This window comes from Amycolatopsis viridis (genome assembly GCF_011758765.1).
Lineage (GTDB): Bacteria > Actinomycetota > Actinomycetes > Mycobacteriales > Pseudonocardiaceae > Amycolatopsis_E > Amycolatopsis_E viridis.
On record NZ_JAANOU010000001.1, the window covers coordinates 3,982,207 to 4,039,877 of the forward strand.

32 protein-coding genes (2 of these 32 only partly in view) are annotated in these 57,671 nt (G+C 71.7%); 10 read left to right on the forward strand and 22 right to left on the reverse strand.

From position 1 onward, the window contains the following. The 7 genes from FHX46_RS19765 to FHX46_RS19795 form a co-directional block, all read right to left on the reverse strand. Positions 1 to 1,833, reverse strand: the 5' portion of a protein-coding gene (locus tag FHX46_RS19765; protein ID WP_167117175.1) for a bifunctional aldolase/short-chain dehydrogenase. Its footprint begins 204 nt before the window's first position; 1,833 of the gene's 2,037 nt are visible here — the first part of the coding sequence; it begins with the start codon at positions 1,831 to 1,833; its stop codon lies beyond the left edge, outside the window. A gap of 6 nt (positions 1,834 to 1,839) precedes the next feature. Beyond that, positions 1,840 to 3,015, reverse strand: a complete 1,176-nt coding sequence (gene rhaI, locus FHX46_RS19770) for an L-rhamnose isomerase (protein ID WP_167117178.1) — start codon at positions 3,013 to 3,015, stop codon at positions 1,840 to 1,842. Next, positions 3,012 to 3,338: an L-rhamnose mutarotase gene (locus FHX46_RS19775; RefSeq protein WP_167117181.1), complete on the reverse strand. Its 327-nt coding sequence runs from the start codon at positions 3,336 to 3,338 to the stop codon at positions 3,012 to 3,014. The genes rhaI and FHX46_RS19775 overlap by 4 nt, the downstream gene beginning before the upstream one ends. Positions 3,339 to 3,396: 58 nt before the next feature. Then, positions 3,397 to 4,461: a rhamnose ABC transporter substrate-binding protein gene (rhaS, locus tag FHX46_RS19780; protein WP_167117184.1), complete on the reverse strand. Its 1,065-nt coding sequence runs from the start codon at positions 4,459 to 4,461 to the stop codon at positions 3,397 to 3,399. Positions 4,462 to 4,476: 15 nt separating this feature from the next. Next, complete coding sequence (locus tag FHX46_RS19785; RefSeq protein WP_167117187.1) at positions 4,477 to 5,469, reverse strand: ABC transporter permease; 993 nt, start codon at positions 5,467 to 5,469, stop codon at positions 4,477 to 4,479. Next, positions 5,462 to 6,508 (reverse strand): ABC transporter permease, encoded by a 1,047-nt coding sequence (locus FHX46_RS19790; RefSeq protein WP_390622633.1) that lies wholly within the window; start codon positions 6,506 to 6,508, stop codon positions 5,462 to 5,464. The genes FHX46_RS19785 and FHX46_RS19790 overlap by 8 nt, the downstream gene beginning before the upstream one ends. 88 nt (positions 6,509 to 6,596) lie before the next feature. Continuing rightward, a complete protein-coding gene (locus tag FHX46_RS19795; RefSeq protein ID WP_167117190.1) occupies positions 6,597 to 8,114 on the reverse strand; it encodes a sugar ABC transporter ATP-binding protein in 1,518 nt (505 codons plus the stop codon). A gap of 215 nt (positions 8,115 to 8,329) precedes the next feature. On the opposite strand from FHX46_RS19795, the gene FHX46_RS19800 reads away from it, so the two are divergent. Continuing rightward, positions 8,330 to 9,331: a LacI family DNA-binding transcriptional regulator gene (locus FHX46_RS19800; protein WP_167121575.1), complete on the forward strand. Its 1,002-nt coding sequence runs from the start codon at positions 8,330 to 8,332 to the stop codon at positions 9,329 to 9,331. Between the two features lie 240 nt (positions 9,332 to 9,571). Here FHX46_RS19800 and FHX46_RS19805 read toward each other — a convergent pair whose 3' ends face one another. The 4 genes from FHX46_RS19805 to FHX46_RS19820 all read right to left on the reverse strand — a co-directional run bounded on the left by FHX46_RS19805 (position 9,572) and on the right by FHX46_RS19820 (position 15,328). Then, entirely contained in the window at positions 9,572 to 13,690 is a 4,119-nt protein-coding gene (locus tag FHX46_RS19805) for a cation-translocating P-type ATPase (protein ID WP_167117193.1), read from the reverse strand. Positions 13,691 to 13,693: 3 nt separating this feature from the next. Beyond that, the gene (locus FHX46_RS28285) at positions 13,694 to 14,149 is read right to left on the reverse strand and encodes a hypothetical protein (protein WP_208400212.1); all 456 of its coding nucleotides are present in this window, start codon (positions 14,147 to 14,149) and stop codon (positions 13,694 to 13,696) included. Between the two features lie 94 nt (positions 14,150 to 14,243). Then, entirely contained in the window at positions 14,244 to 15,110 is an 867-nt protein-coding gene (locus FHX46_RS19815; protein WP_313886287.1) for an endonuclease/exonuclease/phosphatase family protein, read from the reverse strand. A 56-nt stretch (positions 15,111 to 15,166) separates the two neighbouring features. Beyond that, complete coding sequence (locus tag FHX46_RS19820) at positions 15,167 to 15,328, reverse strand: hypothetical protein (RefSeq protein ID WP_167097680.1); 162 nt, start codon at positions 15,326 to 15,328, stop codon at positions 15,167 to 15,169. A 237-nt stretch (positions 15,329 to 15,565) separates the two neighbouring features. On the opposite strand from FHX46_RS19820, the gene FHX46_RS19825 reads away from it, so the two are divergent. From FHX46_RS19825 to FHX46_RS19840, 4 genes are read left to right on the forward strand one after another with little or no spacing between them, the layout of a single operon-like run. Continuing rightward, a complete protein-coding gene (locus FHX46_RS19825) occupies positions 15,566 to 16,513 on the forward strand; it encodes a MetQ/NlpA family ABC transporter substrate-binding protein (RefSeq protein ID WP_167117199.1) in 948 nt (315 codons plus the stop codon). Then, entirely contained in the window at positions 16,510 to 17,523 is a 1,014-nt protein-coding gene (locus FHX46_RS19830) for a methionine ABC transporter ATP-binding protein (protein WP_167117202.1), read from the forward strand. The genes FHX46_RS19825 and FHX46_RS19830 overlap by 4 nt, the downstream gene beginning before the upstream one ends. After that, a complete protein-coding gene (locus FHX46_RS19835; protein WP_167097686.1) occupies positions 17,520 to 18,182 on the forward strand; it encodes a methionine ABC transporter permease in 663 nt (220 codons plus the stop codon). Before FHX46_RS19830 ends, FHX46_RS19835 begins: the two co-directional genes overlap by 4 nt. A 46-nt stretch (positions 18,183 to 18,228) precedes the next feature. Continuing rightward, a complete protein-coding gene (locus FHX46_RS19840) occupies positions 18,229 to 19,056 on the forward strand; it encodes a DUF427 domain-containing protein (protein ID WP_167117205.1) in 828 nt (275 codons plus the stop codon). A 3-nt stretch (positions 19,057 to 19,059) separates the two neighbouring features. Here FHX46_RS19840 and FHX46_RS19845 read toward each other — a convergent pair whose 3' ends face one another. From FHX46_RS19845 to FHX46_RS19855, 3 genes are read right to left on the reverse strand one after another with little or no spacing between them, the layout of a single operon-like run. After that, positions 19,060 to 19,911 (reverse strand): alpha/beta fold hydrolase, encoded by an 852-nt coding sequence (locus tag FHX46_RS19845; RefSeq protein WP_167117208.1) that lies wholly within the window; start codon positions 19,909 to 19,911, stop codon positions 19,060 to 19,062. Position 19,912: 1 nt separating this feature from the next. After that, the gene (locus tag FHX46_RS19850; RefSeq protein WP_167117211.1) at positions 19,913 to 20,710 is read right to left on the reverse strand and encodes an SDR family NAD(P)-dependent oxidoreductase; all 798 of its coding nucleotides are present in this window, start codon (positions 20,708 to 20,710) and stop codon (positions 19,913 to 19,915) included. Beyond that, complete coding sequence (locus FHX46_RS19855; protein ID WP_167117213.1) at positions 20,710 to 22,194, reverse strand: flavin-containing monooxygenase; 1,485 nt, start codon at positions 22,192 to 22,194, stop codon at positions 20,710 to 20,712. Before FHX46_RS19855 ends, FHX46_RS19850 begins: the two co-directional genes overlap by 1 nt. A 113-nt stretch (positions 22,195 to 22,307) precedes the next feature. Here FHX46_RS19855 and FHX46_RS19860 point away from each other — a divergent pair, with 113 nt between their 5' ends. The 3 genes from FHX46_RS19860 to sigJ are packed head-to-tail and all read left to right on the forward strand — an operon-like array spanning position 22,308 to position 24,031. Next, on the forward strand, positions 22,308 to 22,964 hold the full coding sequence (locus FHX46_RS19860; protein ID WP_167117216.1) for a TetR/AcrR family transcriptional regulator: 657 nt from the start codon (positions 22,308 to 22,310) through the stop codon (positions 22,962 to 22,964). Positions 22,965 to 23,001: 37 nt separating this feature from the next. Next, a complete protein-coding gene (locus FHX46_RS19865) occupies positions 23,002 to 23,154 on the forward strand; it encodes a hypothetical protein (RefSeq protein WP_167117219.1) in 153 nt (50 codons plus the stop codon). A 16-nt stretch (positions 23,155 to 23,170) separates the two neighbouring features. Continuing rightward, positions 23,171 to 24,031, forward strand: a complete 861-nt coding sequence (sigJ, locus tag FHX46_RS19870) for an RNA polymerase sigma factor SigJ (protein WP_167117222.1) — start codon at positions 23,171 to 23,173, stop codon at positions 24,029 to 24,031. 186 nt (positions 24,032 to 24,217) lie between these two features. Here the strand turns inward: sigJ and FHX46_RS19875 are convergent, their stop codons facing one another. The 3 genes from FHX46_RS19875 to FHX46_RS19885 all read right to left on the reverse strand — a co-directional run bounded on the left by FHX46_RS19875 (position 24,218) and on the right by FHX46_RS19885 (position 25,746). Then, positions 24,218 to 24,514: a hypothetical protein gene (locus FHX46_RS19875; protein WP_313886198.1), complete on the reverse strand. Its 297-nt coding sequence runs from the start codon at positions 24,512 to 24,514 to the stop codon at positions 24,218 to 24,220. A gap of 174 nt (positions 24,515 to 24,688) precedes the next feature. Continuing rightward, the gene (locus tag FHX46_RS19880) at positions 24,689 to 25,261 is read right to left on the reverse strand and encodes a TetR/AcrR family transcriptional regulator (protein WP_167117225.1); all 573 of its coding nucleotides are present in this window, start codon (positions 25,259 to 25,261) and stop codon (positions 24,689 to 24,691) included. After that, entirely contained in the window at positions 25,258 to 25,746 is a 489-nt protein-coding gene (locus FHX46_RS19885; protein WP_208400213.1) for a GNAT family N-acetyltransferase, read from the reverse strand. Before FHX46_RS19885 ends, FHX46_RS19880 begins: the two co-directional genes overlap by 4 nt. Before the next feature lie 110 nt (positions 25,747 to 25,856). Here FHX46_RS19885 and FHX46_RS19890 point away from each other — a divergent pair, with 110 nt between their 5' ends. Beyond that, positions 25,857 to 27,284, forward strand: coding sequence for a bifunctional phosphatase PAP2/diacylglycerol kinase family protein (locus tag FHX46_RS19890; RefSeq protein ID WP_167117228.1), 1,428 nt, complete (start codon positions 25,857 to 25,859; stop codon positions 27,282 to 27,284). Positions 27,285 to 27,355: 71 nt separating this feature from the next. Here the strand turns inward: FHX46_RS19890 and FHX46_RS19895 are convergent, their stop codons facing one another. The 3 genes from FHX46_RS19895 to FHX46_RS19905 form a co-directional block, all read right to left on the reverse strand. Further along, entirely contained in the window at positions 27,356 to 30,616 is a 3,261-nt protein-coding gene (locus tag FHX46_RS19895; protein WP_167117231.1) for a BTAD domain-containing putative transcriptional regulator, read from the reverse strand. 657 nt (positions 30,617 to 31,273) lie between these two features. Then, on the reverse strand, positions 31,274 to 34,060 hold the full coding sequence (locus FHX46_RS19900; RefSeq protein ID WP_167117233.1) for an AfsR/SARP family transcriptional regulator: 2,787 nt from the start codon (positions 34,058 to 34,060) through the stop codon (positions 31,274 to 31,276). A 69-nt stretch (positions 34,061 to 34,129) separates the two neighbouring features. Then, entirely contained in the window at positions 34,130 to 34,987 is an 858-nt protein-coding gene (locus tag FHX46_RS19905) for an SseB family protein (protein ID WP_167117236.1), read from the reverse strand. A 94-nt stretch (positions 34,988 to 35,081) separates the two neighbouring features. Between FHX46_RS19905 and FHX46_RS19910 the strand changes: the two genes are divergently transcribed. Next, positions 35,082 to 36,764 (forward strand): right-handed parallel beta-helix repeat-containing protein, encoded by a 1,683-nt coding sequence (locus FHX46_RS19910; RefSeq protein ID WP_167117239.1) that lies wholly within the window; start codon positions 35,082 to 35,084, stop codon positions 36,762 to 36,764. Between the two features lie 161 nt (positions 36,765 to 36,925). Here FHX46_RS19910 and FHX46_RS19915 read toward each other — a convergent pair whose 3' ends face one another. After that, positions 36,926 to 37,861 (reverse strand): SseB family protein, encoded by a 936-nt coding sequence (locus tag FHX46_RS19915; RefSeq protein WP_313886199.1) that lies wholly within the window; start codon positions 37,859 to 37,861, stop codon positions 36,926 to 36,928. Positions 37,862 to 37,987: 126 nt separating this feature from the next. Further along, positions 37,988 to 57,671 carry the 3' portion of a hypothetical protein gene (locus tag FHX46_RS19920; RefSeq protein WP_167117242.1) on the reverse strand. It continues 9,821 nt past the right edge of the window, so only the last 19,684 of its 29,505 coding nucleotides appear in the window; the start codon falls outside the window, past its right edge — the gene reads right to left on this strand; the stop codon is at positions 37,988 to 37,990.

Genomic DNA, 57,671 nt, shown 5'->3' on the forward strand with positions numbered 1-57,671 from the left:
GCCCCCGGCGAAGATCCCGGAGCCGCGCACCACCCCGTCGGGGTTGACGCCGTTGACGCGGATGCCGTGCTCGCCCAGCTCGGCCGCCAGCAGCCGCACCTGGTGCGCCTGGTCGGCCTTGGCCGCGCCGTAGGCGACGTTGTTCGGGCCGGCGAACACCGAGTTCTTCGACGAGATGTAGACGATGTCGCCGCCGAGACCCTGCGCGATCATCGCCTTCGCCGCGGCCCGCGACACCAGGAACGAGCCCTTGGCCATCACGTCGTGCTGGAAGTCCCAGTCCTTCTCGGTGGTCTCCAGCAGCGGCTTCGAAATGGACAGACCGGCGTTGTTGACCACCAGGTCGATACCGCCGAACGCGAGCACGGTCGCGTCGACCGCGGCGGACACCGCGTCGGCGTCGGTCACGTTCGCAACCACGGAGACCGCCCGGTCGGTGCCGCCGATGCTCCGCGCGACCTCCTCGGCCGCGTCGCCGTTGAGGTCGGCGATCGCGACGCACGCGCCCTCGGCGGCGAGCCGTTCGGCGATGGCGCGGCCGATGCCCGAGCCCGCGCCGGTGACCAGCGCGACCCGGCCCGCGAGCGGCTTCGGCTTGGGCATCCGCTGGAGCTTGGCCTCCTCCAGCGCCCAGTACTCGATGCGGAACTTCTCGCTCTCCGGGATCGGCGCGTAGCGGGACACCGCCTCGGCGCCGCGCATCACGTTGATCGCGTTGACGTAGAACTCGCCCGCGACGCGCGCGGTCTGCTTGTCCTTGCCGAAGGAGAACATGCCCACGCCGGGCACGAGCACGATCGCCGGGTCGGCACCGCGCATCGCGGGACTGTCCGGCGTGGCGTGCCGCTCGTAGTAGGCGCGGTAGTCGGCGCGGTAGGCGGCGTGCAGCTCGGTCAGCCGTGCGACGACGTCCGCCAGCGGCGCGGTGCCCGGCAGGTCGACCACCAGCGGGCGGACCTTGGTGCGCAGGAAGTGGTCCGGGCACGAGGTGCCCAGCGCGGCGAGCGGTTGCAGCTTCTCCCGGGACAGGAAGTCCAGCACCACGTCGCTGTCGGTGTAGTGCCCGACCTGGCGCTGGTCGGTCGAGGCGAGGCCGCGGATCACCGGCGCGAGCGCGGCGGCCCGCGCACGGCGCTCCTCCGCCGGCAACGGCTCGAAGCCCGGCACCACCGGGCCGAACGGCTCGGCCCTGCCCCGCTCGGCGAGGAACTCCTCGGCGGTGCGGATGATCTCCAGGGAATTCTGCCGGCACTCTTCCGAGGTGGAGCCCCACGCGGTGATGCCGTGGCCACCGAGGATCACGCCGATCGCCTGCGGGTTGGCCTTCTTGACGGCCGCGATGTCCAGGCCGAGCTGGAACCCGGGGCGGCGCCAGTCGACCCACACCACGCGGTCGCCGAAGCACTCCTTGGTCAGCGCCGGACCGTCGGCGGCGGTGGCCAGCGCGATACCCGAGTCCGGGTGCAGGTGGTCCACGTGCGTGGCGTCGACCAGGCCGTGCATCGCCGTGTCGATCGACGGCGCGGCGCCACCGCGGCCGTGCAGGCAGTAGTCGAACGCGGCGACCATCTCGTCCTCGCGCTCGACACCGGGGTAGACGCCGGCCAGCGCGCGCAGGCGGTCCAGCCGCAGCACGGCCAGCCCGGCCTCGGTCAGCGTGCCCAGATCACCCCCGGATCCCTTGACCCACAGCAGTTCCGTGGGCTGCCCGGTGACCGGGTCGGTCTCGCTGCCCTTGGCGGAGGTGTTGCCCCCGGCGTAGTTGGTGTTGCGCGGGTCCGCACCCAGGGCGTTGCTGCGCCGGATGAGTTCGGCGGCGGGATTGTTCGTCATGGTGGTTCAGGCCCCCCAGCCGGCCTGCCGGCCGTCGGCTCGTTCGGCGACGATCTTGTCCTGGTACCCGCTGCGGTGGTAGGCCGCGATCGGGTCCGGGTCCAGCCCGGACTCCTCCCGCAGCTCGGCCAGCAGCGGCCGCACGTCGGTGTTGTAGGCGTCCATCAGCACCGCGTTGGCGCCGAGCACGTCACCCGCCTGCTGGGCGGCGAACAGGGCGTCCCGGTCGACCAGCAGGGCCTTCGCGGTGGCCTCCTGCACGTTGAGCACCGAGCGGATGATGGCGGGGATCTTCGCCTCGATGTTGTGGCACTGGTCGAGCATGAAGTTGATACCGGCGGACGGGTCGAGCGCGTCCGCACGCACGATCTCCCACATGATGCGGAACAGCTGGAACGGGTCGGCGGCGCCGGCCATCAGGTCGTCATCGGCGTAGAAGCGCGAGTTGAAGTCGAACGCACCGAGCTTGCCCTGCCGCAGCAGGAACGCCACGATGAACTCGATGTTGGTGCCGGGCGCGTGGTGGCCGGTGTCGATGCAGACCGTGGCCTTCGGGCCGAGCTCGACGCAGTGCGCGTAGGAGGTGCCCCAGTCCGGGATGTCGGTGGCGTAGAAGGCCGGTTCGAACAGCTTGTACTCCAGCAGGATCCGCTGGTCCGCGCCGAGCCGGTCGTAGGCTTCGCGCAGCGCCGCGGCGAGCCGGTCCTGGCGGCTGCGCAGGTCGTCCTGGCCGGGGTAGTTGATGCCGTCGGAGAACCACAGCTTCAGGTCCCGCGAGCCCGTGACGTCCATGATGTCGATCGCCTCGAGCAGGTGATCGGTGGCCTTGCGGCGGATCGCCGGGTCCGGGTTGGTGACCGAGCCGAGCTTGTAGTCCTCGTCCTGGAAGACGTTGGTGTTGATCGCCCCGATGGCGATGCCGAGATCGTTGGCGTAGCGGGACAGCGCCCCGAAGTCGCCGACCCGGTCCCACGGGATGTGCAGGGCCACGGTGGGCGCGATACCGGTCAGCTCGTGCACCTTCGCCGCGTCGGCGATCTTCTCCTCCGGGGTGCGGGGGACGCCGGGCTGCGGGAACACCTTGAACCGGGTGCCGGAGTTGGCGAAGGCCCACGACGGCGTCTCGATCCGCTGTGCCCGCAGGGCTTCTTTCACGGCGGTCAGGTCGGACAACGGGATCACTTTCCTTCCAGGTGGAAGACCTCGGTGAGCAGCTGGAACCCCTCGTCGGGACCGCGGCCGCCGAGGCCGGTGAAGAACTCGGCCATCTCGGCCTGCCAGCGGGCGTTGACGTCGGTGCGCGCCATCGCCGCCTGCGCGGCTTCGAGATCATCGGCCTCGACGTAGCCGATCAGCAGGCCGTCGTCGCGCAGGAACAGCGAATAGTTGCGCCACCCGCTGTCGGTCAGCGCCTGCCGCATCTCCGGCCACACCGCGCGGTGCCGCTCGGTGTACTCGGCCGTCCGCTCGGGTTTGACCTGCAGGCAGAAGCAGTATCGGGCCATGGGTTCGTCCCTCGGTGGAAACCCGGCCGGGCCGCCGGCGCGGCCCGGCCGGGGAGCATCAGAAGTTGTACTGGTCGATGTTGCTCGCGTCGAACACCGTCGGCGGGCCGAGGACGATCTCGCCGTCCTTGCCGATGGTGTACTCACCGAGCTTGCCCGCCTTGAACTTCTGGCCCTCGGCACCGGTGATCTGGCCGGAAGCCAGCGCGACACCGGCGTAGGCGGCCAGGTAGCCGATGTCGGCCGGGTTCCACAGCGCGAACTTGGTGACCGTGCCGTCCTTGACGTACTCACGCATCTGGTTCGGCGTGCCCAGGCCGGTCACCGCGACCTTGCCCTTGTAGGCCGAGGAGCTGATGTAGCGGGCGGCCGCGGCGATGCCGACGGTGGTGGGCGCGACGATCGCCTTCAGATTCGGGTACGACTGGAGCAGGCCCTGCGCCTCCTGGAACGACTTCTGGTCGTCGTCGTTGCCGTAGGCGACCTTCACCAGCTTCAGGTTCGCGTACTCGGGCTTGGCCAGCTGCTGCTTGAACACCTCGATCCAGGCGTTCTGGTTCGTGGCGTTCGGGGTCGCCGACAGGATCGCGATCTCGCCGGATCCGCCGGCCAGCTCGCCGGCCATCTTCGCCAGCTGCTCGCCGATGCCCTCGGTGGTGGCCTGGTTGATGAACACGTCGCGGCAGTCCTTGGCCGCGTCGGAGTCGAACGCCACGACCTTCATGCCGGACCCGCGGGCCTGGTTGAGCGACGGGCACACCGCGTTCGGGTCGTTCGCGGCGATGCCGATGACGTCCTGCTGCTGCTGGATCAGCGTGTTGATGTAGCTGACCTGCGAGGAGGCGCTGGCGTCGTTCGGACCGACCAGCTTGTACCGGCCCTTGAGCTCGTCCAGCGCGGTCTTGCCGCCGCCCACCTCGATGTCCGAGTACGGGTTGTTGAGCTGCTTGGGCAGGAAGGCCATCTTGACGTCTTCCTTGGTGGCCGCGTTCGGGTTCGCCTGCGCGGTGGACTGCGCCCCGCCGCCGGCGGAGCTGCTGTCGTTCTTGGTGGTGCCACCGCACGCGGCGACCGTCAGCACGAGGGCTGCCGACACCGCACCGGCGAGGAGTCGTCTCTTCATGGGCGTTTCGCCTTTCTACGTGGTCGCCCGGCGCCGCAGCGCAGCCCGGAACCTGATGACGATGTTGGGCAGGAGCACCGAGATGATCAGCAGCACCCCGGTGACGACGTTGAGCGCTTCGTTCGACACGTCCTGCAGGCGCAGGGCGTTCTGCAGCGTGGCCAGCAGGACGACCCCGGCGAGCACGCCCGGCAGGGTGCCCTTGCCGCCGAAGATGGACACACCGCCGAGCAGGACCGCCGCCACCACGGCCAGCTCCATGCCCAGGCCGTTGTCGGCACGGGCGCTGGAGTAGCGCAGCGTCCACAGCACCCCGGCGAGACCGGCGACCAGCCCGCTGACCACGTACAGCCAGAACTTCAGCGGCGCCACGCGGATGCCCGCGAACCGGGCGGCCTGCTCGCTCGCGCCGGCCGCGAACACCGACCGCCCGATCGGGGTCGCGTGCAGCACCAGGCCGAACACCAGCGCCAGCACGACGAGCGGGATCAGCACGTTCGGGATCGCACCGCCGCCGATCGTGCCGGTCACCCAGGAGGTGTAGTCGCGTGGGAAGTCGGCCACCGCGGAGTCGCCCAGCACCACGAACGCCAGCCCGCGGTACAGCGCCAGGGTGCCGATGGTGACGGCCAGCGACGGCAGTTTCAGCACGGTCACGAAGAACCCGTTCAGCGCGCCCAGCACCGCCCCGAGCACCAGGCACAGCGGGATGATCGTCTCGATGGGCAGGCCGCGGTTCCACAGATCACCCATCACCGCCGAGGTGAGGCCGAGCGTGCTCGCCACCGACAGATCGATCTCGCCGGTCACGATCACGAACGTCATCGGCAGCGCGATCAGCGCGATCGGCAGCAGGTCCAGCAGCAGGAAGGTGAAGTTGCGGCTGCTGCCGAAGTTCTCGACCGCGCCGGACGCGATCACCAGCACCAGCACCGTGATCACGATGACCGCCGCGTCCCAGCTCGCCAGGCGGGACAGCCACGCCGGCCGCGTCCCCTTGTCAGACATGGGAATCCCTCTTCTTCAGTGACTTGGCGACCCGCACGGCGACCAGCCGGTCCGCCCCGATCGCGAGCAGGATCAGCGCGCCGACGATGGCCTGCTGCCAGAACTGGTTGATGTCGAGGACGGCCAGCGAGCTGCCGATGACGGTGAGCAGCAGCGCACCCAGGCCCGCGCCCCACACGGTGCCGCTGCCGCCGAACACCGCGACCCCGCCGACCACCGCGGCGGCGACCACGTTCAGCTCGTAGCCGTTGCCGGCGGCGGCGTCGATCGTGCCGAAGCGCGCGGCGAACAGCACCCCGGCGACCCCGGCGAGCGCACCGGAGACCACGAAGGCGGCGATGGTGTTGCGGCCGACCTTGATCCCGGCCAGCTCCGCGGCCTGCGGGCTGGACCCCATCGCGTACAGCTCGCGGCCGGCGCGGTAGCTGCGCAGCACGATCCCCGCGACCACCAGCACGATCGCGGCGATCAGCACCAGCCACGGGATGCCCAGGATGGCGGAATTGCCGAAGCGCAGGAAGTGCCCGGGCAGCTCGTCGGCGTTGATCTGCTCGCCGCCGGCCCAGAAGTAGGCCGCGCCGCGGAAGGCGTAGAGCGTGCCGAGGGTGACCACCAGCGCGGGCACCTTGCCGAACCGGACCACGGCACCGTTGAGCGCCCCGCACGCCGCGCCGACCGCGACGCCGGTGATCAGCGCCACGATCACCGGCAGGCCCTGGTTGGCCTGCAGCAGCGAGCCGGTCGCGAACGCGGACAGGCCGAGCACCGAGCCGACCGACAGGTCGATGTTGCGGGTGATCATCACGGTCGCCTGCCCGACCGCGAGCACCGCAAGGATCGCGGTGTTCAGCAGGATGTCGCGGACGCTCTGCGCGGACAGGAACCGCGCGTTCTGCGTCGCGGTGAACGCGACCAGCACGACCAGGGCGAGCACGATGCCCGCCTCACGCGCCCGGAACAACCCGCCGAGCCGGAACCGGCCACCTGCCGCGGTCCGCCCCGGGTTCATCTTGGGTGCTACCGCTTTCGTCGCGTTCACGCCGCCTCCTTTCCGGACGCGCCGAGGCGCGACAGCATCATCACGTCGGCGAGCGTGGTGCTCGATGATCCGGACCTGCCCGCAGTCCTCATGCCACCGCTCCCTGGCCCATCGCCGCGAACATCACAGAGTCCTCACTGGCCTGTGCGCCCGGGATCTCCGCGACGATCCGGCCCTCCCGCATCACCAGCACGCGGTCGGCCATGCCGAGCACCTCGGGCAGCTCGGACGACACCATGATCACCGCGACCCCGTCGGCTGCCAGGGACGACATCAGCCGGTGCACCTCGGCCTTCGTGCCGACGTCGATGCCCCGCGTCGGCTCGTCGACGATCAGCACGCTCGGCGCCATCGACAGCCACTTGGCCAGCACGACCTTCTGCTGGTTGCCGCCGGACAGCGTGCCGACGAGGTCGGTGAGGCGGCCGTACTTGGTCTGCAGGCGCTCGGTCCAGCGCAGTGCTTCGCGGCGTTCGCCGCCGCCGAACAGGAACCCCAGCTTCGCCAGCGCGCCCGAGCGGGGCAGGGTCACGTTCCGCTCGATCGACAGGTCCATCACCAGCCCCTGCTGCCGGCGGTCCTCGGGCACGAGTGCCATGCCCGCGGCCATGGCGGCCCGGGGCGAGCCCGGTTTGAGCTTGCGCCCGTGCAGCTTCACGGTTCCCGCGTCGCGCTCGTCGACGCCGAACACGGCCTGGACCACTTCGGACCGTCCACTGCCGACCAGCCCGGCGAAGGCCACGATCTCCCCGGCCCGCACCGAGAACGAGATGTCCCGGAAGACGCCCTCGCGGGTGAGGCCGTCCACTTCGAGCACCACCTCGCCCGGTTCGACGTCCTGCTTGGGGAACAACGCGTCCAGCTCGCGGCCGACCATGCGGCGGACCATCTCGTCGACGGTCAGCTGGTCCAGTGGATCGGTGGAGACGTGCCGGCCGTCCCGCATGATCGTCACGCGCTGGCACAGCTCGGTGATCTCCTCGAAGCGGTGTGAGATGAACATGATGGCCGCGCCCTCGTCGCGCAGGGTGCGCGCGACCGAGAACAGGCGCTCGACCTCGACCAGCGACAGCGCCGCGGTCGGCTCGTCCATGATCAGCACCCGCGCGTCGGCGGAGAGCGCCTTGGCGATCTCGACGATCTGCTGGTCGGCGATCGACAGGCCGCGCGCCGGGCGGCCCGGGTCGATCCGCACGCCCAGGCGGGCGAACAGCTTCTCCGCCTCGGCCCGGATCGAGCCCCGGTCGATCATGCCCAGCCGCTTGCGCGGGTGCCGGCCCATCACGATGTTCTCCTCGACCGTGAGGTCGGGGAACAGCGTGGGTTCCTGGTAGATCACCGCGATCCCGGCGGCCTTGGCGTCGGCCGGGGACGAGAACTCGACGGGCTGCCCATCGACCAGCAGCGAACCGGTGTCGGGGCGGTGGACCCCGGCGAGCATCTTGACGATGGTCGACTTGCCCGCGCCGTTCTCCCCCACGAGCGCGTGCGCCTCGCCGGCGTGGAGCGGGAAGGACACCCCCTGCACGGCGGCCACCGCGCCGAACGACTTCGTGACGCCGCGGACCTCCAGCAAGGGCACGGCGCCCGGGTCCTGTCGCACCATCGCGACCTCCGAAATGAAAGGTTTCACAAACCTGGCGCGCTGACGCTACTATGCGCTTCATCACGAAGTCAACGACAAGTTTTTTGTGCAGTTCAGCTGCGGTTCTACCGTCGCGATCCGATAACATCGACGCTTGTTAGACGTTTCAAGGGGAGGCTCACGTGACGCGCACCAGCACGGGCGGGACCGCGGTTCCCGAGCCCCGCGCCGCGGGGATCAAGGACGTCGCGGCGGCGGCCGGCGTGTCACTGGGGACCGTGTCGAACGTCCTCAACCGGCCGGACCGGGTCAGCCCGCGCACCCGCGCGAAGGTCGAAGCGGCGATGGCCGAACTGAAGTTCGTGCGCAACGAGACCGCCCGGCAATTGCGTGCCGGGCGCAGCCGGATCCTGGCCTACGTGATGCTCGACGGCAGCAACCCGTTCTTCGCCGACGTGGCCGCAGGGGTGGAGGACGCGGCCGACGAGGCGGACCTGTCGTTGTTCCTGTGCAACAGCGCCAACCGCGCCGAGCGCGAGCGTGACTACCTCAGCCGCCTGGAACAGCAGCGGGTGCAGGGGATCCTGATCACCCCGGTCGATCCGGACTCACCGGTGCTGGCGGAGACCGCGGCGCACGGCATCCCGGTGGTGATCGTGGACCGCACCGGACAGTCCGGCGACCACTGCTCGGTCGCGGTGGACGACGTGCTGGGCGGGCACCTCGCGGTGCAGCACCTGCTGGAGCTCGGGCACGAGCGGGTGGCGTTCATCGGCGGCCCGGACACCCTCGGCCAGGTGCGCGACCGGCGCGAGGGCGCGGTGCGGGCGTTGCAGGAGGCCGGGCGGGGGCCGGAGAACCTGGTCGACCTGACGACGTCCGCGCTGACCGTCGCGGAGGGACGGACCGCTGGGCAGCGGCTGGCCGGGCTGCCGGCCTCGACACGGCCGACCGCCGCGTTCTGCGCCAACGACCTGCTGGCGCTCGGCCTGCTGCAGACGTGCGTGAGCCTGCGGCTGCAGGTGCCCGGCGACCTCGCGATCGTCGGTTACGACGACATCGACTTCGCGGCGGCCGCCGCCGTGCCGCTGACCTCGGTGCGGCAGCCGCGGCGGCAACTGGGCCGCACGGCCGCGGAACTGCTCCTGCAGGAGACGGCGGATCCGCGGCACCGGCACCAGCAGGTGGTGTTCACGCCGGAGCTGGTGGTCCGGGCGTCCACCCGGTACGGCGCCTGACGCTCAGGCGTTCGCCGGCGCGAACGACGACGCGAACAGCGACTGCGCGAGCCGCAGGATCAACGATTCGAGCAGGTTCGCACCGATCTTGGCAAGCACGGTGGCGACAAACTCGGCCATCGGGAACTCCTCGTCTTCGGGTCTACCCCGGCACCGTCGCTCGCGCGGATGAGGCCACGGCGGCGGGCGCGTGTCGCGCGGGTGAACCCGTCCGGAACACCCCGTGCCGGGTACGCGCGTTCAGTGCCCGGTGCGCAGCCGCTGCACCGCGAGCTGCGCCACCGTCGCCACGGCCGCCGCACCCAGCGCGATGCCCCACTGGTGCGGCAGCAGCGGGCTGCAGCCGAAGAACCCGCTCACCCCGGGGATCTGCACGATGGCCGCCAGCGCGAGCAGCGAGCCGGCCCCGGCGGCCACCACCAGCGGTGTCCGCCCGCGCACCGCCATCGTCTGCCCGAGCTGGGCGGCCACCAGCGCGACCAGGCCGGCCGTGCTCGCCTGCGACGGCGTGCCGACCGGGCGGGCGAGCATCCACCCACCGAGCGCCGCGCCCGCGGTGGTCGCCGCGCGGGCGATCAGGTCGCGCGTCAGGACGGCGCCCAGCGACGTCTCCGGCCCCTCGGACAGCAGGTGCGCGGGATCGGCGTCCGGCGGCGGGCGCACCGCGACGGCCATCGCGGGCAGCACGTCGGTCAGCAGGTTGACCAGCAGCAGCTGCCGCGCGTTCAGCGCGGCCCGGTTGCTGAGCACCCCGGCGCCAACGGTGAACGCGACCTCGCCCAGGTTCCCGCCGAGCAGGATCGACAAGGCGTCGCGCACCGACGCCCACATCGCGCGGCCCTCGACGATCGCGTCGGTGATCGTCTCGATGCGGTCGTCGGTGACGACCAGGTCGGCGGCCTCCCGGGTGGCCGGGGTCGCCGTCGCACCGAGCGCGATACCGACGTGCGCGAGACGGATGGCGGGCACGTCGTTGGCGCCGTCGCCGGTCATCGCCACCACCCGTCCGGCACGGTTGAGCTGCCGCACGATCCGCGCCTTCTGCGCCGGGCTGACCCGGGCGAACACCGACACGTCCGGCGCCCGCGCGGCCAGCTCGTCGTCGCTCGCGGCGTCGATCTCGGCTCCGGTCATCACGGCCGGCCCGGTGTCCAGACCGAGGTCGGCGGCGATGGCGGCGGCGGTGCCCGGGTGGTCACCGGTGATCATCACGACCCGCACCCCCGCGCGCCGCAGGTCCGCCACCGCGCCCGCGGCAGTGGGCCGGACCGGATCGGCCAGCGCGAGCAGGCCGCGGAACGTCAGGCCGCGAATGCGGCTCTCCGCCAGGTCGCCGCGCCCGGACGCCCGGCGTTCGGCGACCGCGAGCATCCGGAACCCCTGCCGCGCCAGCCGGTCGGCGGCGGGCAGCCGGTCCGGCCCGTCGCAGCGCGCGAGCACCGCCTCCGGTGCGCCCTTGACGCTGAGCAGCGGGCCGTCCGGGGTGTCGGCGAGCACCGCGTGGTAGCCGCGGGACGGCTCGAACCCCAGCTCCGACAACCAGGTCACGTCCCCGGGGCCAATGCCGTGCGCCGCGGCCGCGTCGAGCACCGCGCGGTCGGTCGGGTGCGGCAGCGTCTCCCCGGTCAGGTGCCACGGGCTCGCCCGCACCGCGGCGGCCAGCACCCCGGCCAGCTCCGGGGTCAGTTCGCCGACCGGCCGCGTGCGGTGCCCGTCGGACACCTCCTGCAACCGGATCCGGCCCTCGGTGAGGGTGCCGGTCTTGTCGAAGCACAGCACGTCGACGCGGCCCAGCGCCTCGATGGTGGACGGGCTGCGCGCCAGCACCCCGCGCCGCGCCAGCCGCCGGGCGGACGCCAGCTCGGCGACCGTGGCGACGAACGGCAGCCCCTCCGGTACCGCAGCCACCGACAACCCGACGGCGCGGCCGAGCGCCTGGCTGATCCCGTTGCCCCGGGCCAGGTCCGCGAGCAGCAGGGCCACGCCGGCGCCGAGCGTCACCGGCAGCGTGAGGCGGGTCAGCTCGGCCAGCCGCGCCGCCACGCCGGTCACCGGGGGCGCCTCCCCGTCCAGCCGGGCGGTGCGGCCGGCCTCGGTGCGCTCGCCGGTGGCGACGACCACGCCGGTGCCGCGCCCGGCGGCGACGACGGTGCCGCGGTAGAGCATCGACGACCGGTCGGCGACGGCGGCCGCGGCGGTCGGTGGCTCGCTCTTGGTCACCAGCTGCGACTCGCCGGTCAGGCTCGACTCGTCCACCTCGAGGCCGAACGCCTCCAGCACACGGCAGTCGGCCGGCACGGCGTCCCCGGCGCGCAGTTCGATCACGTCCCCGGGCACGAGCACCTCCGCCCGCGCGGTCAGCGCGGTGCCGACCCGGCGCAGCCGCACCTGCAGCGCGCTGGTGTCGAGCAGGTGGTGCAGTTCGCGGTCGGCGCCCAGCCGTTGCAGGCCGCCGATCAGCGCGTTCAGCCCGAGGACCCCGATGATGAGCACGGCGTCGGTGATCGATCCCAGGCTCGCGCTCACCCCGGCCCCCGCGGCGAGCGCCGGGGTGAGCGGCCCGCCGAGTTCCTCGGCCGACGCGCGCGCGAGCGTCATCGCCTCCGGCTCGCGGTACTCGGCGCGGCGGCGTTCCGCGGACTCCTCGGCGGCCAGCCCGGTGTGGCGGCTCTCCAGCCGGGCCAGCACGGCGTCCGGGGACATCGCGTGCCAGGGCGTGCGGTCCAGCGGGATCGGCACCGGCTTGCGCCCGGCCTCCGACCCGGTCCACAACCCGGTGCCCAGGGCGAGCAGGGTGGCGAAGCTGACCGGGAACCCGGCACGGGACCCCGCGGTCCCGGCGGGGCCGAAGCCGCCGAACACCGCGCCGAGCGTGGATCCGGCCGCCGACAGCCCGGCGGCGTAGCGGCTGGCGCGGCGCGCGGGTTCGACGGCTTCCAGCACCCCGCACGCCTGCTCCAGGCCGGGGCAGAGGACATCGGCGTGCCACGGCAGGTCCCCGTCGCGGCCCGGTACGCCGATGCCGACGTCGGCGACGGCGGTGGCGAGCGGGTCCGGTGAGATCACCGCGACCATGTGCCCGCCGGCCTGGAGTTCGCGGACCCGGCCGGGCAGCCCGGCCGGTTCGGCGCGGACCACGGTGCCCGCGCGCCGCGCCGCGGCTAGCACCGCCTCGGCGAGCGGGTGCGGCTCGTCCTCCATCGCGGCGAGCCCGACCACCACGTCCCGGTGCGACACCTCGATCGTGTCCCCGCGGCGCCGCACCGACCAGTCCCCCCAGCGGGTCTGCGTGCCGTCCCACTCGAGGACGGCACCGACCACGTCGTCCGGATCCGCGTCGCCCGTGACCACGACCTGCCCGGGCACCCGGCGCCCGGTGCGCAACAGCTCCGCGTCCACGACGACGTGGCCGACGCGATCCAGGCGGCGGATCGCCGCCGGTTCCAGGACCAGCGTGCCGGCCGCGGCGAGATCCCGGACCACCTGCGCGGCGAACGCCTCGCGGCCGGCCTTCGCCGGGCGCGGCACCGCGGCCGGCAGGATGCCGCCGGCGCGCCGGCCGTCGCGCGTGGCGAGGAGCGTGCCGAGCGCGCCCGCGACGCCGAGACCGGCGGTGGCGTGCGCGACCCGTTCGACCGGCCCGTCCGGGCGGGGCCGCGGGCGCTGCGGCGCGGGCAGCGGTTCGGCCCGGTGCCGGTCGATCCGGTCGCTTGTGCGGCGTTCCCAGTGCTCCCACGCCTGCCGTCGCGCGGTGATCTCGCGCCGCACGCACCAGCGGTAGGCGGCGTCGGTGACCAGTCCGACCGGTCGTTGCGCGAGCGACTGGCTGACCGCCCCGCCGAGGGCGAGGACGGCCTCGGTGGCGGGACGGCCGAGAACCCGTTCCAGCCCGCCGCGCAGGCCGGGCGTGGAGTCCACCAGGGACACCAGTGTGGGTACGACGGCGGGCACCGGGGGCGCGGGCAGGACGCGGCCGAGCGCGGTGTAGGTGAGCCCGGCGAGGTGCGTGCCCAGGGCGACCAGTTCACGCACGGCCGGTGCGGGGTTGGCCGGGTGGATCTCGCTCGCGGGCGCGGTGCCGGTGAGGTTCCAGTCGCGTTCGGCCTGGCTGACGACCCCCTCCAGGGCGCTGCCCGGCACGTCCGGATCGTGGTGCACCGCGACCCGGCCGAGTGCGGCGTTCACCGCGGCGGCGTGCACGCCGTCGAGATCGGTCAGGCGCCGTTCGAGGTCGCCGGCCGCGCTCGCGGTGCCGGTTTCGTGCAGCCCACGGACCTCCAGGTGGGTGCGGTGCCCGGAGGTCCAGCAGCGGCGCCCGGTGAGGGCGCGCACGACGCCGGCCGGGGAGGGCAGGCGCATGGGCTAGGTGTCCGCGCCGCCACTCCGCTTCTGCGTCCCGGAGCGCGCCCGGGCGGGCTTGGTCTGCGCCGCCTGGGCCGCGGGCGAGGTCGGCCCGGACTCGCCGCCCTGCTGCGCCTGCCCGGGCTCGCCCGCCGGCTGCGCCGCGGGCGGCCGCGGCTCCGCACCGCGGGCGCGGCTCGCGACGGCCGTGCCGACGCCGATCGCGACGGCCACCGGCCACTCGATCAGCTCGACCGCGGCGAGCACTCCGAGCCCGCCCCAGTACGCGAGCTGCCGGGGCGGCGGCAGGAACGACCGGGCGGCGCCGAGGGCGGCGGTCACCTCGTCGCGGTCCGGCACTCGCGGTTTCGGCAGGCGCAGGTCCGGTGCGCGGAACTCGGCCTTGACGAAGGGCAGGTTGACCGTGGCCGTGCGAGGTTTGGGTTCGTTCTCCTGCCCGGGCGTGCTGCTGGTCATGGCGCTCCTCCCTGCCCCCAGCGACCCGGCTCATGCTACGGCCGAATGAAGATCGACTGAACCCTTGGTGAACGCGGCCGATCCGAATTGCGCGCTACCGGGTGAACCGGGCGATCACCGGGCGGTGGTCGGACGCCGTGCTCGCGATCGTGCGGGCGTCCCGGACGGTCAGCGGCTGGGAGGCGGTCACGAAATCGATGCGTTTCAACGGTTCCGCGGCCGGGTAGGTGCCGCCGTGCGGATCGGCGTCCGCCAGCCTTGTCCACAGTGGAGCGAGCTCGGGCGCGGCGGGTTCGGCGTTGAAGTCGCCGGTGAGGATTTCCGGTCCGGGCCGGGCATCGAGGACGGCGAGCATGTCGGCGATCTGGGCCCGGCGCACGGCCGGGTCGGCCCGGTAGTCGAGGTGCGTGGTGTAGACCCGCAGCGGGCCGCCGGGCGCGGCGACGGTCACCTCGGCGAAACCGGGCGCGGGCGCCGGCGGAGCGCCCGGGGTGACCGTGGACAACCGGGTGATCTCGAGGTTGCGCGCGGCGATGACCGGGTAACGGCTCAGCACCGCGACGCCGAACCGGCGGCGCGGCGCACCGGGCGCGGGCGGATCGAGGTCGTAGATCGGCGCGAAGAACACGTGCATCCGCAGGGCACGGGCCAGCTCGGCGGCCTCGTCGCGGTAACCGCTGCGGACGTCCCAGTGGACGTCGACCTCCTGCAACCCGACGACGTCCGCGTGCAGGTCCCGGATCGCCGCCGCGGTGCGGCCGAGGTCGAACACGCCGTCCTCGCCCGCGCCGGCGTGGATGTTGTAGGTGGCGACCGTGATTCCCGGCCGTGCCGCAGTGGCCGCAGCGGCCTCAGTGGTCGCAGTGGCCGTTGGGGTCGCGGTGGCCGCGGTGGTCCCAGTGGCCGCGCCGAGAGCCAGAACCACCGCCATGACCGCCGCCGCGAGCCGCATGATGATCACCATAGCCGGGTGGGCAACCCCCGGCGGGTTTCCCGGCACGCGCGCCGCAGGGGCGGTCAGTGCGTCGGTGTGCCCGGCCGCATTCCGGCCAGCAGGCCCAGCCCCGCCATCACGCCGGCCAGGAAGTACCATGCGTCACCCAGGGCGGCGGACGCGATGATGGCCAGGACGAGCACGCCGCCGGCCGCGGCCCATCCCGACACGTTCGGATCCGCCATGCCCTCCACGATCCTCCTCGGCGCGCGGGGCCGCACCACGGAGACGCGGAATCACCCGCGAAGCGGTGCCACCGGAGTCAGGACCGATCACGGCGCGCAGGCACCGGACAGCTTCCGCGGACGATTCGACGGCGCACGGCTAGCACATCCGGAGGATCGAAGGCAAATCCATACCACATCCGGTCACCATGTGAGACAGTCGTCCTCCATTCCGGTGACTGGCGGCAGGATGTCGCCATGTCCGACAACACCTCCGACGACGCCCTCCTCCCGCACAAGCCGCGCCGCCGGCGCGGTCCGCTGATCGGCGTCACCCTCGCCGTGGTCGTCGTCCTCGTCGCCGTGGTCCTGATCGTCGTGAACGCGACCTCGGACTCCGGCACGGCCGCCGGCCGCACCACCGTGAAGATCGGGGTCACCGACGCGAGCGCCGACTACTGGAAGAACTTCCGGCAGATCGCCGCCGACAACGGCATCGACCTGGAGCTGGTGAACTTCTCCGACTACACGCAGGCCAACCCGGCGCTCGCCCAGGGCCAGCTGGATCTCAACCTGTTCCAGCACCTGCTGTTCCTCGCCAACTACAACGTGTCGGCGAACCAGAACCTCACCCCGATCGGCTCGACCTACGTGGTGCCGCTGAGCCTGTATTCGCGCAAGCACGCGGCCCTCGCCGAGATCCCGCAGGGCGGCCGCGTCGCGATCCCGAACGACCCGACGAACCAGGCACGCGCCCTGCTGGTGCTCCAGTCGGCCGGGCTGATCACGCTGCGCGGCGGCGGGACCGTGCTGTCCACCCCGGCCGAGATCGACCAGGCCGCGTCGAAGGTCACCGTCACCCCGGTCGACGCGTCGCAGACCGTGGCCGCGCTGCCGTCGGTCGACGGTGCCGTCGTCAACAACAACTTCGCCCTGGACGCGAACCTGGACCCGTCGAAGGCGCTGTTCAACGACGACCCGGCGAACCCGTCCGCCGAGCCCTACATCAACACCTTCGTCACCCGTGCGCAGGACAAGGACAACCCGACCTACCTGAAGCTGGCCCAGCTCTACCGGGACCCGCGGGTGGCCGGTGAGGTGAAGGCCGAGTCGAAGAACACCGCCGTGCTGGTGGAGCGTCCCAACAGCGACCTGCAGGCCATCCTGGCCCGCCTCGAGCAGACCGTGCGGGCCGCGAAGAAGTGAGCGCACTGATCGAATTCCAGGGCGTCACCAAGCGGTTCGGTGACGTCACGGCGCTGGCGGACGTCGACCTGACCATCGCCGCCGGCGAGGTGTTCGGGATCATCGGCTACTCCGGCGCCGGCAAGAGCACGCTGGTCCGGCTGATCAACGCGCTCGAACCGGTCACCTCCGGCCGGGTGCTCGTCGACGGCGTGGACCTGACCGCGCTGGGTGAGCGCGAACTGCGGTCGGTGCGGGCCGGGATCGGCATGATCTTCCAGCAGTTCAACCTGTTCCGGTCGCGCACGGTGTTCGGCAACGTCGCCTATCCGCTGAAGGTGGCGGGCTGGGACAAGGCGCGGCGCCGGGAACGGGTGGCCGAGCTGCTGAAGTTCGTGGGGATCACGGACAAGGCGTGGCACTACCCGGACCAGCTCTCCGGCGGCCAGAAGCAGCGCGTGGGCATCGCCCGCGCGCTGGCGACGAACCCGAAGATCCTGCTCGCCGACGAGTCCACCAGTGCGCTCGACCCGGAGACCACCGGCGAGGTGCTGCGGCTGCTCAAGCGGGTCAACACCGAGCTGGGCGTGACGATCGTGGTGATCACGCACGAGATGGAGGTGGTGCGCGAGATCGCCGACCGGGTCGCGGTCCTCGACTCGGGCCGGGTCATCGAGCAGGGCAGCGTGTTCGACGTGTTCTCCGCGCCGAAGACCGGGACGGCGAAGCGGTTCGTCGGCTCGGTGGTGCGGGACACGCCGGGCGGCGCGGACCTGGAGCGCATCCGTTCCCGGCACGGCGGACGGCTGGTGTCGGCGCGCATCCACGACGCGGGCCGGCTGGGCGCGGTGCTGTCGGACGCGGTGGGCAAGCACAACGTGCGGTTCGAAATCGTCTACGGCGGTATCACCGCGTTGTCCGGGCGCTCGTTCGGCGGGCTGACGCTGGAGCTGCTCGGCGCCGACGACGACGTGGACGCGCTCATCGACGATCTGCGCACGACCACCGAGATCGAGGAGATCCCGGCATGAGCCTCGACTGGGAGACGCTCGGCCCGGTGTTCTGGGACGCGATCGCGCAGACGCTGGGCATGGCCGTGGTCACGCTGCTGGTCGGCGGCGCGCTCGGGCTGGTGCTGGGCATCCTGCTCTACACCACCCGCGCGGGCGGGCTGCTGGCGAACCGGTTCGTGTTCACCGTGCTCAACGTGCTGGTCAACATCATCCGGCCGATCCCGTTCATCATCTTCATCACGGCGATCGGCCCGGTGACGATCCTCGCGGTGGGCACCCAGCTGGGCACCGTGGCGGCGACGTTCGCGCTGGTGTTCGCGGCCACGTTCGGGATCTCCCGGATCGTGGAGCAGAACCTGGTCACGATCGACCCGGGCGTGATCGAGGCGGCGCGGGCGATGGGCGCGAGCCCGATGCGGATCATCCTGACGCTGCTGGTGCCCGAGGCGCTCGGGCCGCTGGTGCTGGGCTACACCTTCGTGTTCGTCGCGATCGTCGACATGACGGCCGTGGCGGGCGCGGTCGGCGGTGGCGGGCTCGGCGACTTCGCCATCACCTACGGCTACCACCGTTTCAACTGGGCGGTGACCTGGCTCGCGGTGATCACGATCATCGTGCTGGTGCAGGGCGCGCAGTTCCTCGGCAACTGGCTGGCGCGCAAGGCGCTGCGTCGTTGAGGTCCAGGCCGTTGACGCGGCGCCGGACAGGGCGGACAGTGGGCGGATGGCGCTGCAACTGAGCCTGCGTCAGGCTCGGGAGCTGTCCGAGCTGCGGTTCGAACCGACGCACAAGCGGGTCCGGGCGTTCGCGGGCGGGACGGTGTTCGCCGACTCCCGGCACGCGGCCCTGGTGTGGGAGCCGCGGCGAGTGGTGCCGCAGTACGCCTTCCCGGAGCCGGACATCCGTGCCGCGCTGACGCCCGCCGAGCCCGGCGAGGCCGCGTGGCACCCGGTGTCGCTCGGGGCCGGCACGAACGTGCTGACCCCGGGCACCGGGTTCGGCGCGCACACCGCCGCGGGCACGTCACTGACGCTGACCCTGGGCGGCGTGGCCCTCGAGGGCGCCGGGTTCCGCCCGGACGATCCGGACCTCGCGGGTTACGTCATCGTCGACTTCGCTGCGTTCGACCAGTGGCGCGAGGAGGACGAGCCGATCGTGGCCCATCCACGCGACCCGTTCCACCGCGTCGACGTGCGGCGCAGTTCACGGCACGTGCTGGTCGAGGTCGGCGGGGTCACGCTGGCCGAAACCGGGTCACCACTGCTGGTGTTCGAGACGTCGCTGCCGCCGCGGTCGTACCTGCCGCCGTCCGATGTGGACTTCTCCCGGCTGCGGGTGTCCACCCGCCAAACGGCCTGCGCCTACAAGGGCCGGGCGCGGTACTTCTCGGCCGAAGCCGCTGGAACGACGTACCCGGACCTCGCCTGGGCGTACGAGGACCCGTTGCCGGACGCGGCGCAGCTCGCCGGATACGTGGCCTTCTTCGACGAGCACGTGGACGTCACGGTCGACGGGGAGCGAGTACCGCGGCCGGTCACCCCGTGGTCGTAGCGGCTACGCGGCCGAGGACGCCCAGAATTCCGTCACCAGGTCGTGGAACTCCTCGGCCCGTTCGATCTGCGGCATGTGCCCGGTGCCGGTGAACAGCCGGGTCTGCGCGTGCGGCAGGGCCTGCCGGGCGGCGGCCAGGTGGGTGGCGGGCAGGATCAGATCGCGGTCACCCCAGACGACGAGTGCGGGGAGCCGCCGGGCGGCCACCGCCTCCAGCAGCGGGCGGCGCCACTCCTCTGCCACGCCCCGGAACCCGCCCAGACCGCGCGCGGTCTCCAGCATCACCCGCGCCGCGTGCGGCTGCCGCGCGAGGTCCAGCGCGTACTCCACCCGGTCCGCGGTCGCCAGCGCGTGGTCGGCGAACAACGCGCGTTCCGCACGCAGCGCCCCGGCCCGGCTCGGGCGCAGCAGGAGCTTTCCCAGCGGCCGCAACGCCAGCAGCCGCAGCGCGATCGTCACCTCGCGGCCGAATCCCGCGCTGTTCACCAGCACCAGGCTGCGCACCCGCTCCGGGAAGTCGAGCGACAGCCGCATCGCGACGGCCCCGCCGAGCGAGTTCCCGGCGACGTGCACCGGCCGGGACTCCCCCACCGCGTCGAGAAAATCCGCGGCGAACCGCGCCAGCGCCTCGAGCGTGTGCCGGCCCGGCAACGGCTCGGACATCCCGGAACCAGCCAGGTCGACGCTGTAGGTGCGGTACTCGCCGGCCAGCAGGTCCTGCTGCTCGGCCCAGTCGTGCAGGCTGCGGCCGATGCCGTGCAGCAGCAGGACCGGCGGCCCGTCGCCGGCCACCCGGTAGCGGGCCCGCCGTCCGCGCACGTCCGTGTAGTCCGTCTCGCCCAGGTGCGCGGCCACGTCAGCCCATCCGGCCCAGGATCCGGCTCTGCGCGCCGGGCAACAGCCGCGCCAGCAGGTCGGGGATCTTCGCGCTCGCCCCGATCAGCACGCGCGGCCTGCGGTGCTCGATCGCGTCCACGATGGCCGCCGCTGCCTTCGCCGGGGCGATCCGCAGCACCCGCTCCCACTGCCGGGTGTCCATCCCGCCCGGTACGCCGCTGCCCACCCGTGCCGACTCCGCGATGCGGGTCCGGATGCCACCCGGGTGCACCGAGGTCACGCCGACCTGCCCGGCCAGTTCGTGCCGGATCGACTCGGTGAACCCGCGCAGCGCGAACTTGCTCGCCGAGTACGCGGACTGCCCGGGCGGCGCGATGAGGCCGAACACGCTGGACACGTTGGCGATGTGCGAGCCGGGCGTGGCCTTGAGCGCGGGCAGCAGCGCGTGCGTCAGCTGCACCGGGGCGCGGAAGTTGACGTCGAGGACCCAGCCGAACTCCGCCAGCGTCAGCTGGTCGAAGCGGCCGCCCAGCGCGACCCCGGCGTTGTTGATCAGCAGCGTCGGCCGTGGGTGGTCCGCCAGCACGCGCTCGGCCGCCGCGGCGGTCTCCGCCGCCGAGGCGAGGTCCACCACGTGCACCGAGGTATCCACTGTGGACTCAACCGCGCTGGCGACCGCCGTGAGCCGCTCGGCGTCGCGGTCCAGCAGCACCAGGTTCGAGCCGCGGGCGGCCAGCGCGTGCGCCAGCGCTTCGCCGATCCCGCTCGCCGCCCCGGTGAGGACCGCGGTCCCGCCGGCGAAGGTGTAGTCGCGCATCAGGCCACCCGTTCCGCGGACGTCCGGGGCGCCCGGGAGAACCGCATGGCCTCGTCGTCCAGGGACCCGCGCCGCATCAGCAGCACGTCGCGCGGGTAGTTCTGGAACAACCGCCACGGCGCGGCCGCGCCCTGCTTCGGCAGCTTCGCGATGCTGCGCAGCACATACCCGGACTTGAGGTCGATCAGCGGCTCGGCGGGTGTCACCGACGGCGGCGGCACGGGTGTGCAGGTGGTGTAGCCGTGCGCGTCGAGGTGGCCGAGCAGCCGGCACACGTACCCCGCGACGAGATCGGCCTTCAGCGTCCAGGACGCGTTGGTGTAGCCGATGGTGAACGCGTAGTTCGGCACACCGGAGAGCATCATGCCCTTGTACGCCAGGCGCTGCCCGACGTCCACCGGCTCGCCGTCGACCACGAGGTCGATGCCGCCGAGCGGCAGCAGGTTCAGTCCGGTCGCGGTGACGATGACGTCGGCGGCGAGCTCCCGCCCCGAGGACAGCCGGATGCCGCGCGCGGTGAACGTCTCGATCGTGTCGGTGACGATGTCCGCCTTGCCGCTGCGCAGCGCCCGGAACAGGTCGCCGTCGGGCACGAAGCACACCCGCTGGTCCCACGGGTCGTAGCGGGGGGTGAAGTGCCGGTCGACGTCGAAGTCCGGCGGCAGTTGCGCGGTCACACCCTTGCGCAGCAACTTGCGCACCAGGCGCGGGCTGCGGCGGCTGAGCTGGAAGAACAACAGCGCGGCCAGCACGTTCTTCCACCGCACGATCGGGTAGGCGACCTTGGCCGGCAGCACCCCGCGCAGCCGGTCCGCCACCGGATCGGTGGCCGAGAGCGACAGCACGTAACTCGGCGAGCGCTGCACCATCGTCACGTGCGCCGCGTCGCCGGTCATCGCGGGCACCAGCGTCACCGCCGTGGCCCCGCTGCCGATCACGACCACACGTTGGCCGGAGTAGTCCAGGTCCTCCGGCCAGTGCTGCGGGTGCACGACCGTGCCGGTGAACTCGTCCTGCCCGGGGAACTCCGGCGCGTAACCCTGGTCGTAGCGGTAGTAGCCGGAGTTGACGAAGAGGAAGCCGCACGTGATCCGGACGCGTTCCCCCGTGTCGGTGCGGTCCGCCTCGACCGTCCACCGCGCCTCCTCAGACGACCACTCCGCCCGCACCACCCGGTGGTGGAACCGGATGTGGCGGTCGATTCCCCGTGCGCGCGCGGTGGTCCGCACGTACTCGCGGATCGACTCGCCGTCGGCGATCGCCTTGGCGTCGGTCCACGGCTCGAACGAATAGCCGAGGGTGAACATGTCCGAGTCCGAGCGGACGCCCGGGTAGCGGAAGAGGTCCCAGGTGCCACCGATGGCCCCGCGCGCCTCGAGGATCGCGTACGTCTTCCCCGGGCACTGCGCCCGCAGGTGGGCGGCGGCGCCGATCCCGGACAGGCCGGCACCGACGATCAGGACGTCGACGTGATCGCGCGTCATCGCTTCCCCGTTTCTCCCGTCGTCTCGACCGCAACGTACCAACGGGGTGTCGAACGGGTCAACACCCTGTCGAGAGCGCCGACACCGCGTTGACCGCCTGATACGGTGGGGCCATGGCCACCGATCCCGCCGTCCGCAGCCGCCCGGCCCGCGGCCGCCGCGCGCCGCGGCCCAGCGGGGACGAGCGGGAGCTGGCGATCCTCGCCACCGCCGAGCGGCTGCTGGCGGAGCGCCCGCTGAGCGAGATCTCCACCGATGACCTGGCCCGGGGTGCCGGCATCTCCCGGCCGACGTTCTACTTCTACTTCCGCTCCAAGGACGCGGTGCTGCTCACGCTGCTCGACCGGGTCACCGAAGAGGCCGAGCGGGCGTCCGCGGTGGTGTTCGACCGCCCCGCGCCCACCGCGGCACAGCGGTGGCGGCAGTGCCTGGACGCCATCTTCAGCACGTTCCGCGCCCACCGCGCCGTCGCGCTCGCCGCCGCCGAGGCCCGCCACACCAACGCCGAGGTGCGGCAGCTGTGGGCGGGCATGATGGAGACCTGGGTCAGCCGGACCGCGGACGCGATCGAGGCCGAGCGAGCCCGCGGCGCCGCCCCACCCGGACGGCCGGCGCGCGACCTGGCGATCGCGCTGAACTCGATGAACGAGCGGGTCCTGTACGCGACCTTCGGCGGCGACGGCCCGGCCGTGCCCGAACCGGAGGTGGTCGGCGTGCTGCTCGACGTGTGGCTGAGTGCGATCTACCGCACCACCGAACCACCGGCCTGATCCGTTTCGGCGTGCCGGCGCCGGGTAGCCCCGGGCCATGGAACGCAAGAGCGGGCAGGACGAGGACGCTCGCGACGAGCTGCCCAGCGCCGGGGACTCGTCGCAGGAGGAACAGCAGCTCCTCCGGGGTGAACAGGGCACCTCCTCCGGGGACGAGCACGACGATTTCGACCCGCAGCAGGGCGAGTAACCGGCACCCTGGGGGCGTGGATCCGCTCACCCGGTTCGAAGCCAACCGCCCGCGCCTGCTCGGGCTGGCCTACCGCCTGCTCGGCGAGGCCACCGAGGCCGAGGACGTCGTCCAGGAGGCTTACCTCAGGTGGGACGCGGCCAGTGGTGTCGAGGTGCCGGAGGCGTGGCTGACCAAGGTCGTCACGAACCTGTGCTTGAACCGGCTGACGTCCGCGCGTGCCCGGCGGGAGGTCTACCCCGGCCCGTGGCTGCCCGAGCCGGTGTTCACCGACCGCGGCCCGCTGGAGATCGCCGAACAGCGGGATTCGCTGTCGCTGGGGCTGCTCGTGCTGCTGGAACGCCTGACCCCGCCGGAGCGGGCGGCCTTCGTGCTGCGGGAGGCGTTCGGCCACAGCCACCGCGAGATCGGCGAGGTGCTCGACCTGGACGAGGCCCACGTCCGCCAGCTCTACCGCCGGGCGCGGCAGCGCGTCACCGAGGGCCGCGCACGCTTCACCGCCACCGCCGAGCAGCGCCGGGCCCTCGTGGAGCAGTTCCTCGCGGCGATCGTGGCCGGCGACGTGGCCGGACTGGAGCGTCTGCTCGCCGAGGACGTGGTGGCCTGGGCCGACGGTGGCGGCAAGGTCGGCACGGCCCGCCGCCCGGTGACCGGCCGCAACCGGGTCGCGCGTTACTTCGCCGGTCTGGCCCGCGACCCGCGGGCGGCGGGCGCCGAGTTCGCGCTGCGCTGGATCAACGGTGAGCCGGGCCTGGCGGTGTACCTGGGCGGGACGCTGTTCGCGGTGCTGGTGCCCGAGCCGGGTGCGGACGGGCTGGCCGCGGTGCGCACAATCGCCAACCCGGACAAGCTCGCCTTCGCCGCCGCCCAGACCTGAACCGGCGCGCCACTGCGCGGCGAGGTCACCCTCGCACAGAGCGTCCGAAATGGACTGAGATCTGACGGTCAGATACATTGTGGACTGCCACGGCACCTCGTCTCGCGACGATGGGTGCTGGCGGATCGGCTGCACTAGTGGTCTGAACCATCGCTGCCGGATCTCGCGCGACCGCGTTATGGGCGATCAGCCGCGGCGCGGGTGCGGAATCGATTCGGCGCCGGCCCGGCGGGCCGCGATCACCAGACAGCGCTCGCAGGGCATGCCCGCCGGGCGATCCAGCAGATCCAGCTCCCCGGGCCGCCCGGAGTACCCGCAGTAGGCCACCAGCAGCCCGGGCTGCTGCCCGGCCGGCAAGGGGAAGACGTGCGCAACGCGGTGGGTCTCCCCCACGAGGCCCGATCGCGGTCGCGCGAGCAGGAACGCTCCACCCGGCCCGCCCGGTTCGTCGCGCGCCTCGGGTACCCGCACCCGTTCAGTCACGGTGAGCCTCCTCCCGGGATACTCGCCATGGTGGTTCCCCTACCCGGCTCGCGCCAATCCCCGCGACCCGCTTTTCACCCGTCAGTGCCGGGGTTCGTCCACAATGGCTGATCCCGGCTGAGCTCCGGTACCGGGATTCCCCACGTTGCGGGTTCCCAGCGGGCTCGGCCGCGGTCAGGCGCGGGCGGCGTCCAGAACCGGCCCGAGTTCGGCCACCACGGCGTCCAGCGGGGCGGGGTCCTCCTGCACCCGGGCCATCACGATCGCACCCTCGAGTGCGCTGATCATCACCACCGCCAGCGACCGGGAGCGCTCCGGCGGCACCCCCATGTCCCGCAGGCTCTCCTCGACCGGCCGCAACCAGGTCTCGAACCCCTCCCGCACCGCGCGGCGCAGATCCTCGTTGCCCGCCACCACGTCGGCCGTCGTCGCGACCAGCGGGCAGCCTGCCGCGTAGCCTTCGTCGCGGAACTGGTCGCGCCACTGCGCCACCATCCCCGCGAAGAGGCCGCCCGGCGTGGGCGCGGCCGCGGCGTACCGTTTCACCCGCGACGCCGCGAACTGGCCGGACCAGGCAAGCGCTTCCCGGACGAGCTGGTCCTTGCCGCCGGGGAAGTAGTGCTGGAGGGAACCCCGCGGCGCCGACGCGTGCTCGACGACCTCCCGCATCCCGGTCCCGCTCACCCCCTGGGTACGGATGAGCTGTGCCGCGCTGTACACCATGCGATCACGCGGGTTGGCCTTCATGCCACCTCCGGCCCCGGCATCGTCAGTTCGTATTCGTACTCACCGTGCTGCGGGCCGTGCCGGACACGGAAACCCTGCCGCCGCAACAACGCCCTGGCCGCCGCATTGTCCACTTGCGTCACCGCCCGCACCGTCCACCCCGCCCAGCGCCCGGAGGCACGCAGCCATCCGGCCAGCCCCGTCGCGATGCCCTGCCGCTGCCACGGGTCGGCCACCATGATGCCGAGCTCCGCGACGCGCGCTTCACCGGCCACCAGGTTCAGCAGTCCCACCGTCGTCCGGCCGTCGATCGCGGCGAGTGCCACGCCGTCCGGCGGCCCGGCGAGGAGATAGCGCCGGTACCGCCCGAGCACGTCCGCCGGATCCGGCCGGCCCGGCAGGAAGAACCGGCGCCGCAAGGTACCCGGCGAGCAGGCGAGGACCACGCTCCGCACGTCTTCGGCGGCGGTGCCGTCCAGCTCCCGGAGGGTTATGACGGTTGTCATAGTCCCGGTGTACTCCGCCACGGCGCCGCAGGCAAGGGCTGCGCCAGGATGAGCTGGGCGATCGCGGCGATTCCCTGCCCGCTACCCACGCTCCGCTTAGACTGGCGCCCATGCGCCGATGGGTGTCCCGTGCGGACCGACGACTGTTCGCCCGCGTAGCGGCGACCGATTCCGTTCTCCTGGACCGGGTGCTGCCGCGCCTGGGCCGGGCAGCCAACTACGGCGGGCTGTGGTGGGCGGTCAGCGGCACCCTCGCCGCGACGCGGAACCGCCGGGCGCGGCGCGCCGCGCTGCGCGGGATGCTCGCGCTGGGCATCGCCAGTGCGACCGCCAACGGGCTGAGCAAACGTGTCGTTCGCCGCACCCGCCCGTCGACCGGGTCCATCCCGCCGATCCGGCAACTGCGGCGGGCGCCGTGGACCACGTCTTTCCCGTCCGGGCATTCCGCCTCCGCCGCGGCGTTCGCCACGGGCGTCGCGCTCGAGTGGCCCGCTCTCGCCGCACCGGTGGGCGCCCTGGCCGCCGGAGTAGCGGCCTCGCGCGTCGTCACCGGCGCCCACTACCCGTCCGACGTGCTCGGCGGCCTGGGCCTCGGGCTGACCGCGGCCGCGGTCACGCTGTCCTGGTGGCCGCGCACCCCCGCCGGCCCCGCGCGGGCCGAAGCGCATCCGGCACCCGCGCTGCCCACCGGCGACGGCCTCGTCCTGGTCGTCAACCCGTCCGCGGGAAGCGCCAACGCCGCCGTTCTCGACCGCGTCCGGGCCGAACTCCCGCAGGCGAAGATCGTGGAACTCGGCGACGGCGAGGACCTGGCCGACGCGCTCACCGAAGCGGCCCGCACCTGCCGTGTCCTGGGTGTCGCCGGCGGCGACGGCACCATCAACGTCGCCGCGCGCACCGCCGCCGACCACGACGTCCCGCTCCTCGTCCTCCCGGCGGGCACCCTCAACCACTTCGCCCGCGACCTCGGCGTGGAGACGCCGGACGACGCGATCACGGCCGTGCGCCGGGGCAGCGCGGTGCGCATCGACCTCGGCAGCGTCGACGGCGAGGTCTTCGTCAACACCTGCAGCACCGGGCTCTACACCGACCTCGTGCGGTACCGCGAGAAGTGGGAGAAGCGGATCGGCAAGTGGCCCGCGATGCTGGTCGGCCTGGTGCACGTGCTGCGCCGCGCGAACCCCCAGGACCTCGTGGTGAACGGCGAACCACGCAGCGTGTGGATGATCTTCGCGGGCAACGGGGCGTACCGTCCGCGCGGGTTCGCCCCGACCTACCGCCGCAGCCTGGACGACGGCCTGCTCGACATCCGCACCGTCGACGCGGAGCGTCCGTGGGCCCGCACGCGGGTCGTCCTCGCCGCGCTCACCGGCACCCTGCGCTGGTGCACGCCCTACCAGGACCGGCCCGCCGCGCCCCAGCTGACCGTCCGCGCCCCCGCCGGCCGGCTCCACCTCGCGCTGGACGGTGAGCTGCGGAGCGTTCCGCCGGACATCACGCTGCGCAAACGCCGGGGCGCGCTGGTGGTTTACCGCTGAATCCCGCGCGGTGCACCGGCGCCGCCGGATCGACCTGCCACCGACACCAGGAGGAAGGCCGCCGCGCGCCGCTAGGCGACGTGGACAGCCCGGCCGCGGTCACCGGTGACGTCGCGCAACTCGGCCGCCTCCGGCGTACCCAGCTCGGCGAACAGCGCGTAGGCGCGGCGCCAGTAGTCCTGGGCGAGGGCCGCGCGCGCGGCGCAGCGGTGCAGTTCGGCCAGTTCGTTGAGCGCCCGCGCCTGCTGGTACCGCTCGCCGCGGTTGATCGCCGCCCGCAGTCCCGCCTCGGCGAGGTCGGCGGCGGTGAGCAGGTCACCGATGTCGCGGTGCACCCCGCCGAAGTCGACGAGCACCTCGCTCTCGGTGGCCGGCCCGCTGACGGCGCGGACGAGGCACAACGCCTCGTTGAGGTTGCTCAGCGCGTCGTCGAACCGCCCGGTCTGCCGGTAGATGTTGCCGAGCCGGTGGCGGGCGTAGGCGACGCGCGGCACCAGTCCGTGCGCCTCGGCCAGGCTGACGGCGTCCCGGATGTGCTCGAGCGCCTCACGATGCCGGCCCAGCCGCCGCCAGATGTCGCCGAGGTCGGCCAGCGCGCCGATCTCCGCGTCCGGATCGCCGGCCTGGCGGGACAGCACCAGCGCGCGCCGGTGCTGATCGACGGCCTCATCGAGCCGGCCGAGGGTGGTCAGCGTGGCGCCGAGATTGGCCGCGAGGGCGCCTTCCAGCCTCTGGTCCCCCGCGCAGAGCGGGTGGGCCGTGCGGAACAGCCGCAGCGCTTCGGAGAATTCGCCAAGGCGGTGGTACAGCACACCCAGCTCGGACAGGGACGTGGCTTCCAATTCGCGTTCGCCGTTCCGGCGGTGCAGGTCGATCGCGCGCAGGAACTGCTCACGCGCGTCGGCCGCGCGGCCGTGGTGCAGGTAGGCGCGCGCGAGGTCGGAGCGGGTGTGCGCCTCGCCGAACTTGTCCTGCGCGGCGCTCGCGGCGGCCAGCGCGGCCTCGTGCGTGTGGACCCAGTCGTGGTCGTGGCTGTAGCCGTACAGGCACAGGTATGCGCGCAGGCACCGGGTCAGCTGCCACGCGTGGGTGGGCCAGCCCTGCTCGGCGGCCAGGCTCACCGCCGCGATGAGGCACGGCCGCTCGGCTTCCAGCCAGCGCTTCGCGGACTCGCGGTCGGGCAGCGCGGGGCCGTGCGCCGGGGCGACGCCGGCGAGCCGGAGGCCCTTGACCGGGTAGATCAGCTGCGTCGCGCGGGCGGCGGTGTGCAGGTAGAAGTCGAGGACGCGGGTGATCGCGGCACGACGGCCCGCCTCCGGCTCGTGATCACGGGCCAAGCCCCGTGCGTACTCCGCAAGCAGGTTGTGCAGCCCGTACCGGTCGCGGGTGACGACGGTGACGAGGTTCTCGTCGACGAGCCGGTCGAGCAGCCAGCGCGCCCGCGGCGGGGTCATCCCGGCGAGCGCACCGACCGATTCAGGGGTGAAGTCCGCGCCGGGATGCAGGCCCAGCAACCGGAACAGGCGCTGCGCCTCCGGCGCGAGGGCCTGGTAGGACAGTTCGAACACCGCCCCCAGCCGGCGGCTGCCCGCGGCCAGCTCGTCAATGCGGTCACCGGCTTCGGCCAGCCGCGCGGCGAGATCACTGAGTGTCCACATGGGACGGGACTGCAGGCGGCGGGCCGCGAGCGCAACCGCCATCGGCAGCCAGCCGCACAACTCGCCGACCCGGTACGCGGCCTCCGGTTCGCACTCCACCCGCTTCGCGCCGACGACGCGCACCAGCAGTTCCCGTGCCTCGGCCGGGGTGAACACGTCCAACGGCAGCGTGCGGGCACCATCGAGGGCGAGCGCACGGCGGCTGGTGACGAGAACGAGGTTCGTCGGGCCGGCCGGCAGCAGAGGCAGGATCTGGTCCTCGCTGGCCGCGTTGTCCAGCAGTACCAGCACGTTCCGCCCGTAGACGCGGTCGCGGTAGAGCGAGGCGCGCTCGTCCAGGCTCGGCGGGACCTGGTCGCCCGGCACACCGAGCAGGCGCAGGAACGACGCGAGCACCGCGGCCGGATCGGCCGGCGGCTGGTCGGAGTGCCCGCGCAGGTCGACGTAGAGCTGGCAGTCGCCATACCGCCCCTCCGCGAGCAGCCGGTGCGCGACGTGCACGGCGAGCCGGGTCTTGCCGACACCCGCCATACCCTCGATCAGCGCGATGCCGACCGCGGTGCCGCCGTCGATCGCGCGCAGGCCGTCGCGCAACGTGGCCAGTTCACGCTCGCGGCCGCTGAAGTCGGCGGTGTCGAGCGGGAGCTGGCGGTGGGCGCTGACCGGTGCGAACTCGGGGCGCGCGACCTCCTGGCGCAGCACACGCTGGTAAGCCGTGGCGAGCTCGGGCCCTGGGTCGGCGCCGAGTTCGGCGGCCAGCCGGCGGCGCAGGGTATCGAACACGTCGAGCGCGGCGGCCTGCTGCCCGCTGCCGGCGAGGGCGATCATGAGCCGCGCGTGCACGGCTTCGTGCAGCGGGTCGGCTTCGGCAACGCGCTGGAGGAGTGGCAGAACCTCCTGGTAGCGCCCGAGATCACTGGCGGCACCGGCGTACTCGACGACGACCGCGCGGTACTCCCGCACGAGCGCGACGACGATCGGATGCGACTCCAGCGCGCTCAGGCCCTCCAGCGGTTCGCCCCGCCACAGGCCCACCGCTTCCGCGAACAGCCCGCACGACTCGGCGAGTTCGCCCTCCTCGCGGGCGCTCCGGGCGCGCGCGACGAGCTGACGGAAGAGGAGCAGGTCGTGCTGCCCGTCGGCGACCTTGAGCTGGTAGCCGCCGCGGGTGGAGATGATGAAACCGTTTTCGGAATCTCCGTGCAGGCGCCGGCGCAGGCGCGAGATCCGGGACTGGAGGAGGTCGACCGTGCCGTGCTCGGACTGGTCGCCCCAGACGGCCTCAACGAGCGTATCCCGGCCGACGGGCACGTTCGGGGACAGCGCCAGGAGCGCGAGGAGGGTGCGCTGGGTCTCCGAACCCGGGTCGACGAGGTCCCCCTCGGCCAGGACGCGCAGCGGCCCGAGCACCTCGACCCGCAGGCCGGCGGCGGCCGGATTCTCGCTGCCGGCGGCGCCGAGCAAATTCCCGAGTTCCACCCGGGAGAGACCGAGCACCTCGCCCAGTTTTCGCAACGTGGACGCACGCGGCCGTGTGACACGTCCCTGCTCGACGTCACGCAAGCCGGCCACGCTCAACCCCGCCAGGTCGGCAACCTCGCGCTGAGTGAGACCCGCACGTCGCCGGAAACCCTGAACCAGCACCCCCAAGCGGCTCCGCGAACCGTCGCTCATCCGTTCACCGCCCCGATCTCGTCGTTCGCAGCTAGGACGCACCGACGCGCCCAGCCGTTCCCGCGGTACCTCGACAGAGTTACAGACTTCGCTTTGAAAACGCTTCGAAGGAGCGGGGTCGCTGCGCCGCTGGCCGGAATCAGTTCCAGGAGAAGGCGATCACTCCACGCACTGGGTGACGAGCGATTACCCTGAGTGCTTGCGGGGGCAGTGGTCCACTGCGAGGTTACCGGGAGATGGCGGCCCTGGTGGCCGCACCGCGGAGCTGATGGCGCGGCGGTGCCGTGCGGACCGCACGCGGGCGGGCCGGCGGCGCGTTCACCGGTGGGCCAATGGTGCACCGCCGGCGGGCCGTGGTGCGATCGCGAGAGTGCCGGTGACGTGGCGCTGAACGGATTGCGCACCGTGGTCCAAGCCAGTGGTCTCCTGCCGTGGAGGGGCCGGTCGTGCGGCTCAGCACCAGTGGTCCAGTCATCGGCAGATGAGAGAACCGCTCGCGCACAAGGTGCAGGGCGCCACCGCACAACCACGTGATCACGGCCCCGCGGACAGGACGGGCACCTGGCGGTCACCGGATCCAGGACAGGCCCACCGGCGGACCCAGCTCCGCCGACGGGCCGGCAGGCATCGTGCCCTCGACCGGTCTCGGGCGGCCGCCTACGAACGCCGCTCCGGCACCACGCCATCCAGCTTCGCGCGGATCTCGCCGGCGTCGGGGGACCCGAGCTCCTCCAGCAATTCCACCGCGGCCCGCCACGCGCGCCGCGCCGCCGCCACGTCGCCGCGCGCCCGCTCCACATCGCCAAGGCGGTTCAGCGATCGGCTCTCGTAGTAGCGGCTGCCGTGCCTGCGGTACATCCCCACGGCCTTGTCATAACAGTGCGCCGCCTCGTCGAGGTTGCCCAGCGACTGCTGCGCATACCCCACGCTGTCCCAGGCGTTCGCCTCGCCGACCAGGTTCCCCAGCTCCGCCTGCCGCGCGATGGACTCCTTGCAGTACGCCAGGGCCTGTTCGTGATCACCCAGCCGCACGCAGCTCCACCCCAGGTTGTTCAACGCGAGGGCTTCACCGAACCGGTTCCCGGCCGCCTGGAACAACTCCAGTGCCCGCCACGCGTGCTGGTACGTCTCCGCGTAGTCGCCGAGCCGGTCACACACCCAGGTCAGCCCCTGCCGCACATCCGCCTGGTTGCCGAGATCCCCGAGCTCCTCGAACAACCGCAGCGCACGGTCCAGCTGCGTCCGGGCCTCCGCGTCCCGCCCGAGCGCCGTCAGGATGACCGCCAGGCCGCGGTGACTGTGCGCCAGCGCAACCGGATCCCCCAGCCGCGTGGCCGCTTCCAGCGCCACCTCGTACGTCCGTGGCTCGCCCAGCCAATGCCGGCCCTGCCGGATCAACGTGTGACTCAGGGCACATGCCAGCTGCCAGGCCTGCGTGTCGAACCCCGTCGCGGCTGCCTGGTCGATCACCGCCACCAGAACCGGGTGCTCGGCGGCGAACCACGCCGCCGCGTCCGTGGGCGCCTCGGCCGTGACCCCGGGGGAAACCGGCTCCAGGGCGAGCGGATCGCGCTGCGGGCTCAGCGCCCCGACCGCGAGGTGCGCGGTGTGCACGTAATGATCGAGCATCCGCCGCACCGCCGCGATCCGCTCCGGCTCCGGATCCTCCTCTTGCGTCAGCTCGATGGCGTACGCGCGCAGCAGGTCGTGGAAGGCGTAGCAACCCGGCGCCCGCTCGGTGACCAGGTGGGCGCGGATCAGCTCGGCCAGCAGCGGCTTCACCCGCGGCACCCCGAGCAGGCTGGCCGCCGCCTCGACCGTCACGTGCGGCCCCGGATGCAATCCCAGGAACCGGAACAGCCGCGCCGCGTCGTCGCTGATCGCGTGGTACGACCAGGAGAACACGGCACGCACGTCCGAGGACGCGTCGTCGCCTTCGAACGCGTCGAGCCCGCCGCGCGCCGCGGACAACTCGGCAGCCACCTCCCCCAGTGTGAACCCCGGGTTGGTCGCCGCCCGTGCCGCGACGATCGCCAGCGCCAGCGGCAACCGCGCGCACAACGCGTTGATCTGCGCGACGGCCTCCGGCTCCGCCGCGACCCGGTCCCCGCCGAGCCGCCGCGCGAGGAGATCGCGGGCCTCCGCGCCGGACAGCAGATCCAGGCTCACCGGCGCGGCACCCTCGACCGCGACCAGGCTCGCGAGCTGGTTCCGGCTGGTCACCACCGTGAAGCTGCCGGGCGCGCCGGGCAGCAGCGGCCGCACCTGGTCGGCGTCGCGGGCATTGTCCAGCACCACGAGCACCCGCTTGTCGGCCAGCAGGCTGCGATAGAGGCTGACCTGCGCCTCCACGCTCACCGGAATCCGTTGCGCGGGAACCGAAAGCGCGTCCAGGAACCTCCGCACCGCCTCGGCCGCGCTCATCGCACACCCGCCCGGATCGAAGCCACGCAGGTTGACGTACAACTGCCCGTCCGGGAACCGGTCCCGCACCCGGTGCGCCCAGTGGACCGCGAAGGCCGACTTGCCGACACCGGCACCGCCGCTGACCACCGCCACCGACGCCGACGGCCGGCCACCACCACCGCCCAGCGGCAGCAGGGCGTCCAGCCGCGCGAGGTCCCGCATCCGCCCGGCGAACTGCGGCACGTCACCCGGCAGCTGACGCGGCACCGGCCCGTCCGCGGGCTCGTCCCGCAACAGCCGCACCTGCGTCTCACGCAACAACGGTCCGGGCTCCACGCCGAGTTCCTCGACGAGCCGGGACCGGACCGCGGTGTAGACCTCCAGCGCCTCCGGTGTCCGGCCGCAGCGGTGCAGCGCCCGCATCAGCAGCGCCTGCAGGCGTTCCCGGAACGGGTTGTCCTCGGCCTCCTGCCGCAGCGCGGTGACCACCGACCGGTGCCGCCCGGCAGCGAGCTCGGCGTCGAAGTAGTCCTCCAGCGCGCTCAGCCGCTTCTCGGCGAGCGCCGGGCCTTCCCGCTCCAGCAACGACTGGGCGACCCCGCCCAGCACCGGACCCTGCCACAGGTCCAGCGCCGCCCGCAGCCGCCGTGCCGCGTCCTCGACCCGGCCCGCGTCGAGGTCGTCGCGCGCCCGGCCCACGGCCTCGTCGAACTCGTGCAGGTCCAGCTCACCCGGCCCGACCTCGATCACGTAACCCGGCGAACGCCGGGTGATCACCGGGGCGCCGATCAGCTTGCGCAGCTCGGAAATGTAAACCTGCACCTGACCGCGGACGGTCGCGGGCGGCGCGGCACCCCACACCTGAGCGACCAGCTGCTCGTCCGGAACCACGCGCCCGGCGTTGAGCAGCAGCACCGCGAGCACGGACCGCTGCTTCGGCCCGCCGAGCCGCACCGGCCCATCCGGACCCGACACCTCGATCGGGCCCAGCAGCCGGTACCGCACCAGGCGGGGCGAGGTCTCGGACACGCTCGTCATCACCTTTCACACCGCACGGTCATCGCCGCGCCACGGCTGGAGAAACAACCAGAAATCTGGCCGGGCGCGCTAGGGAGTCCCCCCATCGGATGACAGGTCCGCCACGATCAGATCGACCAGCTCGAGCACCGCACGGCCGGTCAGGACCACCTCGGTGGCCGCCCCCGGGTTGAAGCAGAGGACGTGCCGTTCGTCCGGCCAGCGGATGAACAGGTTGAACATCAGATCGGTGGTGTGATGGTGGTCCTTGCCCATGACCTCCTCGCACATCGCCACCGACGAGAACGCGGTGATCACCGGGAGCTCGTCGGTACCGGCGAGCCGCCACGGCAGCGGCGGGATTCCAGGCCGGTCGTTGACCGGCACCGGTCCCGTCGTCGGGACCACCACCTCAGCGGGCACCAGAGCCTCCAGAAATGCCTTGTCGTCAGCGGTGGCGACAGCCTCCGCGAGTGCGTTCTCCAGCGTGTTGGACGGCGGCAGATCCGTCCGCGGTTCCCGCTCCCCCGCGAATTCGTCGAGCACCAGCAGCGGGACCAGCGTGCGCAGCTCGTCCTGCACCGCCTCCTGGAACACAGACGACGGCACGCTGGTCAGTTCACCCCCGGCCAGTTCCCTGACCGCCGGAACCGGCAGGTCCGCGCCGATCGGCAGACCCGGGTTGATGAGGAGCCGGTCGGCGTCCAGGTCGGCGAACGCGGCCCGGGTGTGCCCGCGCGCGTACGGCCCGAGGAACCGGCCGAGTGCCTCGGCGGAGGTGAAGACCATCAGGTCCCGCTCACCCAGCCCGAGTGGACGCGTCACCTGCTCGTGTTCGGCCGTCCCGGGAGCGGGCAGGACCGGGACGTAGAAAGACCCGTCCAGAACCAGTTGGGCGTACCGCCGCGTGTCACCCGCGTCGATCGCCGCCTGCAGTGCGTGCTCCAAGTCATTGCTCGGCTGCCACGAAGGTTCCACGCGCCCTTGCCTTTCTGCGGTACCTTTTGTCCAGCAGACCCTAGTCGTCCGAACCACGGAAGCCATGCCACGCACCCTCTTCGTCGCCCCCGATCAGCGCGGCGCCCTGCCCACCATCCGCGACGCGCTCGAAGCCGCCGACGAGGGTTCGGTCATCTCGATCGCCCCGGGTGACTACCCCGAGCCGATCACGATCACACGGCAGCACGTGACGCTGTCCGCCCGCGAAGCCGGCACCGTCACGATCAGCTCGCCGTTCCCGGACCAGCCGGTCGTGTCCGTCACCGACGCCCGCGTCGAGCTGATCGGGCTCACCTTCACCGCCGAGGAGCGCGCTGCCGTCCGCGTGCGCGGCGGTCAGGTGAAGATCGTGGAGTGCACGGCGACGGCCCGGTTCGCACCGGGGATCGACGTCGCGGGCGCACAGCAGATCGAGGTGCGCAACACCCACGTCACCGGTGGGCAGTACGGGATCGTCGTCGAGGAGTCCGACGGCGTCATCGACCGGTGCGAGATCCGCGAGATCGCGGACGACGGCCTGATCGTCCGGCTCGGTTCCCGGGTGAAGGTGCGGCACTGCACCATCGCCGGGTGCGGGTTCCGCGGCGTGTACATGTACCAGGCCGGCGATTCCACGCTCGACCGGTGCGACATCTCCCAGACCGGCGACGCCGGGATCGCCGTGGCCGACCAGAGCTCACCCACCATCAGCACCTGCTGGGTGCACGACACGCAGGGCGTGGGGATCAGCGTCGGCCGCGGGTGCGGCGGCGTGATCGAGGACTGCCGGGTGGAGAACACCGCCGTGCCGGGCATCCACCTCGCCGACGGTGCCCGCACCGAGGTCCGCGAGGGCGACCCGTCCCGTGCCCAGGTGCCGGTGGGTGCGGTCGCGACCAGCGGCAACCACCAGGACCTGGACAGCGTCGACAAGCTGCTCGGCGAGCTGGACCGGATGATCGGGCTGCGCGGTGTCAAATCCGAGGTGCGCGGCCTGATCGACGAGATCCAGGTAAACGAATGGCGCCGCAGTGAGGGCCTGTCCGTCGGCACGGTCAGCAACCACCTGGTGTTCGCGGGCGCGCCCGGTACCGGTAAGACGACGGTGGCGCGGATCTACGGTCAGCTCCTCAAGGCGCTGGGGATCCTGCCGAACGGCCGGTTCAAGGAGGTGTCCCGGCGCGACCTGGTCGGCCAGTACATCGGGCACACCGCGGAAAAGGCCGCATCGGTGTTCGAGGAGGCGCGCGGTGGCGTCCTCTTCATCGACGAGGCGTACACCCTGTCCCGCTCCAGCGGCAGCGGCGCCGACTTCGGTCAGGAAGCCATCGACACGCTGGTGAAACTGATGGAGGACCACCGTGACGAGGTCGCGGTGATCGTCGCCGGCTACACCGACGAGATGGGGAAGTTCCTCGACGCCAACCCCGGTCTCGCATCACGGTTCGGCAAGACGCTGGAGTTCGAGAACTACAGCCCCGAAGAGCTCGTCTCGATCAGCCTGCACATGACGCGCAACGACGACTACCTCCTCGGCGAGGACCTCGACCTGGCGCTGCTGGAGTGGTTCACGCAGATGGAGCGCGACCAGAACTTCGGCAACGCGCGCGAGGCTCGCAAGCTGCTGGAGCGGATGCGCAAGGCCCAGTCCACGCGGCTGCGGTCGCTGGGTCACCGGCCCTCGCGGGACGACCTGCGCACGCTGACACTGGACGACCTGCTGGAGGCCGTGCGCGGCACCGGCTGAGCCGTCATGCCGGATGCGGCTACGTGCGCCACCGGCATCACCGGGCCGGTGCACCTGCATTCCAGGTGCACCGCGCAGGCCGCCTCGATCGCCCGCGGAGAACTGTCGGCCGTGGGCGCGACCTCAGGGCTGGGCCCACGGCCGGCGTCCCGTGTGCGGCGTCAGGCCTCCGGCGCGTTGCTGTCGCCGGTCTGCCCGCTGATGAGACCACCGGCGGCCGAGGCTTCGGCGATCGCCGTCACCAGTTCCGGCACACTGCTGCCAGGCAGGGTCAGCTCGATGCTCGTGCCCGGGTTGAAGCACAGCACGTGGTCCTCGGTCGGCCAGTTCAGCAGAACGTCCAGAAAGGACACGGTGACACGGGGACCGTCGCCGGGGGCGACGGTGTCCAGCACCCGCTCGGAGCTGAACAACGGCACCACGGGTATTTCGTCGTCGCCGACAGTCCGCCAGGGGAAGCCGTCGTCCTCGATCAGCGAGGGGTCGCCGACCGGTTCGGTGACGGGCAGCACCACATCCGATCCGATCAGGGCGAGCAGGAACGCGTCGAAGTCCAGCTCGGTCACCGCCTCGCGCAGCCGCTCCTCCAGCTCGTTGGCCGGCTGGAGCGCGGCGACGGCCTCCGCATCGCCGCCCAGATCCGCCAGCGCCAGCCGGCGAACCTCGGACAGCACCTCGTCGACCATCGCGTTCTGGACCTCCTCGACCGGGAGCAGTTCCTGCCGACCCTCGGCCAGGTCCTCGACCTCCCCGAGCACCAGGTACACGCCGATCGGCGCGCCCGGGTTCACCACGAGCTGGGCATCGCCGGGATGGACCTCCTGCAGGGCAGCGATGCCGGTCTCCCGCCAGCTGTCCACCACCCCGCCGAGAGCCCAGTCCAGCGACTCCTCGGAGGTGAAGACGAGAACGTGGTTGCCCTCAGGCAAGGGCAGGCTCTGCGGCCACGGGCCGCCGGGCTCCGGCGCGGCCGGCACGTACAGCGGGGCCTCGCGCAGCAGCTGGGCGTAGCGCCGGCTGTCGCCCTCCTCCAGCGCGGCCAGCATGCCGGTCTCGACCTCGTTGGCCGGGCGCCACTGCAAGTCCACTCCAGACACTTCCTTCTGCTCGTCGCTCCGTCGTGTGACCTCGTCGGGTTCCACGGTAACCGGGGTGTGACCGGGCCGGCGGCCGGGTCGTGGTGACGCGTCTGCCGAACTCCCCGGAGGCAGCCGGCGTAACGGTCACTGGGAATCCACCGCAACCCCCTTCGCGAGTTCTCGGGGGACGCCCAACACCAGGGGATCGTCGGGGGAGAGCAGCTCTGCGAACTCCGCGATGGTCGGTTTGGTCGGCCACCCCGGGATGTCCAGCCGGACCTCGCCGTTCTCCCGGACCGGGGTCGCCGGGACGAAAACACCGTCCTGGACTGACGGCATCGAGGCCAACATCGGCATCCGCGCGTCGGCGACTGCCGGCAGTAGCCGCTCCAGTGCTGCGACAACGCGGTCGGGCTCCGGGATCGTGAACTGCTCGACCGGCAGTCCGGACACCGCGGCCAGGACCCGCTGGACGTGGTCGGCGTCGCCGCGGCGATCCGCGGACATCAAGTCGCGGTTGATGAGCGCGTTCTCCACCGCCAGCATCCACCGCGGGGCGGTGACTTCGGACGGCAACAGGAACTCGTTCGGCACCGCGACCTCCTGGACTCGTCCCCCCACGTGCAGCCGGACCAGGTGATCCCCGGACTCCGGCAGCTCGGTGACGAGCTCGTCCCGGATGATCTGCGGTCGAGTGGCGGCCAGGGCACGCAGAACCTGGTAGGTCACGCCGGTCCGGGTGCCCCCGGGTTCGAGCCGGTGCGGATCGAGAGTCTCCATGAACGGCCGGTCGTCGGGGCGCCACGACCATCCGGCGGTGTCGACCCCATCCATGACGGGGCGGCGCACCCGCGGCCACGGGTTGGCCGGGTGGCGCGCGTCCCGCCGGGAGAACGCGGAATCCATCAGGTCACCGAACGCGCGATGCACGAGCACCATGCGTGTCTTGCCTGCGGAGTAGAAGAACTCGTGATCCTCCAGCAGGGCCAGCAACTGGGGCTTGTCCTGGTGGACGCGGATGAATTCGGCTCGCACCACGGCCCGGTCCTCGGCGAACCTGGTCGCGGGATTCGTGGCCGCGCTCAGCTCGATCTTCGGGACCTTGTGTTCCACGGCGGATGGCTGGAAGGAGGTCAGATCGGCCGCAGCATAGTCCTCGCTGAGGCGCACCTCGCGCTTGCGCACGAGTGCGGCGAGTACCGGAGTCTGCCGGGCGAACGCGTGCAGTGCCTCGTCGGAGAAGGCGATCGGCGTACCCACCGACGTGACGTACCTGATGTCGGCGTGCCTGTCGGCCCCGGGCGCCAGGTCGGCGGGCACCAGCGCACCCGGGCCGCGGTCCCACTCCCGCGCCAGCGCCTGGTCGACGGCCAGCTCCGCGGGCAGATCCGGGTGCGCGTGCACCGCGCGGGCCTGGAACGTCTCGAACCCGCGCCGGAACAGGGCGAGATCACCATCCACGTGCTGGTACCACGCAGTGAACTGACGGCGTGCCCGGGGATCGGCCAGGGCGTGGTAGGCGTCAGCCAGGTCGCCGAACCGGACAGGGTCCGGTTCGGTTGTGGCCAGGAGGACGGCTTGGTGCACCCACTGCTCCAGCTCGCGGTCATCCCCAGCAAGAACGTAGGCCGCCGTCGGCGGAAGCTGGCTGATCCTGCTCGGTTTCGACTTCTCGGGAACGACCGGTTTCCTCTCACCGTCTGTGATCAAGACGATGCTGCCTGCATATTCTGGCGGGCGAGTACTCAGTTTTAGCCGATCCAGTCCTAGGTTGCTGGAATGTTCAGGGTCGCCGCTCACTTCGTGAGAGATCCAGTAGACGGTGCCCTGGTAATTCACCACGACAACCGCCGCGGGCCCCGCATTCCCGGTGTCCCGGAGCATCATTCCCATCGCACCCGGGGATTTGCGGACGGCATCCTTGACGATTTCCACGCGAACGCGCGAAACACCGTCAACCTTGCGGAACCGAGCGCCGGTGATCTGCTCGACCCGGCCCGCTGCGCCCAGCTCGGCGCCGAACGGCTTGCCGTCGCGGATGCCCTTGGTAGCCGGCCTTGCCGGAAGCTTGGGCACGCCGTCGTGGATGATCGAGCGGAGCGCCAGGAACACCTCAAACGGCTCGACGCCCGGCCGATCCAGCAAGTGCACGTACTTCTTCAGATCCTTTCCTGCGACGATCATCTCCGCCAGAGGGGCTACCTCCCGGTGGTCCGGCGCAACCAGACCATCCGGCTTGTCGTAATGCGCCCCGACCTCGGCGCTGGTGTCAGTCTCACCGCGGGTGGAGTCGAGCAACGCCGCCAGCTCCGGACGGCTGTCGCGGAGGTTGAGCAACTGGTCGGGCGTGAGCCGCTCGCCGTCGATCCGCTTCAGGACATGCTGAATCCGCTCCTGATCCGACACGCTGTCGGCGGGGTAGTGGGTCGGCAGCGCAGCTTCGGATGCGGGCACCAGGCTGCCCAGTTCGGCACGCCACTGCTCGGCCAGCAACGTGCTGGGCAGCTGGCCCAGCCAGGCGGCGGTGTGCTCCAGCCGTCGCACCGCTGCGGCGAACGCGTCCGGGCCCCGGGTGGTTTCGGCCAGCGCCCGCAGCTCGAGGCGTGCCGCACGATCCTTGGTGAGCGAGTAGTACAGGGACGCAACCTCCGACGGGAAGTGCGACACCTCCTCGTTCGCCAGCTCCGCCGCCATGATGCGCTCGGCGAGCCGTTGCCAGTCCGCCCTTGTCCGGGGGCGTGGTGCACCCTCCGCCGAGGCGGTCGGCGCGTCAGTCACGGAGAGCGGCAGGGCGTCGAGATACGCCTTGGTGGGCGGCCGGGTGCTGATCTCGGACAGCGGGGCTCCCTTGATCGGCACGGGTTTTCCATAGGATTCGTGCAGGAGGACGTCGATCGCGTACACGCCGTCGGTGTAGCCGTACAGCGGCCGGGAGGCGCTCCGTCCGAGGTGGATGAACAAGGGTTCCACGTTCGGCTGGATGGCCACACCGGTCACCACCGGCTCTTCGGCGACCCCGTGCAGCACAACGTAAGCGAAGCCGTAGTCCCGGTTGTTGAGGATTTCCGGAATCCGCTGGTAGGCAGCGTCGATCGCCCTGGCCTTTTCCTCCTCCGTTGCGTCCGGGTCATCGCGGAGGTCGACCAGCCGCTGGGCCCGCCCGCCCCGGTCCTCCAGCCGGGCCACGCTCTCGCGGCCGGTCGGCTTGTCCGGATCCCCGTCGGCGAACCCGTCGAACGTGCGACGCGCCGCCACGTCGGCGCCGTAGCCCAGCCAGTAGTCGTGGACGACCATCGCCGCGTCGGTCTCGGCGAGTGCCCCGGCGGGATCGCCGCTCCACGGCGCGAGCACCCGCACGGCGCGCTCCAGGTCCGCCGTAGTGGGTGACAAGGTGTACGGCAGGACCTCGCGGGCGACAGCCCGTTGCGCTTGCGTGGGCGGCACCAGAGTGCCGCGCTCCCCGTACACCCGGCTCGCGCGCGCCGGCGGGAACATCTGCTCGTATTTGCCTGACCACCGCCACGGCACCGGCACCGGCTCGGTCTGCTGCGGTACGACGTTGTGTACCTGCCACACCGGCTCCGGAAGACTGCGCTGTTCCTCCGGGGACAGCGGCACGGGCAGGTCGCGCAACTGCTCTCGGGCGACGATGTCGAGAGCATCATCCGGCTCCGATATCAATGCCAGCGTCAACGGCCGCAGGTGCGCTCGGGCGACCGCGTCGAAGTCCTTGACGTCGATCGCGATGTCCAGGGCCTGCTCGGCCAGTTCTCCGATGCGAGCGGTCTGGCCCGCGGCCCGGGCGTCAGCCTCCTGCACCGCCAGCAGGTCGAGGACGAGCAGCCGGGCGGCTGTCCGAGCGTCGACCATCGCCGGGTCTGGGCCGGGCAACTTTCCCGACCACAGCCGTTGCAGGACGTTCTGTTGTTGATTCCGCTCGTGCCGGATCCGGCCGATCTGCTCCGCCAGCACGCGAGCAGCCTCGTCGCGGGACGTGCCGGCGTCGAGGTGGAGGCGGACGGCCGTCTTCTTCGACCGTGGCGCCATCAGCGCAGGTCCGCTCCGCGTCCCGGCGTCGGTGTAGTCCACCGCCACCGGAGTGCGGTTTAGCTTGACCTGGTCGTCTTCAACGGTCAACTCCGGCACCACACGCCGCAGTGTGTCGAACGCCGCCAACAGCTCCTTCCGGTCGGTCAGGAGCTGTTGATCAGCACCGTCCCCACTCTCAGCGGGGGCTGTGTCGTCCGCTCCAGCGGCACGATCGTCCAGCGGTTCCTGCGGGCCAGTGGTGTCGGAAACTCGATCGACAGCACCGTCCAGGCGGCCGGCGAAGTCACGGAGTCGGTCAACGTCGTCCCCGGTTCGATCGGCTACTCCCGTTCCCGCCTCATCACCCGGATCCTCCGGAACGTCGTCAGGTCGTCCATCTTCGTCACCTGGAACTGCGTCGTGAGCGTGTCCTTCCCCGTGGAACGGGAACGAGACGGCGTCGCCTTCGGGTGCCGGCAGCTGCTCCGGCTCCACCACCGGGGGACGGGACCGGCCGCCGTGCAGGCGGTCCACCGCCGCATCAGCGTTGGCCTCCGCGTTGCCCTCGAGCAGAGGCAGGAACGGTACGGCGTCGCCCTCAGGTGCCGGCAGCTGCTCCGGCTCCACCACCGGGGGACGGGACCGGCCGCCGTGCAGGCGGTCCACCGCCGCATCAGCGTTGGCCTCCGCGTTGCCCTCGAGCAGAGGCAGGAACGGTACGGCGTCGCCCTCAGGTGCCGGCAGCTGCTCCGGCTCCACCACCGGGGGACGGGACCGGCCGCCGTGCAGGCGGTCCACCGCCGCATCAGCGTTGGCCTCCGCGTTGCCCTCGAGCAGAGGCAGGAGGTTCTCCGTCGGCCGCACGCCCACGCGCAGCTGACCAACGTAGGCCACCTGGTGCCCGAGCACGCGGGCCAGCGTGTCCGCCGACTCGAACGCCTCGGGAGCCAGCCAGATCTCGTCCTCGGTGAACGTCGGTGTCAGTCCGAGCGCGTCCTCACTGCGCATCATCGCGAGAACCTCGGCGTCAGTGACCACCTTGATCCGGATGCCGGTGACGTCCAGTCCGGCCAGGACCGCTACATGGCGCGCGGTGGCCTCCGAGGCGTCGAGCGGCCCGGTCGGCAGGACCGGCGCAACCGGAGCCGGGGCGGACCGGCGGCGGAGGTGCGCCTCCAGCGCGTCGCGCACCTCCGATGCGGTGAAGGTCAGCCCGGTGCGCCATACCGCGTGCGCACGGTTGAGCTTGCCAGCCAGGTCCGCGGCCCTGGCGGTGTCGTCCTCGAAGATCCGGGCCGGGTCGTCGAACTCCTGGGCAGCCCGATCGGATTCCTCGATGGCGGTCGTGATCCGCAAGTACGCGCGGTACCGCGGCAGGTCGGTCTGCCACCCCGCGATAGCCTCCGGGTTGGTGCGGGTCATCACCTCCTCCCAGCGCTGGAGGAGCCGGGCCTCGTCATCCGCGTTGTAGTCCATGAGCTCCAGGTGCGCGGCCAGACTTGCGACGGGGTCGCCGAAGAGCGCGTGTTCCCAGTTCCGGAACCGGGCACCGCCCTCGCGGACCAGGATGCTGCCGCGGTCGAGCTTCATGTGCAGCAAGCCGAACGGGCGCCGGGTGAGCCCGGGCCAGCTTGACCGCGCGGCCGTGAAGGGATCCTCGGGTATCCGGAACGCCTGCATCAGGTCACCGCGTTCCGCTCGGACATGCTCGTGCACCTGGTCCGCCCGGTCCGACAACTGGTGCGCGAAACGCGCGGTGTCACCGGACTCGGCCCAGCCCCCCGGCAGCGGCGGCAGGTCGTCCTCGGTGATCCGGGACGTCTCGGCGAACAGCTGCACGATGTCGTCGAGCACGTGGTCCGGCACGGGCTCGTGCTCGGCGAGGGGCCGGCCGTCCTCGGCGCTGTGCACCTGGTGGTTGCCCACCGACTGCCACACCAACGGGACGTTCGCGAGCTTGGACGGCGCGAACTGGCCGGGACGGAGGCGGGCGAGCAGGTCCGCCTCGTGCCAGATCCGGATGTCCTGGTAGGACGCGCCCTCGACCGGAAGGCGGACGCCGACCCGCCCGAAGCGGGTGTCCACGTGCACGTCGCGGTAGTAGTGGCTCTCGGTGCCCGCCTGGTGACGTGCCAGCGCGATCACCGTCTTGGTCCACCGCTCGCGCGACTCCTGGTGTTCGGGGTCGCGGCGCGCAGGGTGGACCCCCTGCGCATCCATCTTCGCTTCCAGCTGCGCCAGCACGTCGGCGGCCTCGGCGCGGGAGAGCGCCGGCACCTCGGCGTCCCGCACGTACCGGTCGAGGTCGGCCCAGGTCCACTCCGCGGGAAGCCGGTCGGTGCGGATGCCGTGGCGCACGAACACCTCGGCAGGCGACTGCGCGTCACCGGCGAGGACGTCCCGCAGGACCTCGACCGTCTTGGGCGCGTACCACTGGGCCACCTCGGCGAACTCGATCAGGTCGAGCATCTGGCGGCGGCTGTACTTGGCGGTCTTCAGCGCGATGTACTGCGCCACCGCGTTGCGGTCCTCGGACATGACGGCGCCGTCGTAGGCGTAGCGCCACCGGAACTGCTCGCCCTGGAGGAACTCGCCGCGGCGGAACCAGCTGTTCAGGATCGTGTTGAAGATGGTCGACAACACGCCCGAGCCTCCTTGTTCGCCGATGGCAACCAAGTCCGGATCCGAGCTGATCAGCTCGGGCGTGGTCCGGCTCACGAAACTGCCGCCGTTGCCCGGGCCGAGCTCGTCGAGCAGGAGGTTCAGCGCCCCGGGCACGCCGGTCGGCCCGTGGTGGTACACCGCCACGATACGGGCGATGCGGTCCAGCGCCTCCTCGGCGTTCTCTCCGATGACGAGGAAGTGCGAGTCGATCACATTGGCCACGACCCGGGTGGGCTCACCCGGGATCCCGGTGACGAACCGGATGATCAGGTGCTGCCGGTGTGCACCCCGGATCTTGGCTCGCCATTCCTTCCAACCCGCCTTGCGGACCTTGTCGATGTGCAGCACGTACTCGCCGTTGCCGTACCGCAGCACCTTCGCCAGGTGCTTGACGCGCTGCACCAGCTCCCCGCTCTCCCGCATGCGCTCCATGTTTTCGAAAAGCGTTCCGGGCCGCGGGAGCTCAGGTCCCCGGCGAGCGAGGATTTCCCGGGCCTTCTCACCCAGCACCGGGTGGTCGGCGTACCGGGACAGCATCTCCCGCAGGTTCCGCTCCGCGTGGTGGATCCGGGTGGCCACGACCAGTGCCTGGTCGTCCATCGCCCGTGCGGTGGCCGCGGTGGGGCTGAGCTCCTTCTGGATCCGCGCCGAGATCCGCTGGACGTTGTTCTGCACCGTGATGATCCGCATGGAGCCGTCGAGCGTCTGCTGGCTCGCCTCCGTCACGGACTGGCCGGCCGCGACGATGTTGCCCTGCTGAACGCTGACCGCCGCGTTCACCGCCCCGCTGCCGACCGCTCTGCCGAACGCGGCCGCGGCCAGCTGGCGGACCTCCCGGCCGTGCAGGAACTGCTCGCGCTCGATCAGATCGTCGACGTGCCGGTGCACCCACATCCGGAGGTCGGCGGCGGGCAGCCGGCTTTCCTGACCGGCCCAGTGCTCCGGCAGCAGCGTGACGAACTCACGGACGTCGGTGTTACCACGCCGGTGCACCCCGAGGCGGGTGGACATCGGCGCGCCGGCGCCCGGAAGGTCGCTGACCCCGATCCGGATCCGCAGCTCGGCCGGCACCTTGGGGGTACGCAGCTGCGGCTCGGCCGTGATCCGCACGGTCAGCCCGTTACCCGCTTCCAGGGCGCGGGTGATCTCCTCGGGGGTGAACGCTTCGCCGTCGTCCTTGCGTTGCGCCACCGGTTTCGCGGCGGCTTCGGCTTCGTCGGCTTTCCGCTTCGCGACGGGCACCCGCTCCCGGGCCTCGCGCAGCGCCGCGGCCGCCTGGTCGGCCGCGGCGGTCTTCGCGGCGATCTCCTCCTCGGACGCACCGTCGGACCGGGCCTGCTCGAGCTCCGCGGCCGCCTTCCCGGCCTTGGCCTCGGCCGCCACCACCGCCTTGCGCGCGGCCTCGTGCTCGGCCTTCGCCCCTGCCGCGACGACCTCTTCCGCGGTGAGCAACCGTGCCGAAGCGATTCCCGGCCTGGTCACGGCCCGGGCCAGCATCTCGTCGGCCGCCTGGGTCACCAGCTGGGCGGGATCGCCGGGCACGGTCTCCGGAGCCGGCTGCGCGGGCAGGTGCCGCGCGATCTCCGCGGCGATCCCCTGGCTCACCCCGTCCGCGGCGCTCAGCAAGCTCAGCGACGTCCGCGCCATCGCGATCCGGTCCGTCGCGCCGATCAGCGCCTGGAAGCCCTGGCGTTTGCGGACCGCGTCCTCCCACAGCCGCCGGGCCAGCACGTTGTACTTGAAGTTCACGTAGCGCGACGTCGTGAACCCCAGCCGCGACCCAGCACTGCTCATCACGAGCGGGGCGATCAACTCCAGGCTGCCGGCACTCATGTTGAACGCCACCGTGGCGGTGGCCTCGAGCGGCAGCGTGATGAAGTTTTCGGTCGCCAGCGCCTTCAGCGTCGGTTGGATCCACAACTGCGTGCCCTTGATGACCACATCCACGAGTTGCTTCCGGATCGTCGCGCGGACGGCGTCCTCCCCGGCGAGGAAGGCGTTCGGTGACACGCCGATCCAGTACCGCTGCTCGTTGGCGGGCACGCGACCGCCGGTGAGCTGCTGGTACGACCGCCCTTCCGACGTCACCAGGGACACCTTGAGGTTCTCCCCGGTGGGCAGCCTGAAGTGGAGGGTTCCGGAATCACGCACCACCTCGTCACCCGCGTCGTGCGCGGCGATCTGCTCGTCCGACCACGACACCTCCGTCAGCCCCTGCAACGTGGTGCGCAACGTGGCGTTGTGGATCAGCTCCTCGGGGAAGGTGCCCGCAACCAGCTCATCGGCCACCTCGGCACCGATCCGCTGGATCTGCTGCTGCAGCTCGTTCAACTGCTCGCCGGTGAGCGTGGCAACCGGCTCCGGCGGTGCGGTGTGCAGCACCTCGGTGTGCGTGAGCGCGGCCGGCGGCCGCAACGCCTGGGCGCTGTCGTGCCGACCCTGCTTCAGCGTGTCGGCGGTGTGGCCCATACCGTTCCGCATGATGAACGCCCGGAGGCGGCGCATCTCGTTGGCCGCCTCGATCTGCTTGCCCAGCGAGACGTAGAAAGCGGACGGCGCGACCATCCCGGTCCAGGCGTAGTAGGTCCCGCGGGCGGCGGCGTAGCTGGTGCTCACCCCCAGGCCGACGCCCATTGAGGTGAGGGTGCCGAGCGTGGCGCCGGCCGCGCTCAACGCCTGCACCAGCAGTGTGGTGCGGGCCTCCACCCCGAGCGTGGGCAGCTGCGAGCGGTACCCGGCCACCTGATCCCTCAGCAGCTTCTTCCGGTCCTTGTGCACCTCGGTGCGCTCGCCGTCCGGTCGCACCACCACGACCAGCTGTCCGCCGTCGACCCACTCCGTCGGCACCACGGCCGGCATCGTCAGCGCCACGCCCTCGGTCGGGTCGGAACCGTGCTTGGCGATGAACGCGTCCAGATCCGCCTGGGTCCCGATCCGCACCCCGTGGTGCTCCTTGATCCAGGCGGCCTTGGCGCGCAGGCGGAACTCCGCCGCCAGCGGGTGGTCGCCCGACTCGATCTGCGCCAGCGACGGCCCCACCCGGCCCTGCAGGGTGAACCCGGCCCGGAACACCCGGCCACCGGGGATGCGGTCCGTTCCGGACACCCAGGTGACCTTGAGAATGTTGTAGAACGACGGTTCGGCCGCGGCGACCGCGTCCGGCGGTTCCTGCTTCTCGATCGGCGTGGTCAGCGCCGTGATCGGGAACTCGGTCGACTGCCGGATCTTGATGTAGTAGAGGCGGTCGTCCAGCACGCCCTTGCGGGACTTGTCCCCGAATCCGCCTTCGTCGTCTTCTTCGAGGAAGTAGGCGAACCCGGGCGCCGGGTGCTCCTCCGCCGTGCGCAGCTCGGCGAGCAGCATGAGACTCTCCGGATCGCGGACTCTCCCGGCGAAGTTCTCGTGCGTCAGTATGGCGTTCTCGAGCAACCGCGCCGGCTCGTCGCTGCCTGTGATGATCTTGCTCAGCCCAAGACCGTGGTGTGTGGCCTCGGCGTCACCGCTGAACAGTGTCCGCAGGGCGTTCTCGACCCCGGCCAACTCGGCGGCCGCCTGTCGCACGGCCGGTTCGGGTGAGCCGAGCAGGTGGGCGAAGTCCTTCGCGCGTCGTCCCCTATACCCCGCTTCACGCAAGACCTCGAGGAGCCGCTCGCGCGCCTCGAGCAGACCCACCACCTGCTCGACGTTCGCGAGGTCGCGCTGGGTCAGGTCCGACAGCGCGAGGCCACCCTTCCGCAGCGGGTTCGCCCGGAACACACGTGAGCCGTCGGTGGCTGGGTCGATGCCCTCCGCCGGCGCCGCGAGCCGCTGGAACTGCGCGTGGACCTCGTTCAGGGAGGTGGCTTCGCGCGTCAGCTCGGCCAGCGCCACCTCCAGTGGCCGGCGTAGTTCCTCCGCACGGCCCACGGCCCGCACGAGATCCCGCCGAGTGCTGTCGAGGTACTGCTCGGCGGTGGCCGACGTAGTGGGATCGCCGCCCACGTCCGGCAGGATCGGCGTGGTGCCGTTGGCGCGCGCCTCAGCTTCGGCGGCGTGGGCCTGTTCCGCCGTCTCGGTCCAGAGCGCGAGCCGGGTCAGCTGGAAGTTCACCTCGGCCAGCCGGGTCTGGTGGTCCGCCCAGCGAGCCGCGACCAGCTCGAGCGTCCCGGCGAGCCTCCGGTAGCGGTGTGTCAGCGCCACTTCGACCTGGCTTTCCCCGGTTTCGTGCCGCTCGATCGCTTCGGTCACCAGCTGGGCCAGTTCCTCGGCCCGCGGGCCGATCGCCTGGAGCATGCCGGTCAGCGGCTCGGCCAGTTCCGCGGCCCGGGCGATGGTCGCCGGGTCGTCCGGGCTGCCCTCGATCCCGGCCAGGGCGGCCCAGCCGCGCTGGTAGGCGTCGGCGAGCTTGGCCAGTTCGCGAACCTTCGCATGAACGTGGCGGTCGCCGCTGAAATCGGCTTCCGGCACCTGGTCCGCGGTGTCCGGAGCGTGCTGCGGGTTGTCCAGCGCGGCCAGCTCGGCGGCGATGTCGAGCTGGGCGAATCCGTCGGTGACCGCGGCGCCGGGAATCTGCCCGGCGAGCCACGCCGCGAACGCAGGACCGTAGGCGTGCAGCGCAGCGGCGAGCCGTTCGGTGGCGCCCGCCGGGACGTCCCGGACCGCGTCGCCGCCGTGGAAGAACCGGTCGAGCAGGTGCTGGACGGACCGGCGGAGCCGGACCTGGTCGGCCTGCGGCAGCCGCTGGATCTCGGCGTGTACCGGCCGGGTGAAGTCGCTGTCGGAACCGGGCAGCAGCGCGGCCGCCCGCACGCCGTCCGGCAGGCTGTGGAAGGCGTCGCCGAGCACCACCGGCTCGGCTTCGGCGAACTCACGGCGTTGCGGCCCGGTCACCAGGTGGTCGCCGAGCACGAGGAGCGCGGCGACCTCGCGCAGCCGCAGCAGGTCCGAAGTGGACAGATCAGTTCCGATTCCTGCGCGCTCCAGCCACGAGGTGAACGCGTCCACCTCGCCAGGACCGAACCCGAACCACGGCGCGGCGTCGGACAGCGACCGCGGGGCGGGGATGTACGAAGGCGCTGCCAGCGCAGCTTGCAAGCCCTGCCCCAGATCGCCGTCCCAGCGTTCGGCGAGCCCCTCGAGGTAGGTGGTGCCGTGGACCGCCGCGACCTGCACCGCCTGGGGCAGGTACTTGCCGATCCGCTCGTGCAGGGCGGGCAGATCGACCTGGTGGGTGAGCAGGAGGTAGGCGTTGTCCTCCCAGGCCACGGCCGCGTGCAGCGCGTCGGCCGGGACGGACGGGGTGGGCCGCGCGGCGGTGAATGGAGTGGGCAGGCCTCGCCACGCCGGGTCCAGGTAGTTGATGACGAACGGATCCTCATCGCCGCGACGGCTACGCGGCTCGACCGGGTTGGGGCCGGTCGCGGGCGACGGTGCCGGTGGTTCGGCCAGCATCGTGCCGGCCCGGTCGCTGAGGTGGTCGGTGAGGTTCAGGCCGGGCGGCAGGTCCTTCGCGATCCGCCCCGCGAACTTCCGCATCCCGGCCAGCGCATCGGTCCGCGCCGCACCGGGATCCACCTCCCGCGCCATCGCCTCGAGGATCATCAGCTTGCCGGCGAGATCCGCGGTCAGGAGCGGCCTCCGGCGGCCGAGAAGACCACTGAAGAGGCGCCGGCCCTGCTGCACCTGCCGCAGCTCGTGCAGGGTGCGGCCGAGGTGGTAGGCGATCTCCCGGGTGGCCTGGAGCTGGGTGAGTCCGGCCGCGAGCTCGATCTGGATGCGATCGCCGTCCTCCGGGAACAGCTTCGATCGCGCGACGATCGACGGGCCGGTCTCCGCCGTGTCCAGCGCTGGGCTGGAGCTCAGGAAGATCGTCACCTCGGTGCCACCGGTACGGAACCGGACCTCCCTGCCGAAGACCTCCGAACGCGTCACCCGGGGCAGCGCATCACCGAGCAGCCGCACCGCGGCCATGAGGTCGCCGGCGCTGTCGGCCACCTCGGTGGCGGGCGGCTCCGCCTCCGGTGCCGGGTCGGCATCGGACGTCTCCGGTGCCTCGGTGCCGTGCTCCGTGCTGCCCGGATCACCGCTGTGGTCCGAACCGGTGGGGCCCGGCGGCACAGGCCGTGGTGCGTCCGGTGTGGACACCGATCCGGGCGGTGGGTCGGTGTCCTTGACGCCGCGGATGAGGGCAGCCGACGACTGGTCGATACGCACCCCGGACTCGACGAGCGCGGCCTCGATCTGACGGGGATCGGCCGCTGCACCGGGGACGATCTCCACCGTGGCGCCCTGGGGCAATGCCGCCCCCAGCAGGCGAAGCATGCTGGGGTTGAGGTGATCGGTGGGCACGCGGTCCACCCGCACTCCTACCGCACGATCGGCCACCGCTCCCGCGTACGCACCCTTGACGATCTCAACGGCAACCTTGCCCTGCCAGAGCGCCTTGATCTGCACAGAGATCGCACCCAGCGCAATCGACTGGGAGACCAGGCCCGCGAAATGCGCAACGATTTCGTCCCCGGTGGTCATCACCAGACGCCCGCCTTGGGGGACGGCGCGGATGACGTCTGCCAGTGCGGCGATCGGCGAACCGGCGAACGGCAGCTTCACCTCGGCGACGCCGCCCCCGGCGGGCAAGACCAGCTCCGGCTGCGGAACGTCCGGGGTGGCGATCACCCGCAAGCGGAATGTGTGGCCCTCCGGGGTGAACTGCCACTGCCCGTCGCGGCCCTGCTCCCCCCCAAAGTCCGCTACCCAGGCCCGCAGCGCCCCGTCGAAGTCCGTTTCATCAACTCGACCCGGTCCTGGCACGCGGTGCTCACCGGAGACGTTGCCACCATCCGGCAGCGGAGCGTCTCCGGGCGCGGAGTGGTAGGCGAACGCCCCACCGGCGAGGCCACCAGGGTCTCGGCCGGTGCGCGGGGCGGCCGGCGGCGCACTGTCGCGGTCGACCCGGCCGGTGCCGAACGGATCATTCCCACCCCGCACGATGCGGCCCGGCCGGGTCGAGGGCTGCACGGGGTTGCGGCGCGAACCCGGGCCGCGGGACGTCCGCCGCGTGTGCTCGGCCAGCTTCGCCGCGTCGCCCTCGCGCAGGTTTTCGGCAACCTTTGTGCTGAGCGCGACCCGCTCGGCCGGCGCGGCCGGGTCCGGGTGGTGAGCGAGGCTGCGGACCGCGTCGAGACCCCGACGCACCCGGCCCCACCCCAGCTGCGTGCCGTCCCCGAACGAAGTCGCCCTGATTTCCGGGCGCTGGGCGCGCTCGGGCGCACCGCCCTCGTAGCGGGTGTGCAGAGCCGGTTTGAACCGCTCGATCGCACGGAACCGTGCCCACGCGCCGCGGGCCAGGTAGATCGAGGGACCCGTGAGCGCGAACACGCCGGCCGCGGTGAGAGCCACCGGGTTGGTGGTGATCATCGCCGTTCCGATGGCGCCGACGGCGCTCTGGGCGAAGAACATCGCGCCCGGGCCGATCTTCGTCCCGACCCGGCCCTCCTTGCGCTCGATCTGGAAGCCGATCTGGGAGAGCTTGGCCGTGGCCGCCGTGAGAGTCGTCGAAGCGGCCGTCTTGAACCACGCAGCTTCCTTGATGCTCTGCACGGTGAGCGCGGCGTTCGCCACGGTCAGCAGCGGGAACGCCAGGACGTTCTGGATCTTGCGCAGGCCCGGGCTGGACGCCCGGTCGTACTTGCTCCAGATTCCGGGCTTTGAGGCCAGGCCGAACAACAAGCTGGAGGGCAGATACGCAACCGAGACCCAGGCAGCCAGCCCCGTGCCGGTCAGCGCGTTGGACAACTGGGTCAGACCGCTCACCAGCCAGCTGCCGGCGGTGAGCACGTGCGAGCTCCGGCCGGGAACACCCGCATTGGGGTTCATCCGGTTGATGGAATCCGCGGTGCCACCGATGATCCGGTTCATGTAGTCCTTCAACCGGGAAAAGATCATGGTCCCCAGACTGCGGCGCGCCTCGGCGTTCACGCCCTCCGGAAGTCTGAAGTGATACGTCGCGAGGTAGTCGATCAGCATTTGCGTGACCTTCTGATCGAACTCTTTGACAACTCTCTTGACGATGTGGGCGAAGTCCTCGCGGAACTTCTTTCCGCCCGGGCTGATCTCGTTGACCATCAGCTGACGGGTCATCTTCACCAGCCGGTGCACCGCTTCGGCGTCGCCCCGCTGGCGCTCCATCATCGAGTCGGTGGTGACCCGGATGTCCTGGGTGTGCGCGACCTTGAGACTCGACACCAAGGACCGCGCGATGAAGGCGCTTCCGGCGATACTAGGGGTGGCGGCGATGACGGCGCCGGGCATGGCACCCATCACGACCGCCGTCGCGCCGGTCCCGGATATCGCCGCGGTGGTGGTCCACCCGATCAGGCCGCGCTTGCGCCAGTACCTGCGCAGCTCCTTCGCCTTCTTTTCACTGGCGAGACGCAGGTCCTCCGTTTCCGTGACGTCCTTGAGCACGGTGCCGACGAACTTCTGCCGCTCCTCCGGGCTCAGCCCCTCGGCCGCTTGCAGAGCGTACTGCGCCGCGATCAGCGCCTCCAAAGGAGCGCCGAGCCCCAGTTCGTCCGTTTCCACCGGCTGGAGGCCCTTGTCGTTGCGGAGCTGCGCGGCACGCTCCCGGGCCGTTTTGCGGATCTGTTCCTTGTTGTCACGCACGACCTGCTTGACGGCTTCCGTGCGGTGGAACCTGCCGTAGACGATCTGGTGCGCGGTGATCAGCGACCGGATTTGCGGGTTTTCGCGCCAGTTCCCGTCCGGCGTGCCGGACGGGCCCACGGCCCGTCCCTCGCGCGGGCGGAAACCCGCGTCCCACAGCTCCTGGGCACGCTCGTGGAACGCCTCCCGCACCTCCTCCGGCGCATCGGCCATGGTCTCGAGCCACGCCTCTTGGTGAACGGAGAAGTACTCGTCGACGAACCGCTGGCTGCGATCGTCGGGTGTCTCGGCCGACCGGAGTTCCGACCCGTCACCCATCCCGACACCCGGTCCAACGGCCTGGTCGGGGCGCGGCACGTACCCCTGCTCCAGCAGATCCCGCGCTCTGGCATGGAACTCGGGCAGGACGTGCGGACCCGCCATCGCCGAGGCGACTTCGACCCACGAATTGTGGTGGCGCGAGAAGTACTCGTCGACGATCCGCTGGTTCACGGCGTCATCCGCCTCGCCCATCAGACGGTCGTAGTTGCCGTAACGCAACTTCGCGACGATCTTCTCGCCGTCGGCGTACCGCTCGATGATCGCCCGGTAGAACGGCTCCATCTCATTCGAATGACGGTCGAGGTGCGCGCTGGGCATCATGGCGATGCCGTCGGTTCCGGCGAGCACACGGTCCTGGTGCTCCACCGCGAATTTGATGGCTCGCTCGAACACCGCCGGGTTGTCGCGCATGTACTGACCCAGTGGCGTCCACGAGAAGTCGTAGTGCAGGCCGGGCATCAGTTCCATCATCCGGTCGAGCATGTCGAAGTGCTCGACCGTGAGGTTTGTCCAGTTGCCCACCCCCATGTGCGCCCAGATCAGCCGGTTGTGCCGGAACTCCGGGTGCTCCTTCATCAGGGCCATCATCGGCATCAGACCGCGCTCGTCCGGGTCACCGGCGCGGAACAGTCCATTCAGGTCCAGTCTCGCGAACCCGTTGTCGTTGTGCAGCAGGAAGGTCTGCCCGGTGGTCCGGTTCGCACGCAGTTTCGCCAGCAGGTGCGGGTTGAACCTGTCCGGCACCTCCGCCGGCAGGCTCGCTGCCAGCTCCGGATGCCCGGCCGAGCGCAGCAGGTAGCGCAGCGTGCCGCCGCTGTCGACCAGCTTTTCGAGGTAGTCGACCTTTTCGACGGGCGAGTCCAGGGCCTCGGCGTCCCCGAGCAGCGCCCGCGCTTCCTCGGCCGCGGTTCCGGTGAGCCTTCCCGCGGCGAGGTCTTTCTTGACCTGGACGGCAGCGGCGACGGTCAGCTTGACCTGCTTGATCCACGCCGAGTTGTACGTGGTGTTGGCCTGATCGCCGAGCAGCTTGGTGATGGCCTCCTTGTCGCCGGTTTCCTCCAGACCCTTCGCGATGCCCAGCACCACCGCCATAGCCATGTTGAAGCCCTCGGCGCCCGGGATGTCCCAGCGGGTGGACGACTGGCCTTTATCAGCCCGCCACTTCAGTTCATCCGGCAGCTCGCGGTACATCTTGAGCATCAACACGTCGACGAGCTTGCCCTGCAGCTCCAGGATGTTCTTCCGGTCGATCAGGCCCGCCCGGAGCATGGGGATCAGGCCGTAGTAGACAGCGCCACTGGCCGCCGCGAGCCCGAAGGCACGCTCGCGGATCGGCGAGTACAGGATCCGGCCGAGGTCACCGCGCGCGGCCTTGTAACGCAGCTGCCGCTCGGCGAGGCTCGCCTTCGGCTCCGCCTTCAGCCACTCCAGCATCAACCTCAGCCCGGTCTTGACCTCTGCGGCGTCCTTCCCCAGGAAGTGCCTTTCCACCCCGTAGCCGATCAGGTGAGCGTGCCCGTCGCTGACGTAGCGGGTGGACAGCCGGTTGACGAACAACAGGAGTGCGACGTCCACCGACACGCCCAGCTCGAGCAGCTGCTGCAGCGCGTCCGGCGCATCCGGGTCGATCGCCTCCAGTTTGGCGATGAGGCCGTCGATGTCGATCAGCGCCTTGATGCCGAGGTAGCGGCGGGCGAACTTGGCCAGCAGCCAGCGCGTGTTCAGGTAGCGGTCGACATAGGGCAGGCGGAACGCGGATTCGGTCTCCGCACGGCCCGATCCCACCACCCTCTTGGTGATCTCACTGACTTCGCTTTCCGTCAGGCCCGTGCGACGGGCGATCTCGACGAGAGTGACACCGTCGTCGGCGGCGGCGTTCGCCGCCGCGCGCAGGCTGTCCACGTAGGTCCGGTGTGCTTCGTCGCGGGCGCGCTCCGCCGCCACGTATGCCTCGATGGCCCGTTCCAGCTGGGTTTGCCGGGCGCCGGCCGCCGCGGCCGCCCGACGCAGGATTTCCGTCCGGTTCCCCTCGAACGGCAGCCTGGCCTCGGCGGCACGGCTCGCCGTGACGTAACGCACCGGCAGGTTCAGTGCGTTCACCACGGCCTCGACACCGTTGGCGTCCGCACCCACCGCCCGCAGGAGGCCGGGCGCCCACCCGCGCGATTCGTTCCGCGCTCGGCGCGCGTCCCGCAGGTCCGCCGCCGCCGCGCGATACCGCTTCTCCGCCGCGCGCCGGGCCGGCTCGTGTTCGCGGACCGCGCGGGCGAGTTCGCGGCGAGTGCCGGCCAGATCGCGGACGGTGTACGCGCGGACACCGAACTTGATTTTGTCGCGTTTGTCCGCGAACTCGCGGGGTCTGAACTCGGGTCGCCTGCCCTCGTCGAGGATCTGCGCCAGGGCCGCGGAGGTCGCGGCCTGTGCGATCCGCTCCGGCAGGCCGTCGTCGATCGCGTCCTGGCGGGCCCGTTCGATCGCCCGGGCACCCTGGTCCCGCGCCTGGTTCCACCGCCGTTCGGCCTCGATCATCCGGTTCCCGGCGTTCTCGGCGGCGACCAGCAGGCGATCCCGGTTGTTGGTGATCAGGCGGAGCATCTCCTCCGCCGTCCGGCCGATGATCTGCCGCGCGACCGCGGGGGGCGGTTCAATGATCTGCGCTCCGTCCAGCACCTTCGCCGGATCGACGATGCGCGCCTCGATTTCCGGGCGCGGCAGGTCGTAGGCCACCTCCAGGGCCTCCAGCACCTGGGCGTCGTTGATGGCCACCCTCAGCCGTTCGGACAACTCCTGCGCGACCCACGGCAGGTACGCCTCGTCGTGCTCGATCGCGTCCAGCGCCTTCAGGTACTTCTCCTGGGCACGGTCCAGTTTGACGCGCGCATCCCGGACGCCGCCGGCGATCTCTTCCCCTGTCGTACGCAGCGGTGCCACGCCGGGGTGCAGCGCGGCCAGGATCGTCGAGCGGACGCCGAGCCGCACCGGCGTCTGACCCGCCACGGGGGAGGTTGCGGACGTGTCCGCGGCCCGAGGCGCCGGCGCGTCCCCGAGCCCGAGCGCGGCATGCCGGAACCCGACGACGCCACGCAGCCCGTCGGCGACCATCCGGACCTGGCCGGCTTCCGTCCCGCCGGGTGGCACCTCGACCACGTACGGGACGTCGTCCCCCACCGCGATGCGCAGCCGCGGCGCGTCGAGGCCCTGGACTGTCCGGAACTCGACGCGGAAGGGTCGGCCGTCGGCGTCGGCAGCCCGGACGGTCACCGTGCCGGGCTCCGGTCCCGCCGTCACGAGCCCGGCGCGGACCGAGTCCCCGAGAGCCGCACGCGTGATGCCCCGCTCAGCCACGTCAACCGGAATGGCCTCCCCCGGAACGCGCGAAAACCGGGTCGCGGCCGGGGTGTTGAGCTGGGAGCGGAACCGGGACAAGGTGATCTGCAGGACCGCATCGGCCACCACGGTCGGCAGCGTGTCGCCCAGCGCCGTGACCGGCAGCTGGAGGTGGTAGGTGTTGCCGGCCTGCAGTCCGAAAGTGTCGTCCCGCGGCGGCACGCCGTCGCGCAGGTCCTGGAAGTGCGGCCAGACCTCGGTGCCCTCCCGCACCACGACCGTGAACGGCCGCTGGTCGGCGTAAGTGACGACGACGTGGACCTCGCCGGCGCCGGCCCGGGTCGCGGTAACCCGCACCGGGTGCTCCGGCATCGTCGCCACAACTGTCTCGGCGAGTGTCCGCATCGGACCGTCGCTGCCGTCGCCCTGGCGGCTCCAGACCGGTTCCGGCGGTTTGACCTTGGGAACGGGGCGCAGGACGAGCTTCGGCCGCTCCGGCGCCGCCACCTCCTGCGGTCCCGGCTTCAGCGGATCGGCAGTGGCCAACCGCCACTGCTCCGCGAGGACGCGTAGCTCTCCCGCGATCATCTGCGTCCGGGCTGCACTGGTGGCCTGCGCCGGAACGGCGAACCAGTCGACACCGGCGTGCCATCCGCCCGGCTCGATGAACTGGTTGTCGGTGAGATTGATCGCGGCACGATGCTGCCGACCGGAGCGGTCGAGCACCAGAACCTCGACGTGGTCCTCCCGAATCCGGATGGCGACCTGACCGCCGTGGTCACGCAACCCGGCATCGGCGATGGCGGCGCCGACCTCGTCCCGCAAGGTTGCCAAAGTCGCCGGC

Excerpts from the sequence above, each read along its gene's own strand:
- rhaS (WP_167117184.1), bottom strand. The coding sequence starts at position 4,461 with ATGAAGAGACGACTCCTCGCCGGTGCGGTGTCGGCAGCCCTCGTGCTG.
- FHX46_RS19885 (WP_208400213.1), bottom strand. The coding sequence starts at position 25,746 with ATGACAACCGTCATAACCCTCCGGGAGCTGGACGGCACCGCCGCCGAA.
- FHX46_RS28285 (WP_208400212.1), bottom strand. The coding sequence starts at position 14,149 with ATGACCAGCAGCACGCCCGGGCAGGAGAACGAACCCAAACCTCGCACG.
- FHX46_RS19835 (WP_167097686.1), top strand. The coding sequence starts at position 17,520 with ATGAGCCTCGACTGGGAGACGCTCGGCCCGGTGTTCTGGGACGCGATC.
- FHX46_RS19900 (WP_167117233.1), bottom strand. The coding sequence starts at position 34,060 with ATGACGAGCGTGTCCGAGACCTCGCCCCGCCTGGTGCGGTACCGGCTG.
- FHX46_RS19805 (WP_167117193.1), bottom strand. The coding sequence starts at position 13,690 with ATGCGCCTGCCCTCCCCGGCCGGCGTCGTGCGCGCCCTCACCGGGCGC.
- FHX46_RS19860 (WP_167117216.1), top strand. The coding sequence starts at position 22,308 with ATGGCCACCGATCCCGCCGTCCGCAGCCGCCCGGCCCGCGGCCGCCGC.
- FHX46_RS19865 (WP_167117219.1), top strand. The coding sequence starts at position 23,002 with ATGGAACGCAAGAGCGGGCAGGACGAGGACGCTCGCGACGAGCTGCCC.
- FHX46_RS19910 (WP_167117239.1), top strand. The coding sequence starts at position 35,082 with ATGCCACGCACCCTCTTCGTCGCCCCCGATCAGCGCGGCGCCCTGCCC.
- FHX46_RS19775 (WP_167117181.1), bottom strand. The coding sequence starts at position 3,338 with ATGGCCCGATACTGCTTCTGCCTGCAGGTCAAACCCGAGCGGACGGCC.
- FHX46_RS19795 (WP_167117190.1), bottom strand. The coding sequence starts at position 8,114 with ATGGTGCGACAGGACCCGGGCGCCGTGCCCTTGCTGGAGGTCCGCGGC.
- FHX46_RS19850 (WP_167117211.1), bottom strand. The coding sequence starts at position 20,710 with ATGCGCGACTACACCTTCGCCGGCGGGACCGCGGTCCTCACCGGGGCG.
- FHX46_RS19880 (WP_167117225.1), bottom strand. The coding sequence starts at position 25,261 with ATGAAGGCCAACCCGCGTGATCGCATGGTGTACAGCGCGGCACAGCTC.
- FHX46_RS19785 (WP_167117187.1), bottom strand. The coding sequence starts at position 5,469 with ATGTCTGACAAGGGGACGCGGCCGGCGTGGCTGTCCCGCCTGGCGAGC.
- FHX46_RS19820 (WP_167097680.1), bottom strand. The coding sequence starts at position 15,328 with ATGGCGGATCCGAACGTGTCGGGATGGGCCGCGGCCGGCGGCGTGCTC.
- FHX46_RS19825 (WP_167117199.1), top strand. The coding sequence starts at position 15,566 with ATGTCCGACAACACCTCCGACGACGCCCTCCTCCCGCACAAGCCGCGC.
- FHX46_RS19840 (WP_167117205.1), top strand. The coding sequence starts at position 18,229 with ATGGCGCTGCAACTGAGCCTGCGTCAGGCTCGGGAGCTGTCCGAGCTG.
- FHX46_RS19890 (WP_167117228.1), top strand. The coding sequence starts at position 25,857 with ATGCGCCGATGGGTGTCCCGTGCGGACCGACGACTGTTCGCCCGCGTA.
- FHX46_RS19855 (WP_167117213.1), bottom strand. The coding sequence starts at position 22,194 with ATGACGCGCGATCACGTCGACGTCCTGATCGTCGGTGCCGGCCTGTCC.
- FHX46_RS19895 (WP_167117231.1), bottom strand. The coding sequence starts at position 30,616 with ATGAGCGACGGTTCGCGGAGCCGCTTGGGGGTGCTGGTTCAGGGTTTC.